Annotated in this window: 52 protein-coding genes, 2 pseudogenes and 1 CRISPR repeat array (2 of these 55 running past the window's edge); of the genes and pseudogenes, 46 read left to right on the top strand and 8 right to left on the bottom strand. The window is 44.3% G+C overall.

From position 1 onward, the window contains the following. The 5 genes from FLB61_RS01400 to FLB61_RS01380 form a co-directional block, all read left to right on the top strand. On the top strand, positions 1-247 hold the final stretch of the coding sequence (locus FLB61_RS01400) for a putative manganese-dependent inorganic diphosphatase (RefSeq protein ID WP_087200247.1). 1,406 nt of this gene lie to the left of the window's left edge; only the last 247 of its 1,653 coding nucleotides appear in the window; its start codon lies beyond the left edge, outside the window; its stop codon occupies positions 245-247. Between the two features lie 16 nt (positions 248-263). Next, positions 264-860, top strand: coding sequence for a flavin reductase family protein (locus tag FLB61_RS01395; protein ID WP_087200249.1), 597 nt, complete (start codon positions 264-266; stop codon positions 858-860). Positions 861-948: 88 nt separating this feature from the next. Next, on the top strand, positions 949-1,638 hold the full coding sequence (locus FLB61_RS01390; protein WP_246599072.1) for a polysaccharide deacetylase family protein: 690 nt from the start codon (positions 949-951) through the stop codon (positions 1,636-1,638). A 19-nt stretch (positions 1,639-1,657) separates the two neighbouring features. Continuing rightward, on the top strand, positions 1,658-2,377 hold the full coding sequence (locus FLB61_RS01385) for a tRNA threonylcarbamoyladenosine dehydratase (protein WP_221919210.1): 720 nt from the start codon (positions 1,658-1,660) through the stop codon (positions 2,375-2,377). Between the two features lie 13 nt (positions 2,378-2,390). Next, positions 2,391-3,716, top strand: a complete 1,326-nt coding sequence (locus FLB61_RS01380; RefSeq protein ID WP_087200254.1) for a replication-associated recombination protein A — start codon at positions 2,391-2,393, stop codon at positions 3,714-3,716. 34 nt (positions 3,717-3,750) lie between these two features. Here the strand turns inward: FLB61_RS01380 and FLB61_RS01375 are convergent, their stop codons facing one another. The 3 genes from FLB61_RS01375 to FLB61_RS01365 are packed head-to-tail and all read right to left on the bottom strand — an operon-like array spanning position 3,751 to position 6,377. Continuing rightward, entirely contained in the window at positions 3,751-4,263 is a 513-nt protein-coding gene (locus FLB61_RS01375; protein ID WP_087200256.1) for a DUF4364 family protein, read from the bottom strand. Between the two features lie 13 nt (positions 4,264-4,276). After that, a complete protein-coding gene (gene mnmL / locus FLB61_RS01370) occupies positions 4,277-5,218 on the bottom strand; it encodes a tRNA modification radical SAM protein MnmL/YtqA (RefSeq protein ID WP_221919209.1) in 942 nt (313 codons plus the stop codon). A 1-nt stretch (position 5,219) separates the two neighbouring features. After that, positions 5,220-6,377, bottom strand: coding sequence for an NAD(P)-dependent malic enzyme (locus FLB61_RS01365; protein WP_221919208.1), 1,158 nt, complete (start codon positions 6,375-6,377; stop codon positions 5,220-5,222). Positions 6,378-6,594: 217 nt separating this feature from the next. On the opposite strand from FLB61_RS01365, the gene rho reads away from it, so the two are divergent. The 9 genes from rho (at position 6,595) to FLB61_RS01320 (ending at position 15,391) form a co-directional block, all read left to right on the top strand. Then, positions 6,595-7,971, top strand: a complete 1,377-nt coding sequence (gene rho, locus FLB61_RS01360) for a transcription termination factor Rho (RefSeq protein ID WP_221919308.1) — start codon at positions 6,595-6,597, stop codon at positions 7,969-7,971. A gap of 110 nt (positions 7,972-8,081) precedes the next feature. Further along, a complete protein-coding gene (gene rpmE, locus FLB61_RS01355; RefSeq protein ID WP_087168467.1) occupies positions 8,082-8,288 on the top strand; it encodes a 50S ribosomal protein L31 in 207 nt (68 codons plus the stop codon). Between the two features lie 64 nt (positions 8,289-8,352). Further along, positions 8,353-9,330 carry a DUF1385 domain-containing protein gene (locus FLB61_RS01350; protein ID WP_087211811.1) on the top strand — a complete coding sequence of 326 codons (978 nt, stop codon included), beginning with the start codon at positions 8,353-8,355 and terminating at the stop codon, positions 9,328-9,330. After that, complete coding sequence (gene prmC, locus FLB61_RS01345; RefSeq protein ID WP_087200264.1) at positions 9,327-10,205, top strand: peptide chain release factor N(5)-glutamine methyltransferase; 879 nt, start codon at positions 9,327-9,329, stop codon at positions 10,203-10,205. The genes FLB61_RS01350 and prmC overlap by 4 nt, the downstream gene beginning before the upstream one ends. A 13-nt stretch (positions 10,206-10,218) precedes the next feature. Further along, on the top strand, positions 10,219-11,295 hold the full coding sequence (gene prfA / locus FLB61_RS01340) for a peptide chain release factor 1 (RefSeq protein ID WP_087200266.1): 1,077 nt from the start codon (positions 10,219-10,221) through the stop codon (positions 11,293-11,295). 36 nt (positions 11,296-11,331) lie between these two features. Beyond that, entirely contained in the window at positions 11,332-12,243 is a 912-nt protein-coding gene (locus tag FLB61_RS01335) for a DUF2156 domain-containing protein (protein WP_087211807.1), read from the top strand. Continuing rightward, positions 12,240-13,430: a pyridoxal phosphate-dependent aminotransferase gene (locus tag FLB61_RS01330; protein ID WP_087200271.1), complete on the top strand. Its 1,191-nt coding sequence runs from the start codon at positions 12,240-12,242 to the stop codon at positions 13,428-13,430. Before FLB61_RS01335 ends, FLB61_RS01330 begins: the two co-directional genes overlap by 4 nt. 12 nt (positions 13,431-13,442) lie before the next feature. Continuing rightward, positions 13,443-14,495, top strand: a complete 1,053-nt coding sequence (hisC, locus tag FLB61_RS01325) for a histidinol-phosphate transaminase (RefSeq protein ID WP_221919207.1) — start codon at positions 13,443-13,445, stop codon at positions 14,493-14,495. Between the two features lie 17 nt (positions 14,496-14,512). Further along, positions 14,513-15,391 carry a DUF368 domain-containing protein gene (locus FLB61_RS01320; RefSeq protein WP_087211802.1) on the top strand — a complete coding sequence of 293 codons (879 nt, stop codon included), beginning with the start codon at positions 14,513-14,515 and terminating at the stop codon, positions 15,389-15,391. A 58-nt stretch (positions 15,392-15,449) separates the two neighbouring features. Here FLB61_RS01320 and FLB61_RS01315 read toward each other — a convergent pair whose 3' ends face one another. After that, positions 15,450-15,803, bottom strand: a complete 354-nt coding sequence (locus FLB61_RS01315; RefSeq protein WP_087200277.1) for a helix-turn-helix domain-containing protein — start codon at positions 15,801-15,803, stop codon at positions 15,450-15,452. A gap of 196 nt (positions 15,804-15,999) precedes the next feature. Between FLB61_RS01315 and FLB61_RS01310 the strand changes: the two genes are divergently transcribed. The 9 genes from FLB61_RS01310 to FLB61_RS01270 all read left to right on the top strand — a co-directional run bounded on the left by FLB61_RS01310 (position 16,000) and on the right by FLB61_RS01270 (position 28,081). Continuing rightward, positions 16,000-16,464, top strand: coding sequence for a hypothetical protein (locus FLB61_RS01310; RefSeq protein WP_087200280.1), 465 nt, complete (start codon positions 16,000-16,002; stop codon positions 16,462-16,464). Between the two features lie 69 nt (positions 16,465-16,533). Beyond that, positions 16,534-17,595, top strand: a complete 1,062-nt coding sequence (ispG, locus tag FLB61_RS01305) for a flavodoxin-dependent (E)-4-hydroxy-3-methylbut-2-enyl-diphosphate synthase (protein ID WP_087211798.1) — start codon at positions 16,534-16,536, stop codon at positions 17,593-17,595. Between the two features lie 13 nt (positions 17,596-17,608). Continuing rightward, complete coding sequence (locus FLB61_RS01300) at positions 17,609-22,102, top strand: PolC-type DNA polymerase III (protein WP_221919206.1); 4,494 nt, start codon at positions 17,609-17,611, stop codon at positions 22,100-22,102. A 110-nt stretch (positions 22,103-22,212) separates the two neighbouring features. Beyond that, positions 22,213-23,523 (top strand): phenylacetate--CoA ligase family protein, encoded by a 1,311-nt coding sequence (locus FLB61_RS01295; protein ID WP_087200287.1) that lies wholly within the window; start codon positions 22,213-22,215, stop codon positions 23,521-23,523. Between the two features lies 1 nt (position 23,524). Further along, complete coding sequence (gene iorA / locus FLB61_RS01290; protein ID WP_087200289.1) at positions 23,525-25,279, top strand: indolepyruvate ferredoxin oxidoreductase subunit alpha; 1,755 nt, start codon at positions 23,525-23,527, stop codon at positions 25,277-25,279. Further along, positions 25,279-25,848: an indolepyruvate oxidoreductase subunit beta gene (locus tag FLB61_RS01285; protein ID WP_087200291.1), complete on the top strand. Its 570-nt coding sequence runs from the start codon at positions 25,279-25,281 to the stop codon at positions 25,846-25,848. Before iorA ends, FLB61_RS01285 begins: the two co-directional genes overlap by 1 nt. A 12-nt stretch (positions 25,849-25,860) precedes the next feature. Next, complete coding sequence (locus FLB61_RS01280) at positions 25,861-26,277, top strand: ACT domain-containing protein (protein WP_087200293.1); 417 nt, start codon at positions 25,861-25,863, stop codon at positions 26,275-26,277. Positions 26,278-26,304: 27 nt separating this feature from the next. Then, positions 26,305-27,630 carry a phenylacetate--CoA ligase family protein gene (locus tag FLB61_RS01275; RefSeq protein ID WP_087211790.1) on the top strand — a complete coding sequence of 442 codons (1,326 nt, stop codon included), beginning with the start codon at positions 26,305-26,307 and terminating at the stop codon, positions 27,628-27,630. Between the two features lie 13 nt (positions 27,631-27,643). Continuing rightward, positions 27,644-28,081, top strand: a complete 438-nt coding sequence (locus FLB61_RS01270) for an amino acid-binding protein (RefSeq protein WP_087199279.1) — start codon at positions 27,644-27,646, stop codon at positions 28,079-28,081. Between the two features lie 168 nt (positions 28,082-28,249). Here the strand turns inward: FLB61_RS01270 and FLB61_RS01265 are convergent, their stop codons facing one another. Continuing rightward, positions 28,250-28,450, bottom strand: coding sequence for a cold-shock protein (locus FLB61_RS01265; protein ID WP_087199281.1), 201 nt, complete (start codon positions 28,448-28,450; stop codon positions 28,250-28,252). 183 nt (positions 28,451-28,633) lie between these two features. Here FLB61_RS01265 and FLB61_RS01260 point away from each other — a divergent pair, with 183 nt between their 5' ends. From FLB61_RS01260 to FLB61_RS01250, 3 genes are all read left to right on the top strand, one after another. After that, positions 28,634-28,891, top strand: coding sequence for an HPr family phosphocarrier protein (locus FLB61_RS01260; protein ID WP_087199283.1), 258 nt, complete (start codon positions 28,634-28,636; stop codon positions 28,889-28,891). Positions 28,892-28,918: 27 nt separating this feature from the next. After that, complete coding sequence (gene ptsP, locus FLB61_RS01255; RefSeq protein WP_087211787.1) at positions 28,919-30,541, top strand: phosphoenolpyruvate--protein phosphotransferase; 1,623 nt, start codon at positions 28,919-28,921, stop codon at positions 30,539-30,541. 113 nt (positions 30,542-30,654) lie between these two features. Next, complete coding sequence (locus FLB61_RS01250) at positions 30,655-31,296, top strand: formate/nitrite transporter family protein (RefSeq protein WP_087199286.1); 642 nt, start codon at positions 30,655-30,657, stop codon at positions 31,294-31,296. A gap of 156 nt (positions 31,297-31,452) precedes the next feature. On the opposite strand, the gene FLB61_RS01245 is transcribed toward FLB61_RS01250, so the two are convergent. Continuing rightward, positions 31,453-32,484, bottom strand: coding sequence for an ABC transporter substrate-binding protein (locus FLB61_RS01245; protein WP_221919205.1), 1,032 nt, complete (start codon positions 32,482-32,484; stop codon positions 31,453-31,455). A gap of 196 nt (positions 32,485-32,680) precedes the next feature. On the opposite strand from FLB61_RS01245, the gene FLB61_RS01240 reads away from it, so the two are divergent. After that, positions 32,681-33,358, top strand: coding sequence for a hypothetical protein (locus FLB61_RS01240; RefSeq protein ID WP_221919204.1), 678 nt, complete (start codon positions 32,681-32,683; stop codon positions 33,356-33,358). Positions 33,359-33,389: 31 nt separating this feature from the next. On the opposite strand, the gene FLB61_RS01235 is transcribed toward FLB61_RS01240, so the two are convergent. Continuing rightward, entirely contained in the window at positions 33,390-33,593 is a 204-nt protein-coding gene (locus FLB61_RS01235) for a hypothetical protein (RefSeq protein ID WP_087213453.1), read from the bottom strand. A gap of 126 nt (positions 33,594-33,719) precedes the next feature. Between FLB61_RS01235 and FLB61_RS01230 the strand changes: the two genes are divergently transcribed. Then, the gene (locus FLB61_RS01230; protein ID WP_087199714.1) at positions 33,720-34,439 is read left to right on the top strand and encodes a phosphatase; all 720 of its coding nucleotides are present in this window, start codon (positions 33,720-33,722) and stop codon (positions 34,437-34,439) included. Between the two features lie 86 nt (positions 34,440-34,525). Then, positions 34,526-34,819, top strand: coding sequence for a YerC/YecD family TrpR-related protein (locus FLB61_RS01225; protein WP_087199293.1), 294 nt, complete (start codon positions 34,526-34,528; stop codon positions 34,817-34,819). Between the two features lie 50 nt (positions 34,820-34,869). On the opposite strand, the gene FLB61_RS01220 is transcribed toward FLB61_RS01225, so the two are convergent. After that, positions 34,870-35,466: a DUF1836 domain-containing protein gene (locus FLB61_RS01220; RefSeq protein ID WP_221919203.1), complete on the bottom strand. Its 597-nt coding sequence runs from the start codon at positions 35,464-35,466 to the stop codon at positions 34,870-34,872. A 181-nt stretch (positions 35,467-35,647) separates the two neighbouring features. On the opposite strand from FLB61_RS01220, the gene pcrA reads away from it, so the two are divergent. From pcrA to FLB61_RS01135, 17 genes and pseudogenes are all read left to right on the top strand, one after another. After that, positions 35,648-37,894: a DNA helicase PcrA gene (gene pcrA, locus FLB61_RS01215; protein ID WP_221919202.1), complete on the top strand. Its 2,247-nt coding sequence runs from the start codon at positions 35,648-35,650 to the stop codon at positions 37,892-37,894. Between the two features lie 116 nt (positions 37,895-38,010). Beyond that, entirely contained in the window at positions 38,011-38,259 is a 249-nt protein-coding gene (locus tag FLB61_RS01210) for a DUF4366 domain-containing protein (RefSeq protein WP_087199299.1), read from the top strand. Positions 38,260-38,392: 133 nt separating this feature from the next. Then, entirely contained in the window at positions 38,393-39,766 is a 1,374-nt protein-coding gene (rlmD, locus tag FLB61_RS01205) for a 23S rRNA (uracil(1939)-C(5))-methyltransferase RlmD (protein ID WP_221919201.1), read from the top strand. A 459-nt stretch (positions 39,767-40,225) separates the two neighbouring features. Next, a complete protein-coding gene (locus FLB61_RS01200; RefSeq protein WP_221919200.1) occupies positions 40,226-40,711 on the top strand; it encodes a hypothetical protein in 486 nt (161 codons plus the stop codon). Positions 40,712-40,974: 263 nt separating this feature from the next. Beyond that, positions 40,975-41,076, top strand: coding sequence for a hypothetical protein (locus tag FLB61_RS13415; protein ID WP_465231396.1), 102 nt, complete (start codon positions 40,975-40,977; stop codon positions 41,074-41,076). 137 nt (positions 41,077-41,213) lie between these two features. Beyond that, positions 41,214-41,377 (top strand): annotated as a pseudogene (locus tag FLB61_RS13410) (DUF961 family protein); the annotation flags it as partial. Further along, a pseudogene (locus FLB61_RS01185) lies at positions 41,377-42,576 on the top strand (AAA family ATPase); the annotation flags it as partial. The pseudogenes FLB61_RS13410 and FLB61_RS01185, both read left to right, overlap by 1 nt. After that, entirely contained in the window at positions 42,573-43,628 is a 1,056-nt protein-coding gene (mcrC, locus tag FLB61_RS01180) for a 5-methylcytosine-specific restriction endonuclease system specificity protein McrC (protein WP_221919197.1), read from the top strand. The pseudogene FLB61_RS01185 and the gene mcrC, both read left to right, overlap by 4 nt. 113 nt (positions 43,629-43,741) lie before the next feature. Beyond that, positions 43,742-44,104: an iron chaperone gene (locus FLB61_RS01175; protein ID WP_246599070.1), complete on the top strand. Its 363-nt coding sequence runs from the start codon at positions 43,742-43,744 to the stop codon at positions 44,102-44,104. 639 nt (positions 44,105-44,743) lie between these two features. Next, entirely contained in the window at positions 44,744-47,125 is a 2,382-nt protein-coding gene (cas3, locus tag FLB61_RS01170) for a CRISPR-associated helicase Cas3' (protein WP_221919195.1), read from the top strand. Positions 47,126-47,137: 12 nt separating this feature from the next. Beyond that, positions 47,138-47,875: a type I-C CRISPR-associated protein Cas5c gene (cas5c, locus tag FLB61_RS01165; protein WP_221919194.1), complete on the top strand. Its 738-nt coding sequence runs from the start codon at positions 47,138-47,140 to the stop codon at positions 47,873-47,875. Then, positions 47,872-49,890: a type I-C CRISPR-associated protein Cas8c/Csd1 gene (cas8c, locus tag FLB61_RS01160; protein ID WP_221919193.1), complete on the top strand. Its 2,019-nt coding sequence runs from the start codon at positions 47,872-47,874 to the stop codon at positions 49,888-49,890. Before cas5c ends, cas8c begins: the two co-directional genes overlap by 4 nt. Further along, complete coding sequence (gene cas7c, locus FLB61_RS01155) at positions 49,883-50,737, top strand: type I-C CRISPR-associated protein Cas7/Csd2 (RefSeq protein WP_221919192.1); 855 nt, start codon at positions 49,883-49,885, stop codon at positions 50,735-50,737. Before cas8c ends, cas7c begins: the two co-directional genes overlap by 8 nt. Further along, positions 50,727-51,395, top strand: coding sequence for a CRISPR-associated protein Cas4 (cas4, locus tag FLB61_RS01150; protein WP_221919307.1), 669 nt, complete (start codon positions 50,727-50,729; stop codon positions 51,393-51,395). The genes cas7c and cas4 overlap by 11 nt, the downstream gene beginning before the upstream one ends. Further along, positions 51,392-52,423 (top strand): type I-C CRISPR-associated endonuclease Cas1c, encoded by a 1,032-nt coding sequence (gene cas1c, locus FLB61_RS01145; RefSeq protein WP_221919191.1) that lies wholly within the window; start codon positions 51,392-51,394, stop codon positions 52,421-52,423. The genes cas4 and cas1c overlap by 4 nt, the downstream gene beginning before the upstream one ends. Positions 52,424-52,432: 9 nt before the next feature. Then, positions 52,433-52,723, top strand: a complete 291-nt coding sequence (cas2, locus tag FLB61_RS01140; protein ID WP_221919190.1) for a CRISPR-associated endonuclease Cas2 — start codon at positions 52,433-52,435, stop codon at positions 52,721-52,723. 169 nt (positions 52,724-52,892) lie between these two features. Beyond that, positions 52,893-56,300: a CRISPR direct-repeat array (repeat unit 32 nt; unit sequence GTCGACCTCCTTGTGAGGTCGTGAGTTGAAAG). A 645-nt stretch (positions 56,301-56,945) separates the two neighbouring features. After that, a protein-coding gene (locus tag FLB61_RS01135; RefSeq protein ID WP_221919189.1) for a helix-turn-helix transcriptional regulator crosses the window boundary here: on the top strand, positions 56,946-57,671 show its 5' portion. The gene runs 186 nt beyond the window's last position; the window shows 726 of its 912 coding nt (coding positions 1-726); its start codon is at positions 56,946-56,948; its stop codon lies beyond the right edge, outside the window.

Raw genomic sequence — 57,671 nt, 5'->3', positions numbered from 1 at the left:
GATCAAAGCAAAGATTATGCCGCACCTGGATGAAATCTTAAAAGAAAGCAGTCTGGACATGGTTTACTTCATGCTGACAGATATCATGAAACAGTCCACAGAGCTTTTATGCTGCGGCAATAACGCCAAAGCATACATTATGGATGCATTTGAGCTCCCGGAAGACACAGACGTGATCAATCTTCCTGGTGTGGTGTCCAGAAAGAAACAGCTCATCCCGACTATCGTGAGCGAGATTCAGCAGTAGATAAGGAGAAAGGCGTATGACAGAGAAAGAGATATTTCGACCAGGCAATATGCTCTATCCACTTCCGGCAGTCATGGTAAGCTGTGCAGACAAAGACGGAAAGGACAATATCTTAACTGTTGCATGGACAGGAACAGTCTGCTCGGATCCGGCCATGCTTTACATTTCCGTGAGGCCAAACCGCTTTTCCCACCACATGATCGAGGAGACAGGGGAGTTTGTAGTCAATCTTACGACGGAGAAACTTGCACGGGCGACAGATTTCTGCGGCGTCCGATCTGGAAAGGATATGGACAAATGGAAAGAGACAGGGCTGACGCGGGGAAAAGCAGTTTCCCTGGAGTATGCTCCTATCATATCAGAAAGTCCGGTCAGCATTGAGTGTAAAGTGACAGAGATAAAAAGACTTGGCACACATGATATGTTTTTGGCACGCGTGACGGCAGTTCAGGTCAGCAAATCTTACATGGATGAGAAAGGAAAGTTTAATCTGAATCACACAGGACTTCTGGCATATTCCCACGGAGAGTATCTGGGACTTGGAAAAGAAATCGGAACATTTGGCTATAGTGTGAAGAAGAAAAACGGAAAAAAGAAAAGACGAAAGAAATAAAAACGGGCAGGGAACATTTTGTTCCCTGTTCTATTCTTTTGTGCGGAAGAATAGGATAGACCGGACGGAAAGAATCGTGGTGGGAAGATTGAATAAAACGACAACAGGGAAAAAAATCAAAATCATTGCGGAACTTTTGTTTTTATTTGCGGCTTGTGCCGCCGGGATACTTTCCCGTGCAGGGAATCTTTCGTATCCGGCAGGAAATGCAGCTGTGCAGGAAGAAAAGAAAATCGCCCTTACTTTCGATGACGGGCCAAGTGCATCCTATACTGTCAGGCTTTTGGATGGCCTGAAAGAGCGGAATGTAAAGGCAAGCTTTTTCCTGATCGGAAAACAGGCGGAAAAGTATCCGGAAATTGTCAAACGGATCCAGAAGGACGGACATCTCATCGGGAATCATACGTATCATCATATTGAGCTGACGAAGGTAAGCAAAGAAAAAGAGATGGAAGAAATAGGGAAAACGAATGAGGTTCTGGAAGGTATCACGGGAGAGAAAGTGAGTTTTATCCGTCCTCCTTTTGGCGAATGGAGAAAAGAAATCCTGGAGGATGTGGAGCTGATACCGGTACTTTGGGATATCGATCCGCTGGACTGGTGCACCCCTGATTCGGGAGAAATCGTAAGAAGAGTAGTGACGAAGGCAAAAGAAAATGGTATTATCTTATTGCACGACTGTTACGAAACTTCGGTGGAGGCGGCGCTTCAGATCATCGATCTTCTCAAAGAAAAAGGGTATGAGTTTGTGACAGTCGATGAATTGATCATGGAATAAACAGAAAGAGAGTCTGAATATGATATACGAATTTTCAAGGACGGAACTATTGCTAGGCAAAGAGAAGATGGAAGCACTCAGAAGATCTTCTGTAATGGTGTTTGGTGTAGGAGGTGTCGGATCGCATTGTATCGAGGCTCTGGCAAGATGCGGGATCGGCAAGTTGATCCTCATCGACAATGACACTGTGTCTCTTACCAATATCAACAGGCAGTCTATCGCTTACCACAGTACAGTCGGACAGTATAAGACAAAGGTCATGAAAGAACGGATTGCAGATATTTCCCCTGAGACGGAAGTGGTAACATATGAGCAGTTTGTGCTTCCGGAAAACCTGGAAGAGGTGTTTCAGGATCAGCCGGATTATATCATCGATGCCATAGATACTGTTACGGCAAAAATTGCCCTTGTCATGTACGCGAAAGAGAAAGAAATACCGATTATCAGCAGTATGGGGACGGGGAACAAACTGCACGCAGAATGTTTTGAGATCGCAGATCTTGAAGAGACGTCCGTTTGTCCTCTGTGTAAAGTTATGCGCAAGGAACTGAAAAAGCGAGGCGTCCGGCATTTGAAGGTGCTGTACTCCAAAGAAAAACCCATCGATACGAAAAACCGGGAGACGGAGGAAGAAAAGGGGGCAAGGCGTTCGCTTCCTGGCAGTATCTCCTTTGTCCCTCCGGTTGCAGGGCTTATGATTGCGGGGGAAGTGATCAGGGATCTTGCAGGATGCAGATAAGGAGGTACTGAAGATGGATTTATTTGAATATGCCAGAGAACTTCAACAGGAGAAAGAGGCTCCGCTTGCTTCAAGACTTCGACCGACTACCCTGGAAGAGGTGGTAGGCCAGCAGCACATCATCGGAAAAGGAAAACTGTTGTACCGGGCCATCAAGGCAGACAAACTGAATTCCGTTATCTTTTACGGGCCCCCGGGTACCGGGAAGACAACTCTGGCCAAGGTCATTGCGAACGCTACAAGTGCACAGTTTTGCCAGATCAATGCTACTGTGGCGGGAAAAAAAGATATGGAAGCAGTCGTGGAGGAGGCAAAAAAGACACTGGGGATGTACCGCAAGAAGACGATCCTGTTCATCGATGAGATCCACCGGTTCAATAAAGGGCAGCAGGATTACCTGCTTCCATTTGTGGAAGACGGAACGGTCATTCTCATCGGAGCCACCACGGAGAACCCATATTTTGAGGTCAACCGGGCGCTGATTTCCAGATCCACGGTTTTTGAACTGAAACCTCTCTCGAAAGATGAGATCAAAGTGTTGATTGAGAGGGCTGTCTATGATGAAAAGAAAGGGATGGGAAGCTATCATGCTGTCATCGATCCAGATGCGGAAGAGTTTCTGGCTGATCTGGCAGGAGGAGATGCCCGCCTTGCATTAAATGCGGTAGAACTGGCTGTCTTGACGACGGAGAGAGAGAAAGACGGAAAAATCCACCTGACACTGGATGTTGTGTCAGAGTGTATTCAGAAAAGAGTCGTCCGTTACGACAAAGACGGGGACAACCATTACGATACAATATCCGCATTCATAAAAAGCATGAGAGGATCTGATCCGGACGCGGCTGTCTATTACCTGGCAAAGATGCTTTACGCGGGGGAGGACGTGAAATTCATTGCGAGGCGGATTATGATTTGTGCGTCTGAAGATGTGGGAAATGCAGATCCGATGGCACTTACGGTTGCGGTTTCCGCTGCTCAGGCGGTGGAACGGATTGGGATGCCGGAGGCACAGATCATTCTTGCCCAGGCTGTCCTCTACATTGCAGGAGCGCCGAAAAGCAATTCTGCAGTCATGGCGATAAGTGAGGCGATGCAGAATGTAAAGCAATATCGGACGACTGTCCCTGCACATCTCCAGGATGCCCACTACGGCGGACACGAGGAACTTGGACACGGTATCGGATACAAGTATGCCCACAATTATCCATATCACTATGTGGATCAGCAATATCTTCCGGATGAGATCAAAGGAACTGTGTTTTATCATCCGGGAGAAAATGGGAAAGAAAAAGAAATCGGAGAATGGCTTCGTTTCATACGGGGACAGAAAGAAAAATAACAGGCCGCGTCTTTTGACGCGGCCTGAAACAATCTCAAAGAAGATGTGTCATAATATAGGCGTAGATTTCCTGATTTCTGGCAGTCCAGTTAGATACAATAACTTCCGCCTCTTCCTCGGATGGAACTGTCACGGTAAGATCAATGAGAGGCATGTTCTGCTCGATGACCTGACAACGGACAGAAAACTCGCCTTTTGTATTTCGGTAATAATCCGATTTGACGGATACTTCATTTTTGAGGGAAAATTTTTTCTCCACAAAAAAATCATACACATCTTTTTTTATGGCATCAGATATCTTGTTTTCAAAATAGGAAATGGACTCAAGCCCTTCTTCTGTCAGATGATACAATGTCCGGTTATGAGTTGTCTCTTCCCGGATCAGCCCAGAATCAGCAAGCTCGGACAGGGCTTTTTGCAGTGTGAAATATGTTGTATATCCTTTCCCGAGTATAAAGTCCGATATCTGCGCATTCGTAAGGGGAAAATCCACCTTTTCCAGCATATATAAAATGATCAGCTTATAGAGCGTAAAGGTTTCAGACATGGACTGCTCCTTTCTACAAAAATCTACAGTTCTTTCCCTGCCATACATCCTTTTCTTTAAATGACTGAGCCATACGGTTCAAGACAAGCCGTTTGTTCGCAGTCCAAAGCGGCGCGATCAGGATGGATTTTGGTCCGTCTCCGGTAAGACGGTGGATGACGATATCCGAACGGAGCGAACAGATGCAGACGCCGAGAAAATCTAGGTATTCTTCCATGGAAGGGAGAGGAAAAGGGTGTTCCCGATAGAGATCGCCAAGATCTGTTCCATCCAGCACATGCAGCAGCTGAAGCTTGACACCCTGGATATCCATCCGGTTCAGATAATCGATCGTCTCCAGCATATTGCTCTTTGTCTCCCCTGGAAGATAGAGGATCGTGTGAACGATCACATCGATCCCTTCCGCGCGAAGAAGCGAGACAGCACGGTCAAATACCGCCAGATCATAGCCTCTTCGGATAAATTGCGCCGTGCTTGGATGGATTGTCTGAAGACCAAGTTCCACCCAGACAGGTTTGATCCGGTTTAGTTCCGAGAGGAGGGCAATCGTTTCTGCCGGGAGACAGTCCGGACGGGTAGCCACGGAGAGGATCCGGACTTCCGGATCTTTGATTGCCTCCGAAAAGACAGCGCGCAGTTTTTCGACCGGAGCATATGTGTTTGTAAAAGCCTGAAAATAGGCGATATAAGAGTGACCGTGGTATTTGGATTTCAGACGCGCCTTCTGAAACTCAATCTGACGGCGGATGGAAAGCCGGGAATCCCCGGCAAAATCGCCGCTTCCTCCCCGACTGCAAAAAATGCAGCCGCCGGTTCCGCATGTTCCGTCCCGGTTTGGACATGTAAAGCCTCCGTTTAAGGAAAGTTTGTACATTTTTTCGTTGTATTTCGTTTTCAGATAACTGTCAAGGGAATAGTAGCGTCTGCCGTCACGGCGATACGGATACTCTGCCATATCAGATCAACGCCTTCACGGCAGCGCTTACAGCGTCAGCTACACGAGAATCAAAAGCTTCAGGCAGGATGTTTGTCTCACTGAGTTCTTCATCCGGGATGAGCCCCGCGATGGCATGAGCGGTAGTAAGTTTCATATCTTCCGTGATCTGGGAAGCACGACCTTCCAGAGCACCTTTAAAGATGCCAGGGAAAGCCACCACATTATTGACCTGATTCGGGAAATCACTTCGGCCGGTTCCAATGACTCTGGCCCCTGCTTCCCTGGCAAGATCCGGCATGATCTCAGGCACCGGATTTGCCATGGCAAAGAGAATGGAGTCCGGATTCATGGAAGCCACCATCTCCTTTGTGACAATATTTGGTGCAGAAACTCCGACGAAAATGTCGGCTCCTTTCAGTGCATCGGCGAGCGTGCCATGATGGTTCTGCAGATTTGTAACTTCCGCCATCTTTTGCTGCATCCAGTTGAGATCCGGGGAGTCTTTGGAGATGATGCCGTTGATGTCACACATAACAACATCGCGGAAACCGTAGGTAAGCAGCAGTTTTGTGATGGCTACGCCTGCAGATCCGGCTCCGTTTACAACAACTTTACAGGATTCCTTCTCCTTTTTAACAACTTTCAGGGCATTGATGATACCAGCAAGCACAACGATGGCCGTTCCATGCTGGTCATCGTGGAAGACCGGGATATCAAGAAGTTCTTTTAACCGCTCTTCAATTTCAAAACAGCGAGGGGCGGAAATATCTTCCAGATTGATGCCTCCAAATGCAGGAGCAATGTGTACGATGGTGCGGATGATCTCTTCTGTATCCTGTGTATCCAGGCAGATCGGAACCGCATTGACTCCGCCGAATTCTTTGAAAAGTACGGCCTTTCCTTCCATGACAGGCATAGCTGCGTGTGCACCAATGTTGCCAAGTCCGAGAACCGCACTTCCATCGGAGACAACGGCGATGGTATTTGCCTTCATCGTATATTTGTAAGCGGCCTCCTTATCCTTTGCAATGACCTTGCACGGCTCTGCAACGCCGGGCGTATATGCGACAGCCAGGTCCTCCCTGGATTTTACGTGAGATTTTGCAGTAGTCTCGATTTTTCCGTTCCAGAGTTCGTGCATTTTCAGCGCTTTTTCTAATGTATTGTCTGCTGACATATGATTCACCTTTTCTTCTATAATAGTATGTGCATTCCTGCACACCTTTATAAACCATAATACCATTGATAAATGTCTGGTGCAATAAACAATTTGGAAAAAGGGCTTTTCAATTCGTGAATAATAAGTTATACTTTAAATATTATTTCGAGACAGGTCTGGTCAGACTGAATTTCCCGACATTGCAGAAAGGAATGAAAACAGAATAATGATGGATATGAAAGAAAAATACGAAACTCTTTCTCTGGCAGTGTTGAAAGATGTCGCTAAAGCAAGAGGGCTGAAAGGGACTTCTGCACTGAAAAAGTCGGAGCTGATCGATAGGCTGCTGGAGGAAGACAAAAAGGCCAATGCCAAAGAAGAGGAAGATTCAAATACAAAAGAGGAAAAAACAGAGACTGATACAGCCCGGAAAGAAGAAAGTAAAAACGAAAAAGAAAAGATGGGAATGGATATTTCGGAGCTGGACAGTGGTATGAGTGCGCAGGGTATCCTCGAGGTGCTCCCGGATGGATACGGTTTTATCCGGTGCGAAAACTATCTTCCCGGAGAAAACGATGTCTACGTATCCCCTTCGCAGATACGTCGTTTTGGGCTGAAGACAGGGGATATCATCACAGGAAATACAAGAATCAAGACGCAGTCTGAAAAATTCAGCGCGCTTTTATATTTGACAAAGATCAATGGAATTCCGCCGGCGGAAGCGGCAAAAAGGAGGAGCTTTGAGGATCTTACACCGATTTTCCCGAATGAACGGCTTCGCATGGAATGCTACAACAGTTCTACAGCCATGAGGATCATGGATCTTTTATCCCCGATCGGAAAAGGCCAAAGAGGAATGATCGTGTCTCCTCCGAAGGCAGGAAAGACAACACTTTTAAAAGAAACGGCGCTCTCCATTCTTAAGAATAATCCGGAAATGCATCTCCTGGTATTGCTGATCGATGAACGTCCGGAAGAAGTAACCGATATCAAAGAGAGTATCAGGGGGAAAAATGTGGAAGTGATCTATTCCACATTTGATGAACTTCCGGATCACCACAAGAGAGTATCAGAGATGCTGATCGAACGCGCAAAGCGTCTGGTAGAGCATAAAAAGGATGTCGTCATCCTTCTGGACAGCATCACACGTCTTGCAAGGGCGTATAACCTTGTGGTCCCGCCAAGCGGAAGGACTCTGTCCGGAGGACTTGACCCGGCGGCTCTCCATATGCCGAAACGTTTTTTTGGAGCAGCAAGAAATATGAGGGAAGGCGGAAGTCTCACAATTCTGGCTACCGCATTGGTAGATACGGGAAGTAAAATGGATGATGTCATCTATGAAGAATTCAAAGGTACCGGAAATATGGAACTTGTGCTTGACAGAAAACTTTCCGAAAAAAGAGTGTTCCCGGCTATCGATATTCCAAAATCCGGAACGAGAAGAGAAGATCTTCTCCTTACACCGGAAGAGCAGGAAGCAGTCTATATCATGCGCCGCGCACTAAACGGCATGAAGTCGGATGAGGCGGTTGACAACATTCTGAACCTGTTTAACCGGACGAAAACAAACGCGGAGCTTGTGCAGACAGTAAAGAAAATGAAGTTTATTTAAAAAAAGCTTGCAAAACATATTCGGATATGATATGATTAATCCGCTGTTTAAAGACAATTAGTCGCAGAGAAATCTGTGTGAGACGAATAAAACAAGAAGAGGTGAAAATCATGAAAGAAGGAATCCATCCAGCATATCATCAGGCAACTGTAACATGCAACTGTGGGAACACATTCGTAACAGGTTCTACAAAAGAAGATATCCATGTTGAAATCTGTTCTAAATGCCACCCGTTCTACACAGGACAGCAGAAAGCGACTCAGGCTCGTGGCCGTGTTGATAAGTTTAACAAAAAATACGGAATCGAAAGCAAATAAGATTCAGAAAATTTGGGCTGAGGTCAGGCGATCTCAGCCCGTTTCATATTATTGAGGAGTTTGTATGAAATCATCAAATGTTGGAGGGCAGGCCGTCTTAGAAGGTGTGATGATGAAGCACAAAGACGAGTACGCGGTGGCGGTCCGGACGCCGGACGGAACGATCACTGTGGAAAGCGGCAAGTACGAAAGTATTGTGAAATCTCACAAAAAGCTTTTGCACATCCCATTTGTAAGGGGAATCTTTAATTTCATCGATTCCATGGTTCTTGGGATGAAGACATTGACTTATTCGGCAAGCTTTGAAGAAGAGGAAGAAAAAGAGATCACGGAGAAGGAAGCGTTGAAAAGAGAGAAGATGGACAAGATTCTGACCGGTATCATCACGGCTGTGTCATTTGTCCTGGCCATAGGAATCTTCATGGTGCTTCCGTATTTTCTTTCAGATCTTTTAAAAACGGTCATCCCGTCTTACACAGTCCGGATCATTCTGGAAGGTGTCATCCGGATTGTGATTTTTGTAGTATATATCTGGCTTATCTCAAAAATGGAAGATATCAGCCGGCTTTATCAGTACCACGGAGCGGAGCATAAATGTATCAACTGCATCGAGCATGGACTGCCACTCACAGTGGAAAACGTGAGAAACAGCTCGAAGGAGCATAAGCGCTGCGGGACAAGTTTTCTGATGTTTGTCATGATCGTCGGCATTGTTCTTCTGTTCTTTGTCCAGACGGAATCCCATGTGCTTAGAGTTGTGATTCGGATTGCGCTTCTGCCGGTCATTGCAGGGATTTCCTATGAGATCATCCGTCTGGCAGGAAATTCAGATCATCCTGTTGTAAACATTTTAAGTAAGCCGGGACTCTGGCTTCAGGGACTTACAACAAAAGAACCAGATGACCGTATGATCGAAGTGGGAATCGCATCGGTGGAGGCGGTCTTTGACTGGAGAGCGTACCTGAAAGAAAATTTTGGGAAGAGTTACCCGGAACAGGAAGAAAACAAAGGAATACCGGAAATGCAGGAGGGAACACCGTGACGTTTAGGGAAGCGCTGAACCGGGGAAAGCTGTATCTCATGGAATGTGGGATAGAAGAGTATGAGCTGGATGCGTGGCTTTTATTTGAGCATGTGACCGGGATCAACAAGGCGATGTATTATGTGAAAGACAGAGAAGAACTGCCGGAAGATCAGGAGAGAAAGTACCAGGAAATGCTGCACAGGCGAGGAGAGCATATTCCGCTCCAGCATCTCACGGGTGTACAGGAATTTATGGGGTATTCATTTCGTGTAAACGGCAATGTCCTTATTCCGAGACAGGATACGGAGATACTTGTGGAAGATGCGGACGCTTTCTGCCACGTAATGGAAGGACAGGGGAGAAATATTCGGATTCTGGATTTGTGTACTGGTTCCGGATGCATTCTTCTGAGTCTCATGAAGATGGACAGTCATGGCAGCAGGAGCGGAATCGGATCGGACTTATCGGAAGAAGCGCTCCGGATTGCCAGGGAAAACCAGAAGATTTTGGAGGTTTCAAAAGAGAAGGCGGCGTTCATAAAGAGTGATCTTTTTGAAGAGATAACGGGAAGATTTGACATGATCGTGTCCAATCCTCCGTACATCCGGACAAAAGAGATAGAGAAACTGCAAGAAGAAGTAAGGCTTCACGATCCGTTCCAGGCACTGGACGGAAAAGAGGACGGCCTTTATTTTTACCAAAGGATCACGGAGAGAGCTTCGGATTTCCTGAATGACGAAGGAAGGCTGATTTTTGAGATCGGATATGATCAGGGGGAGGCAGTTTCCGCTATGATGAAGGACGCGGGCTTTGACAGTGTGTATGTAAAAAAGGATCTGGCAGGACTTGACCGTGTAGTAGGCGGCGTGTACAATAGAGCAAGAGAAAATTAGGAGGAATTGACAAATGTTTGATAAACTGGAAGATTTGCTGATTCGTTTTGAAGAAATCATGGGCGAACTTCAGGAGCCGGATGTTGTAAATGATCAGTCCCGTTTCAGACGGCTGATGAAAGAACAGAATGATCTGGCGCCTATCGTGGAAGCGTATAAAGAATACAAAAAATGCAATGAGACGATCGAGGACAGCGTTGCCATGTTGGAAGAAGAATCAGACGAGGAGATGAGAGAACTTCTCAAAGAAGAACTCTCCGACGCGAGAAAGCGTGTGGAGGAGCTGGAACATGAACTTAAGATCCTGCTTCTTCCGAAAGACCCAAATGACGATAAGAACGTTATCGTGGAAATCCGAGCAGGCGCAGGCGGGGATGAAGCAGCTCTTTTTGCTGCTGAGATTTACCGCATGTACATCCATTATGCAGAGAGCCGGCGCTGGAAATGTGAGATGATCTCTCTGAATGAAAATGGGATCGGTGGATTTAAAGAAGTTGTGTTTATGATCTCCGGACAGGGGGCATACTCCAGATTGAAATACGAAAGCGGTGTTCACAGGGTGCAGCGTGTTCCTGAGACGGAAAGCGGCGGCCGGATCCATACCTCCACTATCACGGTTGCGATCATGCCGGAGGCAGAGGAAGTGGATGTACAGATCGACATGAATGACTGTAAGTTTGACGTGTTCCGTGCATCCGGAAACGGTGGACAGTGTGTCAATACGACAGACTCTGCCGTGCGTCTGACCCACATCCCGACAGGTATCGTAATTTCCTGCCAGGATGAGAAATCACAGCTGAAAAATAAAGATAAAGCGCTGAAAGTTCTCCGCGCAAGACTCTATGAACTGGAGCAGGCAAAGCAGCACGATGCGGAAGCAGAGGCACGAAGAAGCCAGGTTGGAACAGGGGACCGTTCAGAAAAAATCCGGACATACAATTTCCCGCAGGGACGTGTGACAGATCACCGGATCAAGCTGACGCTCCACAGGCTTGACTCTATCATGAACGGAGATCTGGATGAGATCATCGATTCTCTGATTGCGGCAGACCAGGCAGCGAAACTTGCAAATATGCAGGAGAACCAGTAATTCAGTTTGTTTATGAGATAAGAAGGTAATCATTATATGGTAGAATGGAAATTTAGACGTCCCGTTTTGGAAGACCGAGAGTTGATCGATACGTTTTTCCGAAAATACCCGAGCCGAAGCTGTGACAGGACATTCGCAAATGTTCTGCTCTGGGCAAGGCACTACAATGTGGAATTCTGCTTTACAGGGAAAGTGATCCTGTTCCGCGACAACAGTGATGGATATGGATTTGCCTGGCCGGTAGGGGGAAACGGGGACGTTAAGGAAGTAATTCCTGAGATAGAAGCGTATTGTGAGAGAGAAGGAAAGACATTTCTGCTTTATGGGGTAACGCCGGAACAGTTTGCACTTCTCGAAGAATGGTATCCGGGGAGATACCAGATCTCGTATGAGCGCGACCGGGCGGATTACGTATATGAGTCGGAGAAGCTCTGCACGTTATCGGGAAAGAAACTTCATGGAAAGAGAAACCATATCAACAAATTTAAGGCGATGTTTCAGGACTGGAGTTATGAGAAGCTGACGGATGATAATCTGGAAGAATGTTTTCAGATGGCTCTCGCATGGAGAAATGAAAACGGATGCGAGGATGATGAGGAGAAAAATTCCGAGATGTGCGTTACGCTGAACTCCCTGAGACTTTTCCGGGAACTTTCGCTCACAGGAGGAGCGCTGAGGGTAAACGGAAAGATCGCAGCATTTACAATCGGGGAACCGATCAATGAAGATACATTTGTTGTTCACATTGAAAAAGCGTTTGCCGATGTTCCGGGCGCTTACCCGATGATCAATCAGCAGTTCGTGCAGCACGAATGCACGGGATACCGTTATGTCAACAGAGAGGATGATGTCGGACAGGAGGGGTTAAGAAAGGCAAAATTGTCTTACAAACCGGCATTTCTTGTAGAAAAGGGAATTGTGACGATCAAGCAGGAGGTATCAGAATGATTGCAGAAAAGATGAAAGGGATGGTGGCAAACAGCTCTGCCATCCGTGCTATGTTTGAGGAAGGAAACCGTCTTGCAGGAATATACGGGGCAGAAAATGTCTACGACTTCAGTCTCGGAAATCCGAATATACCGGCTCCGAAATCAGTGAAAGAAGCGATGATCTCCATTTTGAATGAGGAAGATCCGATTACCGTACACGGGTATACGAACAGCAACGCGGGTTACGCGGATGTGAGGAAAGCGGTTGCTGAAAATCTGAACAAACGTTTTCAGACAAATTTTACAGGAAATAATATCATTATGACGGTAGGAGCTGCGGGCGGCCTGAATGTGATCCTGAAGACTCTTCTCAATCCGGGCGACGAAGTCATCGTGTTTGCCCCATATTTTGGAGAGTACAGAAGTTATGTAAGCAATTTTGACGGAGTTCTCGTAGAAATTTCTCCGGATACAGAGACTTTCCAGCCAAAAATGGAAGAATTTGAACAAAAGATCACAGCAAAGACAAAGGCAGTCATCGTCAACAACCCGAATAATCCGACCGGTGTCGTCTATTCGGAGGAGACGATAAAAAGGCTTGCTGCAGTTATGGAACAGAAACAGAAGGAATTCGGCACGGACATTTATCTGATCTCAGATGAACCATACAGGGAACTTGTCTATGGAAATGTAGAAGTTCCATTTCTTACGAAATATTATGACAATACAGTCATCGGATACTCTTTCAGCAAATCGCTTTCTCTTCCGGGAGAACGGATTGGCTATCTTGTCATACCGGACGAGGCAAAAGACAGTGCAGATATCCTTTCTGCGGCAAATGTGGCAAACAGGATCCTTGGATTTGTCAATGCTCCGACTTTGCAGCAGAAGGCGGTAGCAAGATGTCTGGATGAAAAGGCGGATATTGCATTTTATGACAGAAACAGGGAGGCGCTTTACAATGGGCTTTTGGAAGCAGGCTTTTCCTGCATTAAACCGCAAGGAGCCTTCTACCTTTTCGTAAAGGCACCGACAGAAGACGAAAAAGAATTCTGCGGACGGGCCAAAAACTACAACATTCTTATGGTACCGGGAAGTTCGTTTGGATGTCCGGGCTTTGTAAGACTTGCATACTGTGTGTCTCATGAAACGATCCTTCGTTCATTGCCGAAGTTTAAAGAACTGGCAAAAGAGTACGGCCTGTAGGGAGGAGTACAGATGTTAGAAGAAAATATCCGGAAAGTAACACCATATGTGCCGGGGGAACAACCTCAGTGCAAAGTGATCAAACTGAATACAAATGAAAATCCATATCCACCTGCCCCGGGTGTAAAAGAGGCGCTTAGAAATCTGGATACTGACAGACTTCGCCTTTATCCGGACCCGGAGATGAAGACTCTTATATCCGCCCTGGCGGAGTTCTATGGAGTGAAAAAAGAGCAGGTGTTTGCGGGAGTCGGATCCGACGATGTGTTGTCCATGTGTTTTCTCACATTTTTTAATTCCGGGAAACCAATTCTTTTCCCGGACATAACGTACTCGTTTTATAAAGTGTGGGCAGACCTCTACCGAATCCCTTATGAGTGCCAGCCCCTGGATGAGAATCTCAGAATCAGAAAAGAAGATTATGAAAAAGAAAACGGAGGAATCATTTTCCCGAATCCAAACGCACCGACGTCCATCTACGAAGACCTTTCCTTTGTGGAAGATATCCTGAAAAAAAACAGAGATGTCATTGTCATTGTGGACGAAGCATACATTGATTTTGCAGGGCCGTCGGCTGTCCGTCTGATCGATACATACGATAATCTCATCGTGACACAGACATTTTCCAAATCACGGTCTATGGCTGGTATGCGAATCGGGTTTGCCATAGGAAATGAAAGACTGATCCGATGGCTGAATGATGTGAAGTACTCTTTCAACTCCTACACGCTGTCATATCCATCCATCGTGTGTGGGACAGGGGCTGTCAAGGACAGAGCGTACTTTGAAGAGACGACGGAGAGGATCATTCGAACACGGACTTGGGTGCAGAAAGAATTAAAAGAGCTTGGATTCATTTTTCCGGAGTCCAGCACAAATTTTATATTTGCAAAGCATCCGGATTACAGCGGAACGGACTTATTTGAAGCATTAAGAAACGAAAATATTTATGTGCGCCACTGGAATGATCCTGCCATCAAAGAGTATCTGAGAATTTCAGTCGGAACAGATGAGGAGATGGAAACATTCCTGAACGTGCTGCGTGCAGTAATGAAGAAACGATAAAGGGAGGACCTATCGACATGATAATGAACTTTATCCGGGGATTCTGTATGGCGCTGGCCGACAGTGTACCGGGAGTGTCCGGAGGAACGATCGCGTTCCTTCTTGGATTTTACGACAAATTTATCGATTCTCTGGATCACATCATGGGAAAAGACAAAAAGAAACGAAAGGAAGCGATCCTCTTTCTCTGTAAGATTGCCGGCGGCTGGATTATCGGTATGGCGGGTTCTGTGCTTGTCTTGGCAAGTCTGTTTGAGAAACACATTTATCAGATCAGCTCTATGTTCCTTGGTCTGATTCTGTTTTCCATTCCACTTATCATAAGTGAGGAGAAAAAGACGATCAAAGGGAATTATCGACATCTGTTTTTCCTCGTGATCGGAGTGGCGCTTGTTGTTGTCATCAGTTGTCTCAATCCGGTTGCCGGAGAAGGGATCAGCGTGGATGCAGGCAGTCTGAATATCGGGCTTGGAGCATATGTGTTTATAGCAGGAATGATTGCCATCTGCGCCATGGTACTTCCAGGTATTTCCGGATCTACCATTTTGTTAGTCTTCGGGCTTTACATACCGATCATTACTTCACTGAAAGAAATTCTGCACCTGAATATGGAGTATCTGCCGGTGCTGATCATTTTTGGCTTGGGGGTACTGACAGGCATTGCTCTTGTCATCCGTGCTATAAAGACAAGTCTCAAAAAATATCGTTCCCAGATGATCTATCTCATCATCGGAATGATGATCGGTTCCCTGTATGCCATCAAGGTAGGACCAACGACACTGGAGGCGCCAAGAGACCAATTGACACTTTCGACATTCAGTATTGTTTTCTTTATCATTGGAGCGATCCTTGTTTTGGGGCTTCAGAAACTGCAGATGGTTGGAGAAGAAAAATAAAAAGTTTGCGCAGGCAGCGCAAACTTTTTTGCAAACTTGACAGTACAGTTTTATTTTATTACTTGCCTTTATCCCTGAGGGAGAGAAGACGGGCATATTCGAGGAGATCCAGCTTGGACTTGTCAGATAAGTGTGCATAGAGGGTACGCAGCTGATATTGGACAAGCCGGTCATCGATGGAGTTGTCTGTCTCAAAAGATTCCACAGAAACAGATTGTTTTCCCGAAATCAGATAATCAGTACTGACATTGAAAAAACGGGCGATCATAAACAGTTTTTCATAATCAGGCTGTCGGTTTTTTGTCTCGTACCCAGCGATAGTTGAACGGGATACTTGCAGATATTTTGCAAGTTCATCCTGAGTCACATCGGTATTTTCGCGTAGCATTTTCAGTCGTTCCGGGAACCCCATAGCATCTCCTCCTGTGTATAGTGTGGCTACATTTTATCAGTTGATACATGGATAAAACAGGAAGTGTGCCAAAAAGAAACGAAATGTGTCGAAACGCGACGAAAGATGCGGCTTTGATTCGTGTGTTGACAGGTATGTATAAAATCTTTATAATTTACTTAGAATGATATAAAAAAGAAAGTCTGGAGGAATACAGATGCTAATAGCAAAAAATGATGAAAAAGAAAGAAGCCACATTTTCCGGATTGTGATCTGGACGGCGTCAATAATCATCATTGTGGTAGCTGCCTATTTCCTGATACGCTCATTCGGAGCAAATCCCATCAGAGGGACGTGGAAGTACCAGGATGATAATATTGTGATGGATATCAAAAAAAGCGACAAATTAACGATTACATTTGCAAATCTTCAGGATGTTACGGACTTGGAAGTGACAATGGAATATGACATTGACAAGTCAGACAAAATGATCGTCATCAAGAGTCCCACTGAGACAGAGCTTAGAAAGATCGCGGAAGAGACAGGCGGAAAAGTGGAAGAGACAGTTCTTGATACGGCAGTCGGAAAATTTACAACATCATTTGACTACAGTATCGAAAGCCAGAAGCTTACGCTTACCGATCGGGAATACGGCGATCAAATGGTTTTTGATAAACAGTAGCAACGAAACTCCCCTCTATATAAGTAAATATTATATAGAGGGGTTTTGAATGTGTAAGGAGGAAAGAGCATGCTGCGGGAAATGACAAAGGAAGTGCGTATCGGAAACGTAGTGATCGGAGGAAAGAATCCGGTCGCTATCCAGTCTATGACAAATACAAAAACAGAGGATGTGGATGCCACAGTGAATCAGATTCTTGCTTTAGAGAAAGCAGGATGTGAGATCATCCGCTGTGCAGTGCCGACGATGGAGGCTGCGGAGGCGCTTAGTAAAATCAAAGAAAGGATCCATATTCCGCTTGTGGCGGATATCCATTTTGACTATCGGCTGGCCATTGCAGCCATCGAAAACGGGGCGGACAAGATCCGGATCAATCCGGGAAATATCGGGGATACAGACCGGGTAAGAAAAGTAGTGGAAAAAGCAAAAGAATACGGTATTCCCATCCGTGTGGGGGTAAACAGCGGTTCTCTGGAAAAAGGACTCATAGAAAAATACGGTGGAGTGACAGCGGAAGGGATCGTCGAAAGCGCCCTTGATAAAGTTCATCTCATTGAATCGATGGGATATGACAATCTTGTTGTCAGCATCAAATCATCGGATGTCCTGATGTGTGTGAAGGCCCATGAGCTTATCGCAAAAGAGTGTCCGTATCCGCTGCACGTGGGGATCACGGAATCCGGCACAGTCCTCTCCGGCAACATCAAATCTTCCGTGGGACTTGGGATCATCCTGTACCAGGGCATCGGGAATACGATCCGTGTCTCTCTGACAGGGGATCCGCTGGAGGAGATTAAGTCTGCAAAACTGATCCTCCGGACACTTGGACTCCGAAAAGGAGGAATCGAGGTCGTATCCTGTCCGACATGCGGACGGACAAAAATCGATCTGATCCGCCTTGCAAATCAGGTGGAAGATATGGTGCAGGATATTCCTCTTGACGACATCAAAGTGGCAGTCATGGGATGCGTTGTCAACGGACCGGGAGAAGCGAAAGAGGCGGATATCGGTATTGCCGGAGGGATCGGGGAAGGTCTTCTCATCAAAAAAGGACAAATCGTGAAGAAAGTCAAAGAAGAAGAACTTCTGAATACGCTGCGGCAGGAATTGCTAAACTGGAAACAAGAGTAAAGGCGGAGCAGGAATGGGAAAAGATTTTTTTGAAGTTTTTCCGACTTTAAAGCTGGATAATGAGATGAAGTTTCTTCTCCAGGGAGTTTTGGTCACGAAAGTGGCGACAAATTCAAACCGGGATTTTATAAAAGTACATATTTTCAGTACACATCTCCTTCAGAAAAGAGTTATCTACAAACTGGAACAGATGATAAAAGATCAGTTGTTCGGACGAACGATGATACAGGTGGAGATTATCGAAGAGTACAGGCTTTCAGAGCAGTACACACCGGAAAACCTTATGCAGGAGTATCATGACAGCATCCTGTTGGAATTATCCCGAAGAAGCACGGTGGAAAAAAATATGTTTGAAAATGCTTCCTGTGATTTCGTGGGCAATACGCTGTGTCTGAAACTTCAGGATTCCATCGTGGCAGAAGGGAAAAAAGATGCGATTGCAGGGCTTTTGGATGAAGTGTTTAACGATCGTTTTCACGTCCCTGTCTCCATCCGGGTATCCTACCTTCCAAAGAAGAAAAAAAGTGCGCTGAAATACAATGAACTTCAGCTTCAGGCAGAAGTAGACCAGATCGTGGCGAGAAATGAGGAACTCCGAAAAGAAAAAATGAAGAAAGAAGAGACTGGAGACACCGGCAAAGCTGAAAACGAACCGAAAAAAGAGGAAGCTCCTAAAAGGCGGGAGAAACGCTTTGATAAAGGACAGAAGAAACCGTTTTTCCGTCACGATTTCCGCAAATCGGATGATCCGAATATGATTTACGGAAGGGATTTTGACGATGCGCCGATAGAGCTCAGCCAGGTCGTATCGGAGATGGGAGAGATCACGATCCGGGGGAAAGTCATCAGTTTTGAGGCAAAGGAAATCCGGAATGAAAAGACGATCCTTATGTTTGCAGTGACTGACTTTACCGACACGATCATGGTCAAGATGTTCACAAGAAATGAACAGCTCCCGGATCTCCTCGGGGAGATTAAAAAAGGCGCCTTTCTGAAGATAAAAGGGATTACGACCATTGACAAATTCGACGGAGAGCTGACGATCGGTTCTGTTACCGGTATCCGCAAAACAGGGGATTTTACGACAAAGAGACAAGATATCAGCCCGGAAAAAAGGGTGGAGCTTCACTGTCACACGAAGATGAGTGATATGGATGGTGTTTCTGAGGTAAAAGATATTGTGAAAAGGGCACATGACTGGGGCCACAAGGCGATTGCGATCACAGATCACGGAGTGGTCCAGGCATTCCCGGATGCCAACCATTATATCGAAACATTGGATAAGGATGATCCATTTAAGATCATCTATGGAGTAGAGGCGTATTTGGTAGACGATCTCACGGAGATTGCTCAGGGAGCCGGAAATCAGACGCTTTCTGACACATATGTCGTATTTGACCTGGAGACAACAGGATTCAGTCCTATTCAGGATAAGATTATCGAGATCGGGGCCGTAAAAGTAGAAAACGGTCAAATCACGGAAAAGTTCAGCACATTTGTCAATCCAAAGATCCCGATCCCGTTTGAGATCACAAAACTTACGGGTATTACAGATGAAATGGTAGTGGACGCAAAACCTATAGAAGAAGTGCTGCCAGAATTTCTCGGGTTTATCAAAGATGCGGTTTTAGTGGCTCACAATGCAGGATTCGACGTAAGCTTCATTGAACAAAACTGCAGGTATCAGAATATCAAGCCAGATTTCGCATCTGTCGATACGGTGGCGCTGGCCAGAGTTCTGCTTCCGACTTTATCAAAATACAAACTGAATGTTGTGGCAAAAGCACTCAATATTTCTCTGGAAAATCATCACAGGGCAGTGGATGACGCCGGAGCCACAGCGGAAATTTTCGTGAAATTTGTGGACATGTTAAAGGAGCGGGGAATCACAACTCTGAAAGGGATCAATCAGTTTGGGTCCATGAATCCAGACGCGATTCGGAAACTGCCGTCCCATCATGCGGTAATACTGGCAAAAAATGAGACCGGAAGGGTCAATCTGTACCGACTTGTATCCATGTCTCATCTGACATACTTTTCCAGGATGCCGAGAATTCCCAAAAGTGAATTCAACAAGTACAGAGATGGCCTGATTATTGGAAGTGCCTGTGAAGCCGGGGAACTGTTTCAGGCGGTTTTGAACGGCAAGTCGGAGGAAAAGATCGCCAAACTGGTAGAATTTTATGATTATCTTGAAATTCAGCCAATCGGCAACAACCGGTTTATGATCGCCAGCGACCGAATTTCCAATGTGAAGAATGAAGAGGACTTAAGAGATCTGAATCGCAAGATCGTCCGTCTGGGAGAACGGTTTCAGAAGCCGGTCGTCGCCACGTGCGATGTTCATTTTCTGGATCCGGAGAATGAAGTCTACCGGAGGATCATCATGGCTGGAAAAGGATTCGGCGATGCGGATGAGCAGGCGCCGCTCTATCTTCACACGACAGAAGAGATGCTGGAGGAATTTTCGTACCTGGGCACGCAGAAAGCCCACGAAGTAGTCATTGAAAACCCAAATAAGATTGCGGATATGATAGAGAAGATCTCCCCGGTCCGTCCGGACAAGTGCCCGCCTGTCATCGAGAATTCTGATCAGGAGTTGAGGGATATCTGTTACAAAAAAGCTCACGAAATGTACGGAGATCCGCTTCCCGATGTGGTAACGGAACGGCTTGAAAGGGAGCTTCATTCTATCATCTCCAACGGGTTTGCCGTGATGTACATTATTGCTCAGAAACTGGTGTGGAAATCCAACGCGGACGGTTACCTCGTCGGATCCAGAGGGTCTGTAGGATCTTCTTTTGTGGCCACTATGGCCGGAATTACGGAAGTCAATCCACTAAGTCCGCATTACTATTGTCCGAACTGTCATTACAGTGACTTTGACTCGGAAGAAGTAAAGAAATTTGCCGGAGGATGCGGATGGGATATGAAAGATAAAGAATGTCCGGTCTGCGGTACACCGCTGATCAAAGATGGATTTGATATTCCGTTTGAGACTTTCCTTGGATTCAAGGGGAATAAGGAGCCGGACATTGACCTCAATTTCTCCGGAGACTATCAGAGCCAGGCACACAAATATACGGAAGTCATTTTCGGGAAAGGGCAGACCTTCCGTGCCGGGACAATCGGCACTTTGGCCGATAAGACCGCATTCGGCTTCGTGAAGAATTACTATGAAGAGAGAGGCAGCAGGAAGCGTAACTGTGAGATAGACAGAATCGTGCAGGGATGTACTGGAATACGAAGAAGTACAGGACAGCATCCAGGGGGGATCATCGTTCTTCCGCACGGAGAAGATATCAACTCTTTTACCCCGGTGCAGCATCCGGCAAACGATATGAATACGGACATCATTACAACCCATTTTGATTACCATTCCATCGACCATAACCTTCTGAAACTGGATATCCTCGGACACGATGATCCGACGATGATCAAGACGCTGGAGGAATTTATCAATTCAGATGCCATGGAAAATGAATATGATGGGGTAAACCGTATTTTTGATGCCCGCGATATTCCGTTGGATGACCCTCAGGTTATGTCGCTGTTTGCAAACACGAAGGCTCTTGGGATCACGCCGGAAGATATCGGTGGATGCCCGGTAGGCTGTCTTGGAATCCCGGAGTTCGGGACGGATTTTGTTATCCAGATGGTAGTAGATACAAAGCCAAAGACACTTTCCGATCTGATCCGTATTTCAGGACTCTCCCACGGGACGGACGTATGGCTGAACAATGCGCAGACATTGATCCAGGAAGGAAAGGCGACCATCTCCACGGCAATCTGTACACGTGATGATATCATGACCTACCTTATCAACAAGGGCATGGACAGTGAGCTTTCCTTTACGATCATGGAGAAAGTCCGAAAAGGAAAAGGGCTGACGCCGGATTTTGAAAAGGCTATGACAGAAGCGGGAGTGCCGGACTGGTATATATGGTCCTGCAAAAAGATCAAGTATATGTTCCCGAAAGCTCACGCGGCTGCATACGTCATGATGGCCTATCGGATCGCCTACTGTAAGGTCAACTATCCGCTGGCCTATTATGCGGCCTATTTTGGTATTCGCGCTGATGCGTTTTCCTACGAGATCATGTGCCAGGGAAAAGACAAACTGAATTATTATATCGAGGACTATAAACACAGGCAGGACAGCCTGAGCAAAAAAGAGCAGGATACGATGAAAGATATGAAAATTGTTCAGGAAATGTACGCCCGGGGGCTGGAATTTATGCCCATCGATATCTACGAGGCAAAGGCTACGCGGTTTCGGATCATAGACGGAAAGCTGATGCCTCCGCTGTCCAGTATCGAAGGAATGGGAGACAAGGCCGCGGAAGCGGTGGAGCTCGCTTCAAAAGATGGAAAGTATCTGTCCAAAGATGATTTCCGTCAAAGGACAAAAGCCAGCAAAACAGTCATCGACAAAATGGACGAATTGGGACTTTTAGGTGATTTGCCTGAGTCAAACCAGCTTTCTTTGTTTGATTTTGCCAATTAGTGCTTTAAACAGCTAAAGAGATGTGGTATAATACAGAGGATAAACTTTTCCGAAAGTTTATCCTCTTTTTTCATATTTTAATATAGAAAATTTTATTAGGAGGAAGAAAAATGATTTGGGCAAAGGAGGAAACTCTGCCGCGGAAAGAGCTGGAGATGATACAGCTGGAAAAGCTGAAAAAGACAGTGGCTTACATCTATGAACGGGTAGCTCCATATCGCGGGAAAATGGACAGGGCAGGGGTAAAGCCGGAAGACATACAGACACTCTCCGATCTGAGACGGCTGCCGTTTACATATAAGAAAGATTTCAGAGATAACTATCCGATGGGATTGTTTGCGGTAGACAAAAAAGAGCTCGTGCGGTTTCACGCAAGTTCCGGGACTACCGGAAAGCCGACAGTTGTGGGATACACAAAAAATGACTTGGAAATGTGGCTTGGAAATGTGGCAAGGATAGCATGTATGGGAGGCGCATCTGCGCAGGATATCGTACAGCTGTCGTTTGGATACGGAACCTTTACCGGGGCACTGGGACTGCACGGAGGTCTTGAAAAAATCGGGGCGGCCGTGATACCGATGTCATCTGGAAATACAAAAAAGCAGATCATGTTTCTGAAAGATATGGGAGTGACCCTCCTCGTGGCTACTCCATCCTACGCCCTTCATCTTGGGGAGGAGATAAGAAAAAGCGGACTCGATCCGGAGACGGATCTTTCCGTGCGGATCGGACTCTTTGGAGGCGAAGGCATGACGGAAGCCATGCGGGAGGAGATGCATCGTATCTGGGGAAAGGATTTTTTGTGTACCCAGAATTATGGACTGAGCGAATTGTGCGGACCAGGGGTGGCAGGCGAATGTCAAGAACTGTGCGGAATGCATATAAATGAAGACTGGTTCATACCGGAGATCATCGATCCCAAGACGGAAGAAGTCCTTCCGCCGGGAGAGAGAGGCGAGCTTGTTGTTACCTGTCTTGGAAAAGAAGCGCTCCCTCTTGTGCGCTATCGGACCGGGGATATGACAAGACTTTTTTATGAGCCATGCAAATGCGGCAGGACAACGGTGCGGATGGAAAATCTTTCTGGAAGAGCAGACGACATGCTCGTCATCCGGGGAGTGAATGTATTCCCGACACAGATTGAAGAAGTACTTTTGAGCATCGAGGAGATCGGACCGCATTATGAGATTCTCGTAGAAAGAAAAAATCGCCTGGATGTCATGACAATTACAGTGGAACTTATCGATGACAGGCTTTTGGACAGCTATTCCAAGTTAAGTGAGCTGGAACAGCGGATCAAAGCGGGACTGAAATCCCAGCTTGGTCTGGCGACGCAGATCAGACTTGTGGCGCCGTATTCCCTGCAGCGGTTTGAGGGAAAGGCAAAGAGGATCAAGGATTTACGAAAGGATGGATTATAAAATGGCAGATGATAAGAAAGTGATCATGCTTGGCAATGAAGCCATTGCGAGAGGAGCATGGGAAGCCGGCGTCAAAGTTTCTTCAGCTTACCCGGGAACACCAAGCACAGAAATCAGCGAAAATCTTGTAAAATACAAAGAAGACCTGTATGCAGAGTGGGCTCCGAATGAGAAGGTGGCTGCGGAAGTGGCTATCGGGGCAAGTATATCCGGAGTGCGCGCTATGGCGTGCATGAAACATGTGGGACTCAATGTGGCGTCTGATCCACTCTATACAGTGTCTTATATGGGAGTAAACGGGGGCCTTGTGTTTATGGTTGCGGACGATCCGGGACTTTACAGTTCTCAAAATGAGCAGGATACCAGGATGATCGCCAGAGCTGCCGGCGTGCCGGTGCTGGAACCGTCAGACAGCGCGGAGGCAAAAGAGTTTGTGAAAAAAGCATTTGAGATCAGCGAGACCTATGACCGTCCTGTCATATTCCGGATCACAACAAGGCTTGCACATTCACAGGGGCTTGTGGAACTTGGCGAGAGGGAAGCGCTGGAAGACAGACCGTACGAAAAAAATATCCGGAAGAATGTTATGATGCCGGGAAATGCAAAGTTCCGTCATGTAGAGATAGAAAAGCGCAATAACGAGCTCAAAGAGGCAGCGGATACGATGGATATCAACCGTGTGGAGATGAATGATACAAAAATTGGCGTCATTACGAGTGGAATCCCGTATCAGTATGTAAAAGAAGCGATACCGGAAGCGTCAGTTTTAAAACTTGGCATGGTCAATCCTCTTCCAAGAAAAATGATCGAAGAGTTTGCAGGAAAGGTAGAGACACTCTATATCGTGGAAGAACTGGATCCGGTCATCGAAGAACAGGTAAAGTCCTGGGGTATCAAGGCAACAGGAAAAGAGATCTTTACGATTCAGGGAGAATACAGTGCAAATATGATCCGCCAGGCTATTCTGAAAGAAGACCTGAAGATCAGAAAGGCCGAGGATGTGCCGCAGAGACCACCGATCCTTTGCCCAGGCTGTCCTCACAGGAGTGTGTTCTATGTACTGAACAAACTGAAAATGCATGCGGCGGGGGATATTGGATGCTATACATTAGGAGCTGTGGCGCCTCTGAGCGTTGTAGATACGACGATCTGTATGGGTGCAAGCATTTCCAGCCTCCATGGGATGGAGAAAGCAAAAGGAAAAGACTATATTAAGAATTGGGTTGCCGTGATCGGAGATTCCACTTTTCTCCATACCGGTGTCAATTCTCTGATGAACATGGTTTATAATCAAGCAACCGGGACAGTGCTCATTCTCGATAATTCCACGACAGGTATGACAGGACACCAGGATCATGCGGCTACCGGAAAGACATTGCAGGGCGACCCGACATATGCTATCGATATCCCGGGGCTTTGCCGTTCCATAGGTGTTCCGAATGTGTGCGTAGTAAATGCCTTTGATATAGAAACACTGGAAAAAACGATAAAGGAAGAAGTGGCCAAGGAAGAAGTGTCCGTCATTATCACGAGGACGCCTTGCGTACTGCTGGATAAATCAAGAAAGCCGGTTTACGCGGCAGATCCGGAGAAATGTAAAAAATGCGGCATGTGTATGAAACCGGGATGCCCTGCTATGACACGGAATGCGGACGGGACAATCCACATCGACGATACGATGTGTACCGGATGCGGATTGTGTGAGACACTTTGCAAATTCGATGCGATTAAACTGGTAAAGGCAGGTGAAAGATAATGGCAGTAAAAAATATAATGATCGTAGGCGTAGGCGGACAGGGAACACTTCTCACAAGCCGTATTCTGGGCGGACTTGCCATTGAAGGCGGGTACGATGTCAAACTTTCCGAAGTGCACGGGATGGCTCAAAGGGGAGGAAGCGTCGTCACGTTTGTGCGGTACGGGGAAAAGGTGGCAGAACCTATTGTGGAAGAAGGGCAGGCAGATGTCATCATCGCCTTTGAGCGTTTGGAAGCTCTTCGGTATTCCCATTTTCTGAAAGAAGGAGGAGCGCTGATTTTAAATGACTGGAGGATCGACCCGATGCCTGTCGTTATCGGGGCGGCTGAGTATCCGGAAAATATCGTGGAGACGCTTTTGGCTGGCCACAAAGTATATACGGTCAATGCTACAGAAGAAGCGAGAAAACTCGGAAATCCAAAAGTATTTAACATGATCGTGCTTGGTATCGCTTCCCAGCATATGGACTTCACAAAAGAGCAGTGGTACAAAGTCATCGAACGCACGGTTCCTCCGAAAACAATAGAGATAAATAAAAAAGCATTTGAAGTAGGAGCCGCATTATAGGAGGGGTGTGGAATGAAACAGATATCAGTTTTTGTGGAAAACCGTCCGGGAAGCCTCATGGAAGTGACATCCAGACTTACGGAAGCAGAAGTCAATATTCGCGCTGTGGCATCATTTGACACACCGGAATTTGGGATACTGAGGATGGTCGTGGATGACCCTCAGAAAGCAAAGCAGGAATTGACAAGACTTGGTTTTGTCGTTCGGATCTACGAAGTGATGGGAGTAGAGCTGCAGGATGAGAAGGGCAATCTGAATCATATGCTGTCCATTCTTGCGGACGGGCAGATCAATGTCAACTACATCTATTCATTTGTGATCCGGGAACAGAAGGCTCCGGTTATGGTATTTTCCACAGATGACATGGAAAAAGCAAAGGAAATCTTAACCAAGGCTGGAGTCAAGATTGTGACAGATGAAGAGTTATAAAGCAAAAAGGAGGACAGAGTAAAGAAAATGATAACAGACGACAGATGGACAGAGCGGATACGGGATCCGAAAGCAGAATGTATGAGCAGAGATGAGAGAGCCGCTCTTCAAGGAGAAAAATTGAGAGATCTTGTGAAGAGAGTGTACGGAGTTGTACCTTTCTATACAGAAAAAATGAAAGCGCTTGGCCTGGAACCGGGGGATATCAAAGGGATTGAAGATATCGGTAAACTTCCGTTTACTACGAAAGAGGATTTAAGAGAGAATTACCCGTTTGGTTTTCTGGCAGTACCAAATGAAAAGATCGCCAGAGTACAAGGTACATCCGGGACAACAGGAAAACTCACTGTTATGGCTTATACACAGAAGGATGTGGATGTGTGGGGAGAATGCGTGGCAAGGTGTCTTACGATGGCGGGACTCACTGCTGAGGACAGGATCCATGTGTGCTATGGTTATGGTCTCTTTACAGGCGGTATGGGACTGGACTTCGGAGCTCAGAAGCTGGGGGCTATGGCTATCCCGATGTCTGCCGGAAATACGAAGAGACAGCTTATGTGCATGGAAGATTTCGGCGCTACCGCATTCGCATGTACGCCGTCCTACGCAATGCATCTGGCAGAGGCCATGGCAGAAGCTGGCGTGGTGGATCATATGAAAATTAAAGCTGGTGTTTGTGGAGCAGAGCCATGGACTGTGGAGATGAGAAAAAAGATCGAAGAGATTATGAAGATCAACTGTTTTGATATTTACGGACTGTGTGAGATCACAGGTCCTGGAGTCGCTATGGACTGTATCCACCACGAAGGACTGCATGTTCACGCGGATCATTTCTATCCGGAAGTTTTGGATGTATCGACGCATGAGCCGGTGGGCGAAGGAGAGACAGGAGAGCTTGTATTTACAACTCTGTCAAAAGAAGCGGTTCCGCTGATTCGATACCGCACGAAAGACCTGACAAGCATCAATTACGAGACATGCAAATGCGGCAGGACGACACCGAGGATCTCCAAGTTCAAAGGACGCACGGACGACATGAAAGTCATCCGCGGTGTCAATGTCTTCCCGACTCAGGTAGAGACTGCGCTCCTTGGCATCGGCGAAGTGATCCCGCATTATCTCCTGATCATCGACCGGGAAAATAACATGGATGTACTTACCGTGATGGTGGAAGTGGATGAGAAGTTCTTCTCCGATGAAATCCGAAAACTGGACGCACTGCGGAACAAGATCGGTTCCGTGTTAAGAGAAGCGCTTGGTCTTTCTGTCCGTGTAAAACTTGTGGAGCCAAAGACTATTGAGAGAAGCGAAGGAAAAGCAAAACGTGTCATCGACAACAGAAATCTTGTGTAAGGGAGGAAATGTTATGAGTACGATTCAGCAGTTGTCTGTATTTTTGGAAAACAGGGAAGGAAGGCTGGATGAAGTCTTAACTACCCTTGGAAACAATGATGTGAACATCGTGGCATTAAGTCTGGCGGACACGACGGAATACGGAATGCTTCGGATGATCGTTTCAGATCCGCAGAAAGGAAAAGAAGTGTTAAGAGCTGTCGGAATCACTTCCATGCTCACACCGGTTGTTGCCCTGAGGGTGCCGCATGCTACTGGATCATTGAGCAAGGCGATGCACTGCCTTGTAGTGGACGGCGGAATCAACGTCGAGTATATGTACGCTTTTGCAAACGGGAAAGATGCTTCTGCTGTGCTGAAGACAGATGAGCCCGAACGGGCGGCAGAAATTCTTGTATCCAGCGGTTTCGGCGTATGGGAGGCAGATGAAGCTTACAAGGCAAATTGTTAAAAGAATAATAAGAGAAGAGAGAAGGTCAGAAATATCCTTCGAGTGAAACAAAAAACTGCGCCGGAAATCCAGCGCAGTTTTTTCATTCTATGACTTTTTAGATATTTAAATTTGCTTGAGGACTAATTTATATAAATAAAAGGTACATACAATCGATTTTTATAATTCTTATAATTTTGTTACATTTACAGCCTGCGGTCCCTTGGTGCCTTCGGTTATTTCAAACTCAACAGCCTGACCTTCTTCCAAGGTCTTATATCCTTCCATATTCAGTCCGGAATAGTGTACGAATACGTCGTTTCCGGATTCGTCACAGATAAATCCATAGCCTTTCTGGTTATTAAACCATTTTACAGTACCTTTGTTCATCTTGCTACCTCCATAAATCATATAAAACAATAAGTGAAATCCATCGATTTGTCGATGTTGCTCAAGCATAGCATGTTTAAAGATAAAAGTCAACGATTTATCAATGCTTAATGTTGACCAAATACCCTTTTTTGTGGTAGCATTGTCTTATAAAATTTAAGAAAGAAAAGGAGATATAGAACTATGAAAGAGTTTACTTACGTAATCACTGATCCGGAAGGAATCCATGCAAGACCGGCTGGAATGCTTGTGAAAACGGCAGCTGGGTTCAAGAGTGATATCAAGATTGAAAAAGACGGAAAGGCAGTTAACGCAAAGACAATCTTTGGAGTGATGGGCCTTGGCGTAAAGAAAGATATGGAGATCAAGATGACGATCGACGGAGAAGATGAAGATCAGGCAGCAGAAGTACTTCAGAAATTCTTTAGTGAAAATTTGTAATATAAAAGGGAAATGAAGGGCAGCCATATGATTACTTTAAAAGGAAAAAGCGTATTTGGCGGTGTAGCTATTGGTAAAATCGCTTTTTATAAGAGAAAAGAACAGCAGATCAAACGCATCCATGTAGAAGATACACAGGCAGAGATCAAACGCTTTGAGGAAGCAAAGGCAGAAGCGATCGAACAGTTGAAAGGTCTTCACGAAAAAGCGTTGGCAAATGTGGGCGAAGCAAATGCCATGATCTTTGAAATCCATCAGATGATGCTGGAAGATCTGGATTACAATGAATCGATTCATAATATCATTACGACACAGGAAGTCAATGCAGAATATGCGGTGGGAACTACGGCAGATAATTTTGCCGCGATGTTTGCAGCAATGGATGACGCCTATATGCAAGGGCGTGCAGCCGACGTAAAGGACGTGTCTGAACGTCTTGTAGCTGTTTTATCCGGAGAAGGAGAGGGCGGTCTTCATACTGACGAGCCGGCGATCATCGCAGCAGATGATCTTGTACCGAGTGAGACAGTACAGCTTGACAAGAGCAAAGTGCTTGGATTTGCAACAATGTATGGGTCTTCCAATTCCCATACGGCAATTCTTGCGCGTACGATGAGCATTCCGGCTGTTATCGGACTTGGAGAAGAACTGAGCCCGAATTTTGATGGGAAGATGGCGATAATTGATGGTTTTTCTGGATGTGTGTATGTAGATCCGGATGAAGAGACAATGAAAGCCATGAAAGAAAAACAGGAAGAAGACCGGAAGCAGAAAGAACTTCTCAATGAGTTAAAAGGGAAGGAAAATGTGACGAAAAGCGGTCAGAAAATCAACCTTTATGCAAACATCGGAAGCATTTCCGATATTGGACTTGTTCTGAAAAACGATGCAGGCGGGGTTGGACTCTTCCGAAGCGAATTTTTGTATTTGGAAAATGACACATTCCCGACAGAAGAGCAGCAGTTTTCCGTATATAAGAAAGCAGCTGAGAGCATGGCTGGGAAAAAAGTCATTATCCGTACACTGGATATTGGAGCGGACAAGCAGGTAGATTATTTTGAGTTGGAAAAAGAAGAAAACCCGGCTCTCGGATACAGAGCGATCCGAATCTGTCTGACAAGACCGGAAATCTTTAAAACACAGCTTAGGGCACTCTACAGAGCTTCCGCGTTTGGACAGATTGCCATTATGTTCCCGATGATCACTTCCGTGTGGGAAGTAAAGAAGATCAAGGAAATCGTGGAAGAAGTGAAAAAAGAACTGCGGGAAGAAGGCATTACTTTCCGCGAAGACGTAGAGATGGGAATCATGATCGAGACGCCAGCTGCAGTTATGGTCAGCAGAGACCTTGCGAAGGAAGTGGATTTCTTCAGCATCGGAACGAATGACCTGACACAGTATACGCTGGCAATCGACCGTCAGAATCTGAAATTGGATCCATTCTATGATCCGCATCATCCGGCGGTGTTGGAGATGATCCGTATCGCGGCAGAAAGTGCACACGCAGAAGGAAAATGGATCGGAATCTGCGGCGAATTGGGCGCTGATCTGGAACTTACGGAGACATTCCTGAAGATGGGAATCGACGAACTTTCAGTTTCTCCTTCCATGATCCTGCCAATCAGAAAGAAGATAAGAGAAACAGAATAGAAATGATGGAAAGGGTGTCCGGACTGGATACCCTTTTTTAAAAGAGTTTGCATTTTTTTGATAGAATAGGTACAATTTAGCTGTTAAAAAAATATCAAAATACGGAGGAGAAAATGAAAGAAAAGTGGATCAGCAGCGTCATGGCAGGAATTTTTATTGCAATGGGGGCGATGGTTTACCTGTCTATCCCAAATACGATCGTTGCAAGCCTGTTCTTTTCGACAGGAATCCTGCTTGTATTAAACCTGCATAACATGTTGTTAACAAGAGTCTGGCCGATGACAGTCTATAACGGATCTTACCGTCTGAGCGATTCGGTCATCGCCTGGGTGGGAAATGGGATAGGAACAATACTGGTTGCAGTTCTCATCCATTTTACCAGATTTGAAAAAGGGATTTTGGAAAAAATCGAAGGGATCGGAAAGACGAAACTGTCCGATGATCCTGCGAGTCTTATCATACTGGGCGTTTTTTGCGCCATGTTTGTAGCCTTTGCGGTATTTGTCGGCGGTGTGAAACAAAAGAATGGTTCGTTTGCGCAGATTTTCTATGTATGGCTTTTTATCACAGCATTCGTATTCTGTGGATTTGAACATATTATTGCGGACATGTACTATCTGAGTGTATACATACTGAATTTTGGAGCTCTGCCAATGGATGTGGCAAAAGTACTCATCTGTGTGACAGTCGGGAATCTGATAGGCGGAGGATTTGTCGGATACGCGGTGCGCAAATTGGAAGAACATCAACAGTAAAAAGAATTGCAATTTAATAGCCAGTACAGGGAATGTACTGGCTGAGGGAAAAAGTTATGAAAAAGTTAATTAGCAAAGTCTAAATTACTTTGCTAATTTAATAATAGCGTCTAAATGTGAAAAAAGTGTGTTTAAAATATCAAAAAAGTATTAAATCTAATTTTTAACAGCTTTCTTTGCGAATTCTGTCGTGACTAGATCGTCGTATGGAGCTCTTGTCTCCAGCTCTCCTGCATCTTCCAGAATATCCTGGAGAAGCTCGAAACTCTCCTCGTTGAAGATGAGATCTTCCTTCCACGTTTCCTGTTCATGGTAACGGGACACGATAGTTGTGATCGTCTCAAGATCATTTTCTTTAAACTGAGGCTGTATGATTTTGGCAATCTCCTCAGAAGTGTGAGAGTTGACATAGTCCATTCCTTTCTGGAGAGCATCCGTAAATCCCTGAATGACATCCGGGTTTTCTTCGATATAGCTTTTTCTGGCGGAAAATGCGGTATAAGGAACATATCCGCTGTCTTTTCCGAGGGATGCCACGACATAGCCTTTGTCGGAAGCCTCCAGCGTAGTCGCGCCCGGCTCAAATTCTACAGTGAAATCCCCTTGCTCGCCGGAAAAAGCAGCCGCGGTGGATCCAAAATCGATATTTCGGTTGATCGTGAGATCCTTTTCCGGATCAATTCCATTCTGTTTTAAGATATATTCAAAAACCATCTCTGGCATGCCGCCTTTTCGTCCGCCAAGAACGGTTTTTCCCTTTAGATCCGTCCACTGGAAATCCTCCATCGGTTCCCGGGAAACGAGGAAATTGCCGGCACGCTGGGTAAGCTGGGCAAAATTGACGACATAATCTTTGGCACCTTCGTTGTAAGTGTAGATGGAAGATTCGGATCCCATAAATCCAATATCTGCCTGGTTGGAAAGGACGGCAGTCATTGTTTTGTCGGCTCCAAACCCTGTGACAAGTTTCAGATCGATGCCTTCCTCCTCGAAGTAACCTTCCTCGATGGCAACATACATAGGAGCGTAGAAAATGGAATGAGCTACTTCATTCAAAGTCACAGCTACAGTCTCCTTTTTCTTATCATCCGTTTTTTTAGAAGTTTCTTTTGTGTCCGGCGAACATCCGGCCAGGATGGACACAGACAGCAAAGCTGCCGTGAGTGCGCTGAAAACTTTCTTTTTCATAAATACCTCCACTGTTCATTATTTCTAAGATTACAGTATGCCAAAAGGAGACAGATGTGCGCGGACTTTGCAGGAACCGCCATTTTGCAGGACAGTGGGCTTGCAAATCGCTGTTTCCCATGTTATAGTCTGTTTTGTAACAGTAAGAGACAGAATAGAATCACAGCAAAAGAAATACAGGAAAGGTGTAATTGATATGAAAAAATATGTAAAACGAGGTCTTGCGTTTCTTTTGTCCTGCACAGTCCTTTTGGCAGCGGGGTGTGGGGAAAAGTTTGACGCCTCCGGATATACGAAAGCTGTTTTGGACGCAGGGACAAGGGGCGAGACAGAAAAATACGAGGAATTTACAAAAAGCAGTAAAGAAGAAGCCAAAAAGCAGTACGATAATTTTATCGATACGGAGATGCAGGAATTTGAAGCTCTCGGCGTTTCCGAAGAATTGCTGACAAAGTACAAAGAGTATGTAGCTTCTCTTCTAAAAGAGACAAAATATGAAGTGGGGGAAGCGAAAGAAGATGAGGATGGGAATTTTACAGTGGAAGTATCTGTCCAGCCTATTAAAGTGTTTGACGGAGTCAAAGATACGCTGAATCAGAAGGTGCAGGAGTATACAGCACAGGTAGAGCAGGCAGCCATGCAGAATCAGCAAGTACCGTCTGACCAGGAGATTACAGAAACGATCGGACAGATGCTCTATGAAACACTGAATGGCACGCTGGCAAATCTCTCATACGGGGAGGCAGTCAAAAAAGTCGTGCATGTGAAAGAAACAGCGGAAAAGAATGTCTGGGAAATTCCGGAGACAGAGGCCAGGGAACTGTTCCTTTCCCTTCTGGACATGACAGGAGTGGAGGAAATTGCAAATCCATAGACAAGACCAATCAAAAAGAGCGGCACCTTTTTCAGCCGCTCTTTTTTTCTGTCTCTTTTTTTGGCACTTCCGGAGGTACAAATGCGTAAACTTCCTCGTAGGATTCAAGCTCTGCTCTGGATTGGGGAGCAGATGGAATCAGTCCGGTACAGTCGTTGGCAGAAGCGGAATTGGCGAGGTAGTCATAGGAGTCAATGATTCGCTTCTGGTCTTTTGAGTTCTCTTTGTTCTGCAATTTTATCACCTCACTAACAGTTTCTGCGAAATCAGGAAAAATATGTGAGGTTTGTACTGGAAAAAGAAATGTGTTACACTGTTAACAAAACAGAAGAAAGCAAAGAAAAGAAAGAAGGAAAAGAAAATGAAGATCGCAGTGGACACTCATTCACACACAATCGCAAGCGGACATGCATACAGTACGATGAAAGAGATGATCCTGGCGGGGATAGAGAGAGGACTGGAAGGGATGGCCATCACGGAACACGCGCCCAAAATGCCGGGAACTTGTTCAGAGATCTATTTTCAGAACTATGCAGTCATACCGAGAAAAAGAGGCCATTTCTCATTGATGATGGGAGTGGAGTTGAATATTATGGATGAGAATGGGACAGTAGATCTTCCGCAGGGAATCCTGAGAACTATGGATATTGTGATTGCCAGCATCCACGGACTTTGCTACGGAGAAGGAAAGACACGGGAGGAAAATACAAACGCATATCTGAATGCGATGAAAAATCCGTATATTCATATTATCGGACATCCGGATGATGGAAGGATTCCGGTAGATTACGAAAAGCTTGTGCGTGCCGCCAAAGAAACACACACTCTCCTGGAAGTCAATAATTCTTCCCTCCGGCCAGGTGGATTCCGTGTCAATACCTGGGCAAATGCAAAAGAAATGCTGGAAATCTGTAAAAAAGAAGAGGTATATATTACAACAGGCAGTGATGCCCATGTCGAAGACGATGCCGGGAATTTTAAGTATGTAAAGAAGATTCTTGAGGAAGTGGATTTCCCGGAAAAACTGATATCTACCACATCATACGAAAAGTTTCAGTCTCTTCTGAAAAAGCAGGGATAGCTTAAAAACACTGGACTTTATAAATTTAGTGTGCTAAAATAAGTTATGGCAGAAAAACTTGCCCGAATAATTCACGGAGGGTAGATATGAGTAGAAAAATTAAAACAGATGCTGTGGACAGTTTATTTGAAGCCATTTTAAGCCTGAAGGATAAGGAAGAGTGCTATATTTTCTTTGAAGATATCTGTACGATCAATGAGCTGCTTTCCTTATCACAGCGGTTTGAGGTTGCCAAGATGCTGAGAGAGCAAAAAACCTATCTTGAAATCGCAGAGAAGACAGGTGCATCGACAGCCACCATCAGTCGTGTGAATCGTTCTTTAAATTACGGAAATGACGGATATGATATGGTATTTAAAAGGCTTGAAAATAAAGAGTAAGTAAAAAGACGCCGGTTTGTTCCGGCGTCTTTTGTTATGAAGCATGTTGTTTAATGCCTGGATGTCGGGAAGGAATCGATGACTTTCTCGATGATCTGCTTTTTGATGTAGACGTCAAAACTAAGAGAGCAGATAAAAGCAAAAAGCTGAAGCATCTCCCGGTCTTCTTCCGGTGCATCCGCGTAGCTTTCCGATGCCTGTGCCCAGAGCGCGGTAATATCATCCTGTACAGACTGTACGCGGTTCTTCTCCATCTGGCAGACTTCCTCATATACAGAGGAGAGATCAAAATCCGCGTCTTTACCAAAATACTTTTCCGTAAGCGGCTTCAAGAGGAGATCGATGTCCCGTATGGAAAGAATATTTTTAAAATAATAGATAAAAATCAGGATCAGCACATGCTCTTTGGAATACTTCTTCTTGACCGGCGGCGGGAGAAGATCATTTTTTGCATAATTGTTGATCATGGTTTTTGTGAGGATCTTGTCCTGCGGATACCGTTTTGTGGATTCGAGCTGTTTTTCCATAAACGTGGTAACCTGGTCCATATAAAGATCTATATTCGGAATCTCGCCCGAATGGATATAATCAATGCGAGAGAGGCTCTCTAAAATACTATTCAGCAAGTCGTCTGTCTTAATCGTCATATTGCATACCTCATTCCTGTAAATCTCAATATATACATTATATAGTTTTTGATACTAGATGGCAAGAAAATTGTAGAAAGCTTTTTGTAAAGGCAGTGTGGGAGTTTGATCTCGCATGCTTTACAGACCGAACAGACGTGTGGTATACTGGAACAATCAAAATGACACAGGAGTACATAGAATGAGTATTTACGATTCATTGAATGAGAAACAAAAAGAGGCGGTCTTGCATACAGAGGGGCCGCTTTTGATCCTCGCAGGTGCAGGATCCGGGAAGACAAGAGTCCTGACACACCGGATCGCTTACCTGATAGAAGAAAAAGGAATCAATCCGTGGAATATCCTGGCTATCACATTTACGAACAAAGCAGCAGGGGAAATGAGAGAACGTGTGGACAAAATCGTAGGGTTTGGTTCGGAAAGTATATGGGTCAGCACGTTCCATTCTGCGTGTGTACGTATTCTCAGGAGATTTATCGACCGTCTGGGATACGATACCAGCTTTACTATTTATGACGCAGACGACCAGAAATCGCTGATGAAAGATGTGTGCAGATATCTCCAGGTGGACACAAAAATTTATAAAGAAAGAAGTCTCCTGGCAGCTATCTCTGCGGCAAAGGATGAATTGATCACACCAAAGGAATATCTCCTGAATGCAGGGGGAGACTTTGGAAAAAAGAAGATTGCAGAAGTGTACGAAGAATATGAAAAGCAGCTCAGGGCAAACAATGCACTGGATTTTGACGATCTTCTTCTGCGCACAGTCCAGCTCTTCCAGACACAGCCGGATGTGCTGGATTATTACCAGGAGCGTTTTCGCTATATCATGGTAGACGAGTATCAGGATACGAACACGGCGCAGTTTGAACTGATCCGTCTTCTCTCCTCAAAATACAGGAACCTCTGTGTGGTGGGTGACGACGATCAGTCCATCTACAAATTCCGCGGGGCAAACATCAAGAATATCCTGAGTTTTGAGGACGTATTCCAGGATGCAAAAGTCATCAAGCTGGAACAAAATTACCGTTCTACCGGAAATATCCTGGATGCGGCAAATGCGGTCATCAGCCACAACGTAGGGCGAAAAGAGAAAAAACTGTGGACGGAGAAAGACGCGGGAGAAAAGATCACGTTCCGTCAGTTTGACACAGCGTACGACGAGGCAGACTATATTGTAAGCACGATCAAGGGGAAGACACAGTCCCAGAACGCTTCATACAATCAGTTTGCTGTTTTGTACCGGACTAATGCACAATCCCGTCTTTTTGAAGAACGGTTCGTGACGGCAAACATTCCTTACAAAATCATCGGAGGCGTGAATTTTTATGCAAGGCGGGAAATCAAAGACCTTCTTGCCTATCTGAGGACTATCGAAAATGGAAGAGATGATTTGGCAGTGCGCCGTATCATCAACGTGCCCAAAAGAGGGATCGGACAGACATCCATCAACCGGGTGCAGGAATATGCGGCTGAAAAAGAAATCAGTTTTTACGAAGCACTCCTGGCGGCAGATCTGATTCCTGGTATCGGGCGAAGCCTCCCGAAGCTGGAATCATTCGCCGCTTTGATCGAACACTTCCGGGCAGAGGCAGGAACGATGGATCTTTTGGAGCTTCTCAATGAGATCATCGATACGATCGAGTATGAAGACTATTTGCGGGATATCGATGGCGAAGACGCGGAGAGCCGGATCGAAAACGTGGACGAACTGCGAAATAAAATGGCCGCCTATATTGAAAGCTGTGAAGAGACAGACGAAAAGCCGACGCTTGGAGGTTTTCTGGAAGAAGTTGCTCTCGTGGCAGATATTGACAACCTGGATGAGACAAGCGATTATGTCGTGCTGATGACACTTCACAGCGCAAAGGGACTGGAGTTCCCATACGTCTTTCTGGCAGGTATGGAGGACGGGCTTTTCCCGAGCTATATGACGATCACAGCCGATGATCCGATGGAGCTGGAAGAAGAGCGCAGACTTTGCTACGTTGGAATCACGAGGGCTATGGATGACTTGACACTCACAAGTGCAAGACGCAGGATGGTTCACGGAACGACACAGTACAACAATCTGTCCCGATTCCTGAAAGAAATCCCGATCACGCTTTTAAACACCGGCACCGGACGTCTCGAAGAGAAGAAAAACATGGATATTCCGAAAAATGACGTCTACGCGAAGGCAAAAGAGGCATTTCGGACACAAGCGTTTGGAGGAGTCACAAAGCCGGTACAGCAGTTTAAAGTTGCAGGTCAAAAGGGTCCGGGCTATGACGTGGGAGACCGAGTGCGCCATATGAAATTCGGAGAAGGGCTTGTCACTTCCATTACAGAAGGCGGACGAGACTACGAAGTGACGGTTGATTTTGATCAGGTAGGAACGAAACGAATGTTTGCAGGATTTGCAAAACTTCAGAAAATAGAAGAATAAATCGCCGAAAACACATCAAATTTCACATAAAAAGATGGCAAAATGATTATGATAGTGGTATAATTATTGCAACAAAGTAAGCGTTAGATGGTAACACATCGGAAAGGAGAGGGAGCATGAGCGGAAAGTTTGAAGAGATTATGGCAGCTTCCAAATTAAGTGAGTTATTACAGAAAAAGGATGAAGATAAGACTAAAAAAGTGATCGTCTGGGTACTGGCTATCGTAGGAGCTGTTGCAGCCGTTGCAGCGATTGCTTACGCTGTGTATTCTTTCTTTACACCGGACTATCTGGAAGACTTTGAAGAAGATTTCGATGATGATTTTGACGATGACTTTTTCAACGAAGACGATGAAGTAGAATAAAGCGTTTCGACAATGATGAAAGAGAAATAGGGCAGGAGCAGATTTCCTGTCTTATTTTTTGTCCTGCGAAACAAATCCGCAAAAAGCCATAACAAATAGAAAAAACAGAGAAAAACAGGAGTGATAAATCAGAATGAAAAAAGGGAGCGTATATGAAGGACGCGTAAGCTGCGTAAAATTTCCCAACAAGGGAATCGTAAAAGTGGATGGAGAGGAGAAAGAAATCATTGTAAAAAATGCCATCCCGGGCCAAACAGTAAAAGTTTCTGTCAATAAAGTGAGAAAAGGAAAAGCAGAAGGGCGAATACTGGAAGTAGTGGAGCCGTCAGAAATGGAAATCCAGCCTCCATGTCCGCACTTTGGCGCCTGCGGCGGCTGCACCTATCAGAATCTTCCATATGAAGAACAACTAAAGCTGAAAGAAGCCCAGGTCAAAGAATTGCTTGACGGGGTAATCTCAAACTATATCTTTGATGGAATCAAAGAAAGTCCTGTAAAGGAATGTTATCGAAACAAGATGGAATTCTCCTTCGGAGATGAATATAAAGACGGACCACTCTCCCTCGGTATGCACAAGAGAGGAAGCTTCCATGATATTGTGACCGTCTCCGACTGCCGGATCGTGGATGAAGATTACAGAAAAATACTGGAGTGCACCCGGAATTACTTTGCCGCCCAGTCTGTCCCATTCTATCATCGCATGCGCCACGAAGGATATCTCCGCCACCTGCTTGTGAGAAAAGCAGTAAAGACGCAGGAAATCCTCGTGGATCTCATAACGACGACCACTTACACAGGAGAAGACGCACTTCTGGAAGGATGGAAAGACGCGCTTCTTGCCCTGGAACTGGACGGAACATTCGCAGGCATCCTCCACACGAAGAATGACAGCCTGGCGGACGTCGTAAAAGATGAAGGGACAGAAATCTTATTCGGACAGGATTTCTTCTATGAAGAACTGCTGGGATTAAAATTTAAGATCACGCCATTTTCCTTCTTCCAGACAAACTCCCTTGGAGCTGAGGTGCTGTATCAAACTGCGCGCGACTATATCGGAGAGACGAAAGACAAAGTCATCTTTGACCTGTACAGCGGTACGGGAACCATTGCCCAGATCGTCGCACCTGTGGCAAAGAAAGTGGTAGGAGTGGAGATCGTGGAGGAAGCTGTGGAAGCTGCCCGTGAAAATGCCACGCTGAACAATCTGGAAAACTGCAGCTTCTGGGCTGGGGATGTCCTGAAAGTCATCGACGATCTCCAGGAAGTGCCGGACCTCATCATCCTGGATCCTCCGCGCGATGGAGTCCATCCAAAAGCGTTGGAAAAAATCATTGATTTTGGTGTGGACACGATGGTCTATATCTCATGCAAGCCGACCAGCCTGGCAAGAGACTTGGAAATGCTCACAGGAAGAGGGTATAAAGTCGAAAGAGTAAGCTGCGTGGATTTATTTCCAGGGACATATCATGTTGAGACTTGTGTGTTGCTACAAAGACGAACTATGTAGAAATCCTTAATTTTAGGCACTTTTTCAAACATATCGTCTTTACGAGTGAGGGCGATAAAATCCGAAATAAAGAGATTAAAAACTATATCAATGTTTCAGTAGTTGTTGATATAGAGTGTGGGAACACAAGAAACTAAATATTCAATTTGAGGGGTACTTGTAAAAAGTATCCCTTTTCAATGTAAGACGTTCAGAAATGAGCGTCTATTTTTTACCTAAAATGAAAGGAGCATGAAGCATTATGAAAAAGAGATTGAAACGATTATGTACGGGCGTACTTGCCCTAGCGACTGTCGTTACTATCTTAGTCGAATTGGTGTTCAATGTTGGCGGTGTAAAAAACGTACTCTTAGAACTGTTCAACAAAATTATCGGTACATAAAATTTTATTTTGGTGTTTATATAGAGGGTGCTATAATTAAAATATCTTAATAAAACATCAAAGGAGAAACCTATTTTATGGGCAAGAATTTTCAATATACTAAACAATTCAGTTTTTATACTGATAAAGAAATTGAAGAACAGTTAAATAAGTCTGATTACAAACATTCATATAAATGGTTTGATACTGACATACCGACTAATAACCCAAAGTTAATTAGACCTAGTGATAGTTTTGAAAATAAACTTGCTGAAGCAGGAATATTTTATTTTACATATATAAAATTTTTCAAAATGAACAATCAATTATATGGAATTGTTGCAGGTAAAACAAAGTCTAAATTGGTTAATAGAACTTCTGATGTAAATTTTACGAAAAATTTAAAATATGCACCTAAAACCAAATGGAATGCAAAAGAATTTCTTACTTTGAATAATCTTGAGTGGGAAAAGAGTAAAATTTTAGTAATTATTCCAAAGCAAATAGAGGTTGGGTTAAAGGAGAAAGAAGCAAAACAAATAGAAAATTGGTTGCAAAAAGAATTTAATTTGTTCGGTAGTTGATATTGAAAGCAGTTAGTCTCAGGATTGACTGCTTTTTTCTTGCCTAAATTTTAGATTGGAGTGATGAAATGAACGATATTTTTAAGAATATGCAGGTAAGCGTCGGCTGCGGATATCTTTCCGACTTTCCCTCTTACAAGCGGAAAGTGTGGCAGGAAAAGTATATTTATTTCCTATTGTGGAGGTTTTTTGGGCGAATGAAAAATGAGATGTTTTATGGCCGTTCATGGAAAGATACAACAATCAAAGAATTTATCCGGTAAATTCAAGAATATATGATATGGCATCGGGACAAGAGAATCAAGATATCATTGGGTGGAATGAGTCCAGTGGAATATAGGCAAAGTAGAGGAGGGACCGTTTAGTCCAAGAAAACGTCCGCCCCCAAATTGGGCGTGCTGACAAAAAGTTGAACTAAATACCATTAAGAAAGGATAAAATGTATTCAAAAAAACAATATTACAAAGCACTCGAATATATGAAGCAACAAGGTCGATCATAAAAACAATCCAAGGAAAGAATCTATGATTTAAAAGTCGTATACAGGGATGTATGATACAGATATCTATTCCTGCCAGTGTTCCACGAAAGCAATTTGATCACAACGTCAAGGTAGAGTTTATCAATTTTGTTGCAGATACGGTGGCAAATTCCAACTACCGGGGGACTATACCCTTTATAATGAAAATGGAAATAAGCGTCGTATTTTTCAGAACTTTCTTGATGCAAAGTCTGGCGATATGATCATCGGTTATGAGTCGAATCCGGTCAAGCAGATTGTGGCAATTGCACGTGTCAGTGCAGAGCAGGATGGCGAGAACCTGTTCTTTGAAAAGGTTGAAGGATTGACATCTCCGATTAATTATGCAACTTTAAAGGAATGTTCAGAGCTGGAACGTATGGAGTATTTCCAGAATCCACAAGGCAGCTTGTTTAAGTTGACTAGAGGCGAATACGACTTCATTCTCGATATGATCCGTGAAGAAAATCCGGTGGCTGAGACAACTTCTGCCGATGCCTACGCAAAGAGTGATTTCTTGAACGAAGTCTATATGACGGAAAAACGATATGAGAGCCTGGTAGCTGTCCTTCGTAACAAGAAAAACATTATTCTACAGGGAGCTCCGGGGGTAGGTAAGACTTTTGCCGCAAGACGCTTGGCATGGTCTATGATGGGGGAAAAGGATGACAGCCGTATTGAATTTGTCCAATTCCATCAAAACTATTCTTATGAGGATTTCGTGATGGGTTATAAACCGGTCAAGGATGGATTCGAACTGAAATACGGCATTTTCTACCGCTTCTGCCAGAAGGCAGCAAACCAGCCGGCTAAAGAGTTCTTCTTCATTATCGATGAGATTAACCGTGGCAACATGAGCAAGATTTTTGGGGAGTTGTTGATGTTGATTGAAAAAGATTATAGAGGTACAAAGGCAACACTGGCTTATAATGGACTTTCGTTCTCTGTACCGAAGAATCTCTATATTATCGGTATGATGAATACGGCTGACCGAAGTCTTGCCATGATTGATTATGCGCTTCGGCGTCGATTTAGCTTCTTTGAAATTGAACCAGGTTTTGATTCTGAGGGTTTCATTCATTATCAGAACAACTTAAACAATGAAATGTTGAATGAACTTGTGTCAAAGGTCAAGGATTTGAATCGTGCAATTGTTCTCGATAAATCGCTGGGCAAGGGGTTCTGCATTGGACACAGCTATTTCTGTGGTAGGGACGTTCGCACAGAGGAATGGTTGCATTCTGTTGTAGATTACGATATTCTTCCAATGCTAAGAGAATATTGGTTTGACGATGCCAACAATCTTCAGCGTTGGGAGAACATTCTGCTGGGAGTGTTTCAATGATTAAGGATAAGAGTATCTTTATAAAGAATATATACTACATGCTTTCGTATGCCTTTGTGATACTGAATCAAGGTAGTTATGAGGATATTGCTGCTGAAGAATTTGAGAACATACATAACCTTTTTGCTGCCATTCTTTCTAAAGGAATCGGTAGGCAATTGAAGCAGGGCTTGTATAGGCAGTATTTGAGTTGTAAAGAAGATATCGCGGTGGTTCGCGGCAAAATTGATATGTCTGGAACCATTCAAAACCGTCTTGCCAGAAAGAGAGTACTGACTTGCGAGTATGATGAGCTTTCTGAAAACAATCTTTTGAATCAGATTCTGAAAACAACAGTTATGCTCCTTCTCCGACATGCCCGGGTAGACCAACGATATAAAAACGACCTAAAAAAAGAAATGCTGTTCTTCTCAAATGTAGAAACTATTGATCCAAGTACGATTCGCTGGACAGCTATTCGCTTCCAGAGGAACAATAATACCTATCGGATGCTCATAAGTTTGTGTCAGCTCATTCTTGAGGGGATGCTTTTAACTACAGATTCTGGAGAATACAAGCTTGCCTCTTTTGTTGACGAGCAGCGCATGAATCGTCTGTATGAGAAGTTTATTCTTGAATACTATACCAAGGAGTGCCCACAAATAATGGTAAGAGCATCACAGATTCCGTGGGTTTTAGATGATGGGTTTGGTACGATGTTGCCGATTATGCAGAGCGATATTATGCTGACTCAGGGGAATAAGGTGCTCATCATCGATGCTAAGTATTATACACATACGACACAGGCAAAGTATGATGTCCATACGCTTCATTCTGGAAATTTGTACCAAATCTTTACTTACGTAAAAAACAAGGATGCGGAATTTGGAGACGAACCTCATACTGTTTCTGGAATGCTTCTTTATGCAGCGACAGACGAGGCAATTCAGCCAGATAACGTCTATCAGATGAGCGGAAACCAGATAAGTACGAAAACGCTGGATCTAAACTGCGAATTTTCACATATCGCTACGCAACTGAATGCAATAGTAGATGAGCACTTTGGGAAGTGAGAGAAAGTGGAATCCCAAACCCCTATAAATAAAATTTTTTCATCAGAATACAAAAACCTAATCAGGGAAGAGTAAACTCAGAATTAGGTAAAGGAGTTGCAGTTGTGAAAGAAATGGAAGAATATCTGTCAACCATTGAAAATGAAGAGCATAGAAAGCGTCTGCGCCAAATTTTTGCCTGGATTACACGAACGTTCCCTGATTTGGAATATAAAACAATGTGGAAACAGCCTATGTTTCTGGAACACAAAACATTTATTATTGGATTTAGTGCTTCTAAGAACCATTTTCCTATTTATCCGGAGACAAAAGGAATGGAAGAGTTTTCAAATGAAATCAGGGAAGCAGGATACACGCAAAGCAAAAATCTTTTCAGAATTGGATGGGAGGATACGGTAAATTTTCCTTTGTTAGAAAAAATCATCAATTTTAATCGGATAGATAAAGCGGAGTGTTCGACGTTCTGGCGCAAATAAATTTTCAGAAGGAGTGAAATAAAAGTTGTGGACGAGCGTAGAAAGCTTGCTTCCGTAGCGAATCTAAATGACGAAGTTATAACAAAAAGTGTAGAAAATAAGGGCTTTCCTGAAATCAGAGTTTGCCTGAGTATAGGTTTAGATTCCAGGATTTTTTGTGTGTTGTGATCGGCTTTTCAGATGGTAGGATAAATATGTCCCCTAATATCCATAACATACATAAGGTACTTTATTCAGAGGGTTACAAAGTTTTTTAATAAACTTCGGGAAGCTCTGACTATTAGAAATATATTTACTCATAAACCCTTCTTTTACGGGTTTGAATATATAGTTAGTTTTATTCTTGTTTAAAAAGTTAGATTGTGTTAAAATTGGTTAAAATATATAAAAAACATAAAAAAACAAACTAAAAAATAATAAAAACACACAAAAATATTGGCGGCAAAAAGTAAATAGTTGGAAAGCTTTCTTAACGAGATATAAAGAAGTTTGTTATGTCTTGCAAATCCGCATAAATACTGAATGTGTGGTGTTTTGCTTATGGATAATGTATATGGAAATGGAGTGATTATTATAGATAATGACAAAAGGAAACAATCTGCTTTTTTGCAGAATGATTCATATTTGGCGCATGTGGTTTTGAAAAATAGAACCACACAAAGCGTAAGCGAACATCTTTTAGGAACAATGGAGCTTGCCGAAAAAAACTGCCCTTTGGAAATCTTGAAAAACATAGTTATATCCGAAGCATTGCTTCATGATGCAGGGAAGCTAAGTGAGGAATTTTTCGAATATATGGATGATATCCGAAAAAATGGTAAGGCTGCGAGAAGACGAACAATTGATCATACGTCTGCTGGGGGAAGAATTCTTGAGAGTATTATTGGTGTAAAAATGCTCTCTGAGTTTATTAGTACGGTAATTTATTCACATCATGGTCTGCAGGACAACATTGATATGGAATCGGGAGTTACACTTTTTGAAAAGCGTCGGGAGAGAGAAATCGAATTTGAAACGATACAGCAAAGATATTTTGAAATCATTGATAAGAATCTTTTGATAAAATATCTTGTCGCGGCACATTTGGATTTAATGAAAATTCTCAGACATATCGATGACTTTGTGCGTAGTACAGGGAAAAGAGACTGCGGGAGCAGAGATTTTTATCTGGGAATGTATGAGAGATTAGCGTTATCTGTATTAATCGACAGCGACTGGACTGATACGGCGTGCTTTTGCCAAGGAGAACCACACCCAGATCGGATTACTGAGGAAAGGATGCAGGAGATTTGGTGGGAATCAATCGCAAATTTTGAGGATTATATGAATTGTTTGACCGATTCCGGAGAAAAAAGTCCGTTGAATGAGTATCGAAATAAGATATCTGATATTTGTTTTCAGGCGGCGAAAGAAGAAAGAAATTTGTACAGGCTTACAGTCCCTACCGGGGCAGGTAAGACATTCAGCGGTCTTCGGTTTGCTCTTCATCATGCACAGAAATATCATAAGAAGCATATTATATATGTCGCCCCGTACAACTCAATACTAGAACAGAACGCGGAAGATATCAGGAAGGCGGTCGGAAATGGAGACTTTGTACTGGAACACCACTGCAATATTTTCTATGAAGATGAGAACAGGGAAATGGTTTACAAGAAATTGACGGAAAGTTGGGATGTTCCGATTATCGTAACTACCGCAGTGCAAATGCTCAATACGTTGTTTTCTGGGCAAAAAAGCAGTATCCGGAGGATGCATAATTTGTGCAATAGTGTGATCATCTTTGACGAAGTACAAGCTTTTCCAATAAGGGGGACAGAATTGTTTAATCTGGCGGTAAATTTTCTGACTGTATTTTGTAATACAACAGTTATCTTATGTTCGGCTACTCAGCCGTCGTTGGCATCCTTAAAGGAAAATAATTTGTTTGACTGTATTGATATGGTAGGTCCATCCGGGCGGTATGTGGATGCGTTTAAGAGGGTAGAGATTGAGGATAAGACGGATCTGGTGCATGGTGGTATGCAACCGGAAGATATCAGTGAATTTGCGCTGGAGTCTTTCCAGGAATATGGTTCTGTGCTTATCATTGTAAACACAACAAAATGTGCCAAAATGGTTTATGAAGAATTAAAAAGGTCCTGCAGTGAGGAATGCGATCTATATCATCTGAGTGCCAGAATGTGTCCCAAGAACAGAAAGGATGAATTGGAAGCCATTAAACAGAATTTAAAGGATAAGAAACCAGTTATCTGTGTTAGTACGCAGCTCATCGAAGCTGGGGTAAACTTATCTTTTGGCTGCGTAATTCGTTCTTTGGCGGGATTGGACAGCATTGTTCAGGCGGCCGGGCGCTGCAACAGACATAAAGAGATGGAAATTGGAAAGGTTTATATCATTAAAATGGCACAGGATGCTGAACGACTTGACAGACTTTATGATATTAGACGAGCGCAGGAAGCTGCAGAGAAGGTTTTATATTATTTTAAACAGGATCCGGAAGATTATGAAGGTTCCATAGATTCAGAAAGATCGGTAACAGCATATTACAAAGAATACTTTCATGATTTAGGCGTGGCGCCTACGAAATATCCAAGTCGTTCCTGTGAAACGACGTTGGAAGAATTGTTGGGAAGGAATGAACCGGGACGTAGTCAATTTAAAAGAAGGCATGGAAGCAGGGAAGGAGAGCCTCGTATATGCCAGGCCTTTGCAACGGCGGGAAAAGAGTATAAGGTCATCGACGAGGAAGCCGAAATGACAGTTGTAATTCCCTATGATGATGTAGCCGAAAAGGCTATTTATATCTTGGAAGATAGATTCGCATCACTGTTTGATCAAAAGAAAGCAGTTCAGACATTGCAGCAGTATTCGGTGGGACTCTCAGAATATCTTTTTAAGAAGCTCGGTAGGGCAATCCATAAAATCGATGATATGGCGATTAATGTATTAAATATTGATTATTACGACAGAAAGGAAGGTTTACTGGAAGAACCAAGGAACCGATTTTTAAATTTTTAAGGAGGTGAAGAGATGGAAAAATACAGAAATACAATAGAATTTGAGGTATATGGAGATTATGCACTTTTTTCCGATCCGGTAACCAGAGTCGGCGGAGAAAAATCGAGTTATCATATCCCTACTTATGAAGCCCTGAAAGGGATCACGGAGAGCATATACTGGAAGCCAACGATCAAATGGATCATTGACGCAGTCCGTGTGATGAGACCGATCCAGACGGAGACAAAAGGCGTCCGTCCGATAGGATATAACGGTGGAAACGAGCTCGCATATTACACGTATCTAAAAGATGTATGCTATCAGGTGCGGGCACATTTTGAATTTAATTTAAATCATCCTGAGCTTGAAAATGACAGAAATGAGAACAAACATCATAATATTGCCAAAAAGATGGTGCAAAGAGGCGGTAGAAGAGATATATTTTTGGGAACCAGGGAGTGTCAGGCGTTTGTAAATCCGTGCGAGTTCGGTAAAGGGGAAAGCTATTATGATAACATGCCCGGCGAGGTAGCATATGGTTTTATGTATCATGGCATCACATATGCAGATGAAGCAGAACTGCCGGAAGAACAGGATAAGATGACGGTAAATTTCTGGAGACCTGTAATGAAAACTAGAGGGATCATTGAGTTTCTACGTCCAGAAAAATGCCCGGAAAAGCGCTTTATTAAAAAAATGAGGCGTAAAGTGTTTGGAGAGGGGAAATTTAGCGGACTTCAGGAATTTGAAGGAGAGGAGGTAATAGGTTGAGTTGGGAAGAAGAATTAATCAACTTATATGATAAGAACAGTTCACAGGTGGGAATTATTCAGTATAAGTTGTTTAAGAAGAATGGAAAAGATGAGAAGATCCCATACGTACTACTGCCACCTTTCCATACTACAGTGTCAGCTCAGATCCAAGTGACGCTCAGTGCAGAAGGAGAATTTCTGAAGGCATCGAAAGTAGGAAGCGAGGACAAAATGACGATTATTCCAGTAACAGAAAAATCGGGCAGCAGGACAGCTGGAAAAGCGCCTCATCCGTTTTGTGATAATCTGAAATATCTGGCAGGAGATTATGGAAGATATGTACAGGATAAAAAGGGAGACATAGTAAGTTATAATGAACTGTACATGGAAGAACTGGAAAAATGGCACCTATCTTCTTTCTCTCATGAAAAGGTAGATGCCGTCTGGCATTATTTGAAAAAAAGAACGTTGATTCAAGACCTTATACAGGAAAAGATCCTACTACAAAATGAAGAAGGATATCTAACGGATGAGATTAAGATAGATGGAGTCACTCAAAGTATGGTATTCGTTCGATTTATTGTGAGAGGAAAAGATAGAATGGAATTTGGACAGACCTGCGATGAATGTTGGAAAGATTCTTCGCTTATGGATTGCTTCATTCAGTATTATCGCTCTCTAGAAGGGAAAAAAGAACTGGATTATCTGACAGGAAATATTCAGACAGCCTCCTATCTCCATTCGAAAAAGATCCGTAATGAAGGTGATGGAGCAAAACTGGTTTCATCAAATGATGATGTAAACTTTACATTTCGCGGACGTTTCACTACAAAAGAGCAGGCTTTTGCTATTGGAAATGAGTCATCTCAGAAAATGCATAATGCTCTGAAATGGATCATTCGAAAACAGGGGAGGAGCTTTGATACTTTGACGATGATTACGTGGGAGTCCGATATGAAGAAAATGCCGCCGTGGGATGCGGATACAGAGACGATCAGTTCATTAGCATTGTCAGATATCACGGTGGAAACAGGCGAAGAAGATATTCAGGCACAGTTTCAGGACGATTTTCCAGATGGTTGGAAAGAAGAGAAAGAAGAAGCAAGGTCTGATGGAAACCCGATGACCGCACGGCAGTTTTACAGTGCGTTGGAAGGATATAGAAAGCAGGTAGAAAATACTTCGCATATGATCCTTATGGCATTTGATGCGGCAACGACAGGAAGGTTAGCGTTGGCAGAGTTTAAGACCCTGGATACCGTAAGATATTTAGATAATATTAGAAAATGGCATGAGCAGTGTGGATGGATTCAATGGAAATACAAAGAAGGAAACAGAAAGAGTTATTATGGTGTACCGGGGGTACGGGATATCGCTGATATTTTATACGGATTAGAGTCAAACGGAAAGCTTACGATCGCCGACAAAAACGGGAAAAGGCTCTATGCAGAGCTTGGACGCAGGTTGCTTCCCTGCATCTGGGATAACAGGAATATTCCCTATGATCTGGTTATGACTGCCATAAACAGGGCATCCATGCCGCAGGCGTATAAAGAGCGTTATAACTGGGAGCGAGTTTTGACACTGGCCTGCTCATTTGTGAAAAAAAATAGATATGAGAGAGAGAAGGAGGAATGGGGCATGGCATTGAATAAAGAATGCGAAAACAGAGCTTATTTGTACGGAAGACTACTTGCCGTGGCAGACAGGATTGAGTATCGCACATTTGAGAAAGAAAAGGATAATGCGAGAGTGACAAATGCAAAGCGGTATATGAATATTTTTTCCCAGAGACCGTTCGAGACATGGAAGATCATAGAAGAAAATCTACAGCCATATCTCAATAAACTTCCGATCGTGGAGAGACGATACTATGAAAATCTGATAGACAGCATTTGTCAGCTCTTTGATATGGATTCGTTTCGTAAAAATGATAAGTTAGATGGACTCTACCTTTTAGGGTTCCACAGTCAGTCTTATGATCTGAAATATAATAAAAATAAAGCAAATGATGGAGGAAACGAAAATGAGTGAATTAAAAGGGAAAATTGATTTTACATTGTTTGTGAGTGTGTCCAATGCCAATCCTAATGGCGATCCGCTGAATGGAAATCGCCCTAGAATCAATCTTGACGGGTACGGAGAGATTTCAGATGTATGTATCAAAAGAAAGATAAGAAACCGTTTTCAGGATTTAGGACAGCGAGTGTTTGTGCAACCGGATGACAGGGCAGATGACGGGTTCCGCAGCTTAAAGGAGAGAGCGGAAAGTTGTGAAGAGCTGAACAAAGAGATCAGTAAAAAGAAAAAAGCGAACAGAGATCTGTGTGCCCAGATAGCCTGTAAGGAATGGATCGATGTGAGAAGTTTTGGACAGGTATTTGCATTTAAAGGAGAGGACGTATCTTTTGGCGTACGAGGCCCGGTGTCAATCCATCAGGCGGTAAGCCTGTCTCCCGTGGATATTATCAGTATGCAGATCACTAAGAGTGTGAACAGCGAGGCGGGAAAAGAGAGTAAGGCGTCGGATACGATGGGAACAAAGCACCGAATTGCGTATGCTGTATATAAGCTAATGGGGAGTGTTAATGTACAGCTTGCAGAAAAAACAGGATTTTCGCAGGAGGATGCAGAAATCTTGAAAGAATCTTTAAAGACACTGTTCGAAAATGACGCCTCATCGGCAAGACCAGACGGAAGTATAGAGGTGTGCAGGATGTACTGGTGGCAGCATGTTGAAAAAACACCGGCTGTCTCAAGCGGAAAGATACAAAGAAGCTTTAAAATGAATGAGGTAAGCAGGCCTTCAAAGTTTGAAGACTACGGTATTACATGGGAATTGGATGGTTGTGTGAAACCGGAGGTATTTGATTTTGTATAATGAGGAAGATTTTCTGCAGCTTTCAGGAATCCAGCATTTCGCTTTTTGTCGTAGACAGTGGGCGCTTGCTTATATTGAACTTCAGTGGCAGGAGAATGTAAGAACTGTGGAAGGGCACCTTCTCCATGAAAAAGCACATGACGTAGCTATGAAAGAAAAAAGAGGTAATCTTATTGTTGTCAGAGCCATGCCGGTGCATTCAAGGGAACTCGGAATAAGTGGTGAGTGTGATGTTGTAGAATTCCACAGATCGGAGAAAGGGATTTCGATTTCCGGTCACGAAGGGAAATATACTGTGGTGCCGGTCGAGTATAAGCGGGGAAAGCCGAAGTTAAACGATGTTGATGCGTTGCAGGTTGCGGCACAGGCGCTCTGTTTAGAAGAAATGTTGTGCTGTGATATTCCTTATGGATATATCTATTATGGAGAAATACGGCACCGCGAGACAATAGAATTTACTGAGAAACTAAGGCGCAAAGTGAAGGATATGTTTGTGGAGATGCATAAGTATTACGGACAAAGGTATACACCAAAAGTAAAACGAAGTAAAAGTTGTAATGCATGTTCGCTGAAAGATATCTGTTTGCCCATGCTGAACAAAGATATTTCCGTAAAAAGCTATCTAGACAGTAGAATGAAAGAGGAGGAACCAGATTGAAACGATTATTAAATACCCTGTATGTAACTGGCACAAACAGATATCTTTCTTTGGATGGGGAAAATGTGGTTGTGCTGGAAGAAAGGGAGGAGATTGGGCGGATCCCACTGCATAATCTCCAAGGTATTGTGACATTTGGCTATACAGGTGCAAGTCCGGCACTGATGGGAGTGTGCGCTCAGAGAAATATAGACCTAACATTTATGTCTGGAAACGGAAGATTCCTTGCAAGAGTAACAGGGGAAGTCAAAGGAAACGTTACTTTGAGAAAGCAGCAGTACCGTGTCAGCGAAAATAAAGAGAAAAGTATCAGCATTGCAAGAAATTTTATTTTTGGAAAAGTATATAATACAAGATGGATCTTAGAACGTGCCACTCGTGATTATCCGTTGAGACTAGATGTGGACAAGATGAAAGAAAAATCAGCGTTTCTCTATCACAGGCTTCAGGACATTAGAGTATGTAAGGATGCTTCAAAACTTCTGGGGCTGGAAGGAGAAGCGGCTTCTGTCTATTTTTCTGTGTTCGATCAACTAATCCTGCAGCAAAAAGAGGATTTTTACTTCCGGGAGCGTAGCAGGAGGCCGCCTCTTGATAATGTAAATGCAATGCTTTCTTTTGCTTATAGTCTGCTGGCAGGTATGTGTAGCTCAGCTTTGGAAGCAGTTGGACTTGATCCCTATGTAGGGTTCTATCATACAGATCGGCCAGGGAGGATTTCGCTTGCTCTGGATGTGATGGAAGAGCTGCGAGGTATTATGGCTGATCGGTTCGTCCTTACCATGATCAATAAGCGGATTGTGAAAAAGGAAAATTTTATCCAGAAAGAAAATGGTGCCGTTATACTGGATGACAGTGGAAGAAAACTTTTTTTAAGTGCATGGCAGGAGCGAAAACAGGATGTAATAAAACATCCGTTTCTGAACGAAAAGATTGAGTGGGGTATGGTTCCCCATGCACAAGCTATGTTGCTGGCGAGATATTTGCGTGGAGATTTGGACGAGTATCCTCCGTTTTTGTGGAAGTAGGTAATAGAAATGCTTGTGATTATAACATATGATGTAAATACACAGACTGCCGCAGGTCGTAAACGTCTGAGAAAAGTGGCTAAGCAGTGTGTGAACTATGGTCAACGGGTGCAGAATTCTGTCTTCGAGTGTCAGCTTGACGCGACGAAGTACCGTCAGATAAAAGCAAATTTGGAGGATATCATCGATAAGGAAGCGGACAGTTTGCGATTTTATAATCTGGGGGATAAATATAAAAATAAAGTAGAACATATTGGAGTCAAGCCTAGTTTTGACGTAACCGATACCTTAATTATTTAGTGCGAATGTAAAGAGGACAGAAAATGTTGGGAGATTCGCACCAGAAAACTTGCAAAAAGACATGTTAGATAAAAAATCGGAAAGACAAAAAGCTGTGAGAGAATTGGTAATTTGGATATAATAGTGAATAATTGTATAGAATTTCAATAAATTATTGTTGAAATTTGCCGTCGACCTCCTTGTGAGGTCGTGAGTTGAAAGGAGTATGACACCGACAGCCCGCAGGAGTTGTTTAACGTCGACCTCCTTGTGAGGTCGTGAGTTGAAAGACCGGACTGTTGCTGTCGGTAATACCGGAGGCAAGTCGACCTCCTTGTGAGGTCGTGAGTTGAAAGTCATTGACGACACGAAAGTGTCAATAGAAAAATAATGTCGACCTCCTTGTGAGGTCGTGAGTTGAAAGTTTTATGCCCTGAGCATGGCTTAAAAGGCTTAAATGTCGACCTCCTTGTGAGGTCGTGAGTTGAAAGAGGCACGAGAGTGACGGTGTATACATTGACTACCTGTCGACCTCCTTGTGAGGTCGTGAGTTGAAAGATTTCGCTTCCAATTTTCGCAGAGAGGAGGTGGAGTCGACCTCCTTGTGAGGTCGTGAGTTGAAAGTCCAACGCTGAAAGCAAGGCGAAAACAGCAGGGCGTCGACCTCCTTGTGAGGTCGTGAGTTGAAAGACTATTCCAGCATTGGCATACCCTCCTTGTACTCCGTCGACCTCCTTGTGAGGTCGTGAGTTGAAAGGACAATCTCCCGGATGATACCAAGCTGCAGATCAGCGTCGACCTCCTTGTGAGGTCGTGAGTTGAAAGAGCAAAAGACAAAAATCAAATGCCACACACTTATTGTCGACCTCCTTGTGAGGTCGTGAGTTGAAAGATGGACCAGAACGGAAACCATGTATAGCGATGGCAGTCGACCTCCTTGTGAGGTCGTGAGTTGAAAGGAATAATGGATGCAGTGAAATTTTTGAAAGAAGTCGACCTCCTTGTGAGGTCGTGAGTTGAAAGAATAGTATTGTTGATAACCTAAACTGGGATTTATGTCGACCTCCTTGTGAGGTCGTGAGTTGAAAGTCCACTCCGTCAATCAAAATTATCTGCAGTCCGTTTGTCGACCTCCTTGTGAGGTCGTGAGTTGAAAGACTAATCAAATCGGAGAATGCATCCTACCGGTAGCGTCGACCTCCTTGTGAGGTCGTGAGTTGAAAGACTCTGATAAGAGAGCAGAAGTCGGACAGGCTATGTCGACCTCCTTGTGAGGTCGTGAGTTGAAAGGGTACTGGTAAGTAAACTTGCAAAGGTTCATGACGTCGACCTCCTTGTGAGGTCGTGAGTTGAAAGACTGCGCTATTCAGGTATGCCGGCGGAATGGAACTGTCGACCTCCTTGTGAGGTCGTGAGTTGAAAGAACGATATTGTTTCTGGAGCTGATAGAGCAAAATCGTCGACCTCCTTGTGAGGTCGTGAGTTGAAAGGCTAAATACTGTGCCACATCGACTGTCGGATACGGCCGTCGACCTCCTTGTGAGGTCGTGAGTTGAAAGGGCTTTGCACGCTTCGACGATACCAGCTAACGCGTCGACCTCCTTGTGAGGTCGTGAGTTGAAAGCCGTCTTATCAATCCTAGATGCATATACAGATAGAGGTCGACCTCCTTGTGAGGTCGTGAGTTGAAAGACCATGAGGTAGAGCAGAGTGGGAAACTGTCTAGGTCGACCTCCTTGTGAGGTCGTGAGTTGAAAGCATCTACTTCCTCCGGTTTTCCGATCTGCCAATACCGTCGACCTCCTTGTGAGGTCGTGAGTTGAAAGATACCCAAAAATAAAGGAGATGATGTTATGCCAAGTCGACCTCCTTGTGAGGTCGTGAGTTGAAAGAGTGTATGGCGTTGATACCGACCTATGAGCAGAACGTCGACCTCCTTGTGAGGTCGTGAGTTGAAAGCATCGTTCATCCTCGTACACTGACAGAATATTATAAAGGGTCGACCTCCTTGTGAGGTCGTGAGTTGAAAGCGATCAGCTCGACGCCCTTCATCAAGATTATCGGGGTCGACCTCCTTGTGAGGTCGTGAGTTGAAAGGATTGCCCGTTAGGCAAGAAAAACAATGAGCGAGGGTCGACCTCCTTGTGAGGTCGTGAGTTGAAAGGCTGCTTGTTAGTGCGTGGTATAGCAAGTGGGCAAGTCGACCTCCTTGTGAGGTCGTGAGTTGAAAGGAAAGTGAGGTAACGCATGGCATCTTGTAAATATGTCGACCTCCTTGTGAGGTCGTGAGTTGAAAGATCCCATGCCATTTTCGTAGTCTTTTTCTGACCAGTCGACCTCCTTGTGAGGTCGTGAGTTGAAAGGTCCTTCGCTAAAAAGACAGGTTCTCCGTTTTGGTCGACCTCCTTGTGAGGTCGTGAGTTGAAAGTATGGGTACCATGTACAAAAAAACGGGACCTGCCTCTGTCGACCTCCTTGTGAGGTCGTGAGTTGAAAGATTCCATACCTTACCTTGCCAGACCTGATGTGTAGGTCGACCTCCTTGTGAGGTCGTGAGTTGAAAGGCATCCCAGCATGGATGATGGCACGTATACATGAGTCGACCTCCTTGTGAGGTCGTGAGTTGAAAGGGCTGATAGTGACGACGACACGCTGGATCAGATGTCGTCGACCTCCTTGTGAGGTCGTGAGTTGAAAGATCATTAAATCTCCAAAAGCTAAAGCCAGTAACAGGTCGACCTCCTTGTGAGGTCGTGAGTTGAAAGATTATATATCATTCTCCCTCGCTCCTTTCGTTTGGTCGACCTCCTTGTGAGGTCGTGAGTTGAAAGATTAGCAACAATCTGTGATTTTTGAGCTGCGTAGTCGACCTCCTTGTGAGGTCGTGAGTTGAAAGTTTCATTTCTGTTTCCCATCCTGTTCCAAATCCAGTCGACCTCCTTGTGAGGTCGTGAGTTGAAAGACCGGATACAACACAAGTGGCGTACTCAGTAACAGTCGACCTCCTTGTGAGGTCGTGAGTTGAAAGACATAAGAAATCTTATAAGGCGGTTCTCCTGTATTGTCGACCTCCTTGTGAGGTCGTGAGTTGAAAGGCGATCATGCTGTCAGAAAGATAAGGAGGAATATCAGTCGACCTCCTTGTGAGGTCGTGAGTTGAAAGGCTGCTGATGAGCGGAATCAATGCCCGGCAACAAAACGTCGACCTCCTTGTGAGGTCGTGAGTTGAAAGACAGCCCCAAGGGAGACGTCCGGATTTACAGCCGTCGACCTCCTTGTGAGGTCGTGAGTTGAAAGGCTGAATGGGAAAAGAAACAGTCTAAGGCAAAAGGTCGACCTCCTTGTGAGGTCGTGAGTTGAAAGAGATCGGCGCTTATTGGAGATCGAGAGGAAAAAAAGTCGACCTCCTTGTGAGGTCGTGAGTTGAAAGAATAATCTCCGGCTGATTCTCAGACTTTGGAACGTCGACCTCCTTGTGAGGTAGTGAGTTGAAAGTTCCTTCTGGCCAGCATACCGGACAACCTGCCGGGGTCGACAGAGTATACATAAGAAATAACCAGGAAAACGTCGATCTCTTTGTGATGCCATGAGTTGAAAGCCCACCAAATCTGTTTTGGTTACATACTTAATAGAACTCTGCAGCCCATATGGTTATGATAAATTTCTAAATTTATGGGCAATCTACACTTGTATTAAAATGTTTCGAAATATTTTTTAAAATATTTTGTAGAGAGAATAAGCATCAGGTTAAAAATGATAAAAACTATCATGTACATAGGTAACAAATACTCCATTGGATTTCTTTGTAATTGTAGTCGATAGATATTTAGACTATTTCATTACAATATTACAATTATGAAGGATAGGATATGGAAGCTACTTGCAAAGCCTGTGTCTCCATGGAGGAACTAATCAGGCTTCTTAATGAATGTTGTCATAGCGGTATGACAGATGTTGACTGGTGCCGTACGGACGACATCGCGATAATCACTTTTTATAACTGAGGGCATCTACCTCCAGAGAGCGGCGAATCAAATATACCTTGACAATTCACATACGATTGAATTGATAATGAAGAATGAGGCGCTCCATATCAGAAACGATGTTGCTCATGTTCCATTTACTAAAACGAACCACCCATCGTCTAGTATGGCACCCTGCAGTTTTTCTTAAAAAATGTTAAAATAGACATGACATATAGTTGTCATGTTTATTTTGTTATGATAAAAACAGGAGGGAGCAAATGAAGACAGATCGGCTGATTGGCATACTATCCGTTCTTCTGCAGCAGGAAAAGTGTACGGCACCGGAACTTGCAGAGAAATTTGAAGTTTCCAGAAGAACAATAAACCGGGATATTGAAACACTGTGCAGAGCGGGAATCCCCATCCGTACTACACAGGGAGCGGGCGGCGGTATCAGCATTATGGAAGGATACCGTATGGACAGAACGCTTTTGACTTCCAAGGATATGAAAATGATCATGGCTGGTCTTCGGAGTCTGGACAGTGTCAGCGGGAGCAGTTACTATGGACAGCTGATGGAGAAACTGAAAGTTGGTGCATCAGATTTTGTAAGCGGAAGAGATTCGGTTCTGATCGACCTGTCATCCTGGTATAAAGAATCTTTGTTACCGAAAATATCCCTGATTCAGGATGCTGTGGAAGAAAGAAAAAAGATCGTTTTTCATTATTTTGCTCCTGGCGGCGACAGTATCCGAGTGATCGAACCCTATTATCTGATCTTTAAATGGTCCAGCTGGTATGTGTGGGGCTGGTGCATGAAACGGGAGGATTTCCGCCTTTTTAAGCTGAACCGGCTGGAGGATTTAAAGAAGATGGAAGAAGAATTCGAACCCAGGCAGGTCCCACTGCCGGATCTCTCCAATGAAAGAATTTTCCCGGCAAATATCCGGGTAAAAGTGTTGTTTGAGCCGGAAATGAAATGGAGACTCATAGAGGAATTTGGC

Origin of the sequence: Sellimonas caecigallum (assembly GCF_019754295.1) — a bacterium.
Lineage (GTDB): Bacteria > Bacillota > Clostridia > Lachnospirales > Lachnospiraceae > Sellimonas > Sellimonas caecigallum.
Note: the sequence above shows the minus strand (reverse complement) of the source record. Positions and strands in the feature narration are given on the sequence as shown.

Excerpts from the sequence above, each read along its gene's own strand:
- FLB61_RS01395 (WP_087200249.1), top strand. The coding sequence starts at position 264 with ATGACAGAGAAAGAGATATTTCGACCAGGCAATATGCTCTATCCACTT.
- FLB61_RS01385 (WP_221919210.1), top strand. The coding sequence starts at position 1,658 with ATGATATACGAATTTTCAAGGACGGAACTATTGCTAGGCAAAGAGAAG.
- FLB61_RS01380 (WP_087200254.1), top strand. The coding sequence starts at position 2,391 with ATGGATTTATTTGAATATGCCAGAGAACTTCAACAGGAGAAAGAGGCT.
- FLB61_RS01375 (WP_087200256.1), bottom strand. The coding sequence starts at position 4,263 with ATGTCTGAAACCTTTACGCTCTATAAGCTGATCATTTTATATATGCTG.
- mnmL (WP_221919209.1), bottom strand. The coding sequence starts at position 5,218 with ATGGCAGAGTATCCGTATCGCCGTGACGGCAGACGCTACTATTCCCTT.
- FLB61_RS01365 (WP_221919208.1), bottom strand. The coding sequence starts at position 6,377 with ATGTCAGCAGACAATACATTAGAAAAAGCGCTGAAAATGCACGAACTC.
- rho (WP_221919308.1), top strand. The coding sequence starts at position 6,595 with ATGAAAGAAAAATACGAAACTCTTTCTCTGGCAGTGTTGAAAGATGTC.
- rpmE (WP_087168467.1), top strand. The coding sequence starts at position 8,082 with ATGAAAGAAGGAATCCATCCAGCATATCATCAGGCAACTGTAACATGC.
- FLB61_RS01350 (WP_087211811.1), top strand. The coding sequence starts at position 8,353 with ATGAAATCATCAAATGTTGGAGGGCAGGCCGTCTTAGAAGGTGTGATG.
- prfA (WP_087200266.1), top strand. The coding sequence starts at position 10,219 with ATGTTTGATAAACTGGAAGATTTGCTGATTCGTTTTGAAGAAATCATG.
- FLB61_RS01335 (WP_087211807.1), top strand. The coding sequence starts at position 11,332 with ATGGTAGAATGGAAATTTAGACGTCCCGTTTTGGAAGACCGAGAGTTG.
- FLB61_RS01330 (WP_087200271.1), top strand. The coding sequence starts at position 12,240 with ATGATTGCAGAAAAGATGAAAGGGATGGTGGCAAACAGCTCTGCCATC.
- hisC (WP_221919207.1), top strand. The coding sequence starts at position 13,443 with ATGTTAGAAGAAAATATCCGGAAAGTAACACCATATGTGCCGGGGGAA.
- FLB61_RS01320 (WP_087211802.1), top strand. The coding sequence starts at position 14,513 with ATGATAATGAACTTTATCCGGGGATTCTGTATGGCGCTGGCCGACAGT.
- FLB61_RS01315 (WP_087200277.1), bottom strand. The coding sequence starts at position 15,803 with ATGGGGTTCCCGGAACGACTGAAAATGCTACGCGAAAATACCGATGTG.
- FLB61_RS01310 (WP_087200280.1), top strand. The coding sequence starts at position 16,000 with ATGCTAATAGCAAAAAATGATGAAAAAGAAAGAAGCCACATTTTCCGG.
- ispG (WP_087211798.1), top strand. The coding sequence starts at position 16,534 with ATGCTGCGGGAAATGACAAAGGAAGTGCGTATCGGAAACGTAGTGATC.
- FLB61_RS01300 (WP_221919206.1), top strand. The coding sequence starts at position 17,609 with ATGGGAAAAGATTTTTTTGAAGTTTTTCCGACTTTAAAGCTGGATAAT.
- FLB61_RS01295 (WP_087200287.1), top strand. The coding sequence starts at position 22,213 with ATGATTTGGGCAAAGGAGGAAACTCTGCCGCGGAAAGAGCTGGAGATG.
- iorA (WP_087200289.1), top strand. The coding sequence starts at position 23,525 with ATGGCAGATGATAAGAAAGTGATCATGCTTGGCAATGAAGCCATTGCG.
- FLB61_RS01285 (WP_087200291.1), top strand. The coding sequence starts at position 25,279 with ATGGCAGTAAAAAATATAATGATCGTAGGCGTAGGCGGACAGGGAACA.
- FLB61_RS01280 (WP_087200293.1), top strand. The coding sequence starts at position 25,861 with ATGAAACAGATATCAGTTTTTGTGGAAAACCGTCCGGGAAGCCTCATG.
- FLB61_RS01275 (WP_087211790.1), top strand. The coding sequence starts at position 26,305 with ATGATAACAGACGACAGATGGACAGAGCGGATACGGGATCCGAAAGCA.
- FLB61_RS01270 (WP_087199279.1), top strand. The coding sequence starts at position 27,644 with ATGAGTACGATTCAGCAGTTGTCTGTATTTTTGGAAAACAGGGAAGGA.
- FLB61_RS01265 (WP_087199281.1), bottom strand. The coding sequence starts at position 28,450 with ATGAACAAAGGTACTGTAAAATGGTTTAATAACCAGAAAGGCTATGGA.
- FLB61_RS01260 (WP_087199283.1), top strand. The coding sequence starts at position 28,634 with ATGAAAGAGTTTACTTACGTAATCACTGATCCGGAAGGAATCCATGCA.
- ptsP (WP_087211787.1), top strand. The coding sequence starts at position 28,919 with ATGATTACTTTAAAAGGAAAAAGCGTATTTGGCGGTGTAGCTATTGGT.
- FLB61_RS01250 (WP_087199286.1), top strand. The coding sequence starts at position 30,655 with ATGAAAGAAAAGTGGATCAGCAGCGTCATGGCAGGAATTTTTATTGCA.
- FLB61_RS01245 (WP_221919205.1), bottom strand. The coding sequence starts at position 32,484 with ATGAAAAAGAAAGTTTTCAGCGCACTCACGGCAGCTTTGCTGTCTGTG.
- FLB61_RS01240 (WP_221919204.1), top strand. The coding sequence starts at position 32,681 with ATGAAAAAATATGTAAAACGAGGTCTTGCGTTTCTTTTGTCCTGCACA.
- FLB61_RS01230 (WP_087199714.1), top strand. The coding sequence starts at position 33,720 with ATGAAGATCGCAGTGGACACTCATTCACACACAATCGCAAGCGGACAT.
- FLB61_RS01225 (WP_087199293.1), top strand. The coding sequence starts at position 34,526 with ATGAGTAGAAAAATTAAAACAGATGCTGTGGACAGTTTATTTGAAGCC.
- FLB61_RS01220 (WP_221919203.1), bottom strand. The coding sequence starts at position 35,466 with ATGACGATTAAGACAGACGACTTGCTGAATAGTATTTTAGAGAGCCTC.
- pcrA (WP_221919202.1), top strand. The coding sequence starts at position 35,648 with ATGAGTATTTACGATTCATTGAATGAGAAACAAAAAGAGGCGGTCTTG.
- FLB61_RS01210 (WP_087199299.1), top strand. The coding sequence starts at position 38,011 with ATGAGCGGAAAGTTTGAAGAGATTATGGCAGCTTCCAAATTAAGTGAG.
- rlmD (WP_221919201.1), top strand. The coding sequence starts at position 38,393 with ATGAAAAAAGGGAGCGTATATGAAGGACGCGTAAGCTGCGTAAAATTT.
- FLB61_RS01200 (WP_221919200.1), top strand. The coding sequence starts at position 40,226 with ATGGGCAAGAATTTTCAATATACTAAACAATTCAGTTTTTATACTGAT.
- mcrC (WP_221919197.1), top strand. The coding sequence starts at position 42,573 with ATGATTAAGGATAAGAGTATCTTTATAAAGAATATATACTACATGCTT.
- FLB61_RS01175 (WP_246599070.1), top strand. The coding sequence starts at position 43,742 with ATGGAAGAATATCTGTCAACCATTGAAAATGAAGAGCATAGAAAGCGT.
- cas5c (WP_221919194.1), top strand. The coding sequence starts at position 47,138 with ATGGAAAAATACAGAAATACAATAGAATTTGAGGTATATGGAGATTAT.
- cas7c (WP_221919192.1), top strand. The coding sequence starts at position 49,883 with ATGAGTGAATTAAAAGGGAAAATTGATTTTACATTGTTTGTGAGTGTG.
- cas2 (WP_221919190.1), top strand. The coding sequence starts at position 52,433 with ATGCTTGTGATTATAACATATGATGTAAATACACAGACTGCCGCAGGT.